Consider the following 57,671-nt stretch of genomic DNA (forward strand, 5'->3'; position numbering starts at 1 on the left):
TTGTACATAAATACAATTTTATCCTATATTTATTTAGATATTCTTTCGAATCTGCAAAACAGATAAGTAGACGTGAGCAACAGACCCAAGCGTATGAAAGCGATTGTCCTCGCGGGTGGGTATGCAACACGATTGTGGCCAATCACCAAGAATCGGCCAAAGATGTTTCTTCCAATAGGGGAGTCAACTGTTATTGACCGGATATTCACTGAACTTGAAGCAGATGATCGCATATCAGAAGTGTTTGTAAGTACGAACGAACGCTTTGCAGAAGATTTCCGTGAGCATCTTGAGCAGAGCAATTTTGACAAACCAACGCTTTCAATTGAGGATACTTCCGACGAAGATGAAAAGTTCGGCGTTGTTGGTGCACTAGCACAACTTGTAGAGCGAGAAGGGATCGGAGATGATACGGTTGTTATTGCTGGCGACAACCTCATCAGCTTTGAAATTAGCGACTTCATCGATTATTTTGAACAGCAAAACGCAGCGACACTTGCTGCTTATGATGTTGGCAGTCGTGAACAAGCGAAATCGTATGGGTTAGTGGAGCTTGAAGGAGAAGAAATTATTGATTTCCAAGAGAAGCCAGATAAGCCAAAGAGTACGCTTGTTTCGATCGCGTGCTATGCGTTTCCTCAAGCTACGATACCGTTGCTTGAAAAATATCTCGAAGAAGATAACAACCCGGATGAACCTGGCTGGTTCATTCAATGGCTCCAGTCACAAGAATCCGTATATGCTTATACGTTCGATGAAGCATGGTACGATATCGGCACACCGGATAGCTACTTAGAAGCGGTTCAGTGGGAACTTGGAACTGAGAACTACGTTGCCGAAAGCGCAACTGTAAAAGATACAGAGCTCGGTGAGAATGTTCACGTAATGGCCGGTGCTGAGATTGTTGACTCAACAGTCTCTAACTCAATAATCTTCCCTGACACTACAATTGAGAAGACAATTGTTCGAGAGTCGATTATTGATACCGACACAACAGTCACGACGATGGATCTTCACAATGCGCTCATCGGTGCGCATACTACCATTAATCCAGAACGGTGAGTCGTTAGCTGCGAAAACCAAGCGAGTAGGGACTTACGGATTGCAGGCGAGAAAGCCTCGCCTTGAGGGCGGGGAGGATGTCAAATTGTCTCCGCCGTTCAAGACACCAATAAGCGTGCGTCGGACGTGTACCCTGTGTGTCGAGAAGGTGGAAGATAGACATTTCAAACCAGTCGAGGAGCCAACGCCTGTAGAGTTTAAACTAATTTTAGATGGGGTTCTGCAAGTTTGGAAACCGAATCATGAAACACCGATCCAAGAGTCATTAGCGGCGACAAACGTCGGAAGAGTTGATCTATTTAGTATTCGTATTTGATCCCCCTTCAGCAATATCGTAGGTGCTTACGATTTCAACAGCTCTTTTTGCACTCTTTCGGGATGGAATCCGTGTCGTGAACGTCGCTTGCTCGTATAATTGTGTTAACTCGTGCAACCCCTCAAGTTGATCTTCAGTGAAATCCCGATTTTGACACAGTCGATAAAACTCCCAGTGCGTCTGTCCATCCTCCAGAATTGACTCATCAGCATTCATGAAGTAATGACGGCCGGCGGCATAGGCTGTTTCAATACTGGTTTGGAATTGTTCCTCAGACAATGCAGTCTTTGCACGGTTGACTAGCATAGAAGCAGTTACCTCCGGAATCACTTCTGACTCGTCACTATTAGATTCACTCATCTCTTCATCAGAAATATAGTCAATCTCATCTGACTGATTAGATGTGGAAAGCAGATCAGATCGCCGGATCGCGAAACCACTCATCGCAATAAAGCCAAGGAGACCGATAATTCCGAACCAAATTAGAGTCGAGCCACTAAATAAGGACTCAGAGTCGAATTGGATATTTGCAGTGGCACTCGACGGTTTCAGGTTCGTTCCTTTGCCTGCGTACGATGCAGACAGACGAAGCTCTGATTTCTCTTTTTTCTCTGCAAGTTTGGCAGGGAGACGAATCTGTGAATCGTAGGTTCCGTTTGCGTCGGTCGTTACCGTTCCGACCTTCATTCCATTACTTCGAAGTACAATAGTTTCATTTGGAATCGCAACTCCAGTCACCGTTGTTAAATTCCCATGAACAGAGATATTGCGTTGATCAAGCGCCTGTGCTGAGAGATTTACGGTCGTATTCGTTGATTGAACTGAGAGGGGTGCTTTCGTCGTTGTTCGTGCTAATGCTCGATCGCGAAGCGGCACTAAGACATGGATTTGCTGTTGGCCATTCAGAACCGATTTAGGGAATGCTTTGGACAGAGAAAATCGGCCATCGGGGCCGGTTTTCACGTCTCCAAGTACTGTGTTGCCGATCGTTATCACGACGGGCACTCCACCGGCACCAACGTTCTCAGCGCTAACGCGACCAGTTACTGCAAACGATTTATTAAATTGGACTTGTTTTGGTTTCTGAGAGATAGTAACCGATGGGCGAACCTGTTGGATTGTGGTATTGACGGTTGTGTTTGACCCGAGATAGATTGATGACGATTTTGGCACGTGTCGGATTGTTACCGATTGCTCACCGAGAGAGAGGATAGTTGGACGGCCAGTAATCGTGAAATCACCGTCTTCGTCAGTCGTTGTCGTCTGTGTTCTATTCTCTCCAAGTTGTATTTGGATTGTTTCGTTCTCGAGTTCAGTGCCATTTTCATCTACAAGTTCGCCACTTACAGTTACGGGATCTAAAAACGAAGATTCATCTGATTCGACTTCGGCTGAAATCTCTGTCTGAGAAAATTCGGCGGCTCGAATCTCGGCTTGTTGGTCAGATATATTTGAGTTGATTTCCTCGACAGTATTCGTTTCCTCAGTGAAGTCTGTATTCGTTGTATTGGAAAGGTTTTGATAATTTTGAGTGAGACTTTGCCCAGTGTTATCGATTTGATCTGATGAGTTCTGCAATTGTCGAGCCAACTGGCGAGCCTTTTCATCATTCCCATTTTCTTTCGCCTGCTGATATTTTTTATACGTTTGACGATATTCAGAAACGTTTTCTGCATACTCTTTTTGATCCTCGCTCGTTCGTTTGAATTGTTTTGCGCGCTTGTCATCTTTCGTGCTTTTAGTCCTGCCAGAAACATCAACATATTTGGATAACATGTCGTTGTATTGATCCCCGACAACCGAACGGGCTGATTGATACTCACCTTGATTAAGCTTTACAGTACTGTCTCCAAGTCGAGAACCCAACTGACCAGCCATCCACTGCTCTAGTTCGGATAATTCCTCTTCAGATTGAACCTTCGAGGGATCTCTATGACGAGGTTGGCTAGAATTATTTGTAGTCTCTGGGGATTGCTGAGCTGACTGAGGAGTCAACATACCGTTCGGTGTATGAATGTCCTCATGCGTCGGAAAACCACCAAGCGCAGGAGTTGAAAAACCAGTAATCGCTAAGAGCAGAATTAGTAAGACTAGTTTCGGTGAGGCAGAAATTTGAGGCATACATTCCTTTAATGCGACCATATGAAAATACCTTTCTCTTCGATAGTTTATGAATTAAGAATATAGTGATGGCGAAATTGTAGACAAATTAACGTGGAATATTAGTATCATACAGATTTTAATATTATATATAATAACATAAGAATTAACTATAGAAAAAGGTAATGGGAGCATAATCAAGAGTAATACAAGCCTTCGATTAATTAGTTCGTGATAAACTAAGTAATAGGTGATTCACATCAAAGTATGTCACAAGCCGACCTCCAGAGTAAGGGTGAACTCTTCGAAGAACTGTTCGACATTACTACTGACTCAATTTTAGTGGTGAACCCAACAAGCCATCAGCTTGAGTCAGTGATAACGGCTGCAGTCGAATATGAAGATGATTTCCCAGAGCTACGTATCCTTGCGAGAGAGAAGTTGGTTAAAGACCTTGCAGATGACTTCATAATAACAAGCATGGCTGTAGATCTCATCAATCAAAATAAGATTTCAATTCGTATTATTAATAATATCAATAGGGGTTCGATCATTGTGTTGGAAGATTCGGTTATTTCACTTCTGCAGCTCAATGATCATATTGATGGGTTACGCACAGAGGATGAAGACTTGGTCGAAACAGCACATGAGACAATGATGCCAGTTTGGGAAAATTCCGAAAAGTTCTCGTTTCGCACGCCTGCTCTTTCAGAAATAGAAGAGAGTTTAGATGATGAAATCGGGCTTGAAACGAAAGACGACTTTATGAAAGTAATCGAATCACGTGATGAAATTCGGGGTTCGGGAAATCTCGACGAGGTATCGATTTGTCTATTGATTGCAGCAAAAAACCGAGTTTTACTGTACGACATCAGCAGATGGGGAGAGGATGTGGGAGTTGCTAGTAAAGCAACATTTTCTCGGGCAAAAACACAATTACAAGATCTGGGTGTGATTGATACGGAGAAGGTTCCAATCGATGTTGGCCGACCACGACTCCGTTTGAAGCTCGCTGACGAATCACAAGACGATATGGATGCTGATGAAATGGTCGAAGAGATAGAACATAATATCTCAGCCTGAATTCCGCCAGCAAATTTGATACTCCTCACTGCGAGGGTCGAAGCCAAACATTTGCCTTCTACGGATTCAAACCGAACAAAGACCGTACGTAGCTCTGACGTTCCTATTTATTTAGCAAATCAATGTAGCGTATCCTGTGAATCGCTTCGGAGTCAAAGTTCGAGGTATACGGCCTGATTCGCCTATAAAAACAGGAGCATATGTCCGCAATGTGGGTGGTAGGCTAGTCGACATGGTGGTCAGAAGCTCACAGTTGCATCAAATAATCATACCGATAGCCTACAACAATTTCACTGTCAATAATACAAATGAGCTAACCGGAATAGGGTAGGACACACCCTATTTGTTATAATATTCATCCTAATACAATAGATTAACGTTCTTGGTTTCCTTATCTTCAGTATAAGTATGAAACCAACGCGCCGCTATTGGACTGGACTTGGGGTCGTTTGTTTCCTCGCTGGCGGTGCGTGGATTCTCAAAAACCCACTTCTGCTCATTGGCGCAGGTGGAATTGGAGCGCTTCTTGTTTCATCCCAATTCATTTTCCTATCATCTATTTTGAATATTAGGGGTAATTTGAATATTTCACAAGTACCCGCACAAAAACAAGTATCGAAGCGGTCTGACCTTACTGTAACAATTCATGGGAGCCTTCCTAAACCAACGACCCATGAGATACAGATCGATGCCCAGCCACCAAAAACGGCCACGAAGACTGGTTCTAGTGAATCCACGATTACCATTGCAATTGATGAGAGTGAAGCTCAAACAACAGCTACATTTCACTGCCCTATTGCAACTCGCTTGCACTTTCGTATGCCAACAATCACGGTTACTGATCGAGCAGGATTCTTTCGCTCAACATTTGAACACGGATCTCCCACAACAGTGACGGTGACACCAAACCGTGTTGAAGCACCCGGAATTGGCGATGACGGTCATCATCAATTAGCTAATCTTGGGGAATATAAACACGGTGAGCGAGGGACTGGACTAGAGCCTGCTGAAGTTCGTCAGTATGTTCCGGGGGATACCGCCCAGCGTATCGACTGGAAGGTAACAGCACGCCTATCAACACCCCATGTTCGCGATTTCGAAGCAGAAGCCGAGTTACAAACTTATTTGTTCGTAGATCAGCGCCAATCCATGTTCGCAGAGTCGACAGAAACAGTGAAATTTGACTTCGCACGAGAAATCGCACTTCAATACATTATGAATGCACGAACAACAAGTGAATCGCTTGGACTCACACTCATAAATGAGGAGCAAATACTTGATTACCCACCTGCTGCAACCCCAGACCATTATATTAGATTACAAAATCACCTATATGATCAAACGACAGCAAGCGCAGACAGTACTCAAACAAGGGCTGAGCTCCCCGTCGAACAACTAGCAACAGCAAATCACAAGGCAAGTCAGCTTCAGGAAAATGTATCATTGTTTGCTCAACAGTTGCTTCCGTTGGTTAAGACAAGGGGGCGCGTGCAGCGTGTAACAGAAGACCCACTCTTGCGAGCGGTCAAATCACGACTGAAAGGACGGTTTGGCATAGTTCAGGCTGTGCTTATTACTGACGATACAAATCGAATTGAGGTTCACGAAGCGGTTAAACTAGCACGACAATGGAGCGATTCTGTTACTCTCTTTCTGATTCCGTCTGTCTTATTCGAAGAGGGGAGTATAGCAGAGGTTGAAGACGCCTATCAACAATATAATGAATATGAGCAACTCAAGCGTTCGCTGGATCGACTTGATGGAGTTACTGTTATTGAAGTTGATTCAAAAGATATCCAAAAAGAAAAATCAGGAAAGAACGAACAGTCATCTGAAGAACAAGTATTACAGTGAGTTGATCTAGAACTATGAATCAAAACACACCATGGATTAGCGCTCTAGGAATCGGAACAACGGTCTGTATGCTCATCCTTGCTCATGGAGTACCGGGGATGATTGCTGGCGGATTACTTGTAGTCTTTTGGTTCGTTGGCCCACCGTTATATGCCGTTGGATATGGGCAGGTCGCAATCGGGGCGCTATTTTCACTTGACGGTTTTCTCACTCAAATTGCGATTGCAGAAATCGGGCTGTTATATGCACTTCTCACCCCAAGTCTGACGTTAGATCATCCTACAAAACGGTTAGTAGCTGCAGTAGCGGGAATGGGTGTGCTAATTGGTGGTATATTAGTCGGGATCTCTTGGCATATTGAGGAGGGAAATATCGGTATTGTTTTACTTGGTGTCCTCGGGATAATTGCATATAGTATGCACCGATACGAACGGGTTGCTGTCGGCGCAATTGGGGGCAGTCATGAGTAAACAAGAACAGGCGCCACCGAATACGGCAAACGACCGTTCAGACACGACCACAACGGAATCAGACGTTGAAAATCTCCGTGCTCAGCTCGATATTTTAGCGGAAGAGAACACTCAGCTTCGAACAGCTTATCGACGCTCCAAACAAGTGGAGTATCGTAACACAGCTTTAGGGCTCACTGGAATTAGTCTAATTTGTACTCTCGCTGCATTTGTGTTTCCAGAGTCACAAACGGTTCTTTTCGCACTTGCTGGTAGCGGAGGCTTTGGTGCCGTTCTCACGTATTATTTAACACCAGAACAGGTCGTTCCAGCATCGATTGGTGAGCGAGCGTATTCTGCATTTGCTAAAACTGGTGATGCAGTGAGTGCTGAACTCGGTCTCCAAGACACGACTATTTACATTCCCGAAGTAGGAACGCCAACACAAACATCTACATCTGTACGCCTATTCCGGCCACAACATGCTCGATACAAACTCCCAAGTACGGATGCACTCACGTCTGTCTTTGTAGTAACAGACACTGAAGCAGAATATGGGATATCGCTGTATCCCTCTGGTGCCATGTTGTTGGATGAATTCAAGAAGATGACAGGGGATATTTCCTCTGAGAGAGACGAGCTTGCAGCCCAACTCGCTGAAACCCTTTCTCAAGGATTTGAATTAGTAGAGGACGCTACTGTTGAAGAGGTAGAAGCTAATCAGCAAATTACGTTCAGTATCACAGGTAGCGCCTATGGATCAATTACTCGGTTTGATCATCCTGTGTCATCATTTCTGGGATCAGGGCTTGCAACCCATTTGCAATTGCCGGTGACGGTCGAAACGGTTGAGGTCAACGTGGAGAAGGGTGAGTACTTAATTACATGTTCTTGGGATGAAAAGATCGATGAGACTCAGTGAACTAACCACCCTGTGCTCCGCGCGATGAGGACGTAGCTATTTGCTTCCGAAAGACGCGTTACAGATACTGGTCGATCGTTGAGGATGGGGGCTTAGCGTTGTATTTCAGGTGATTCAGCAGTTGCTTCTTGTGTTTCAAACTCTGTCTTCGAGTCGCTCCCGGGAGGCGTAACTGAACTCAATATCTCTTCGATAATGGAATCGGGTGTTTGTTCGCTCAATTCTGATTCAGAGTTGAGAACTATGCGATGTCGGAGGACAGGCATTGCTAGTTGCTTTATATCGTCTGGGATGACGTAATCACGCTCATGGAGCGCTGCACGGGCTTTTGACGTTTTCAGCAACGCAATAGTGGCTCGTGGCGACCCTCCATACTCAATAGCACTGTGTGTCCTGGTTGCAGCGATCAAGTCCCGAAGATAGTGTCTTGCTTTTTCAGCAATGTGAACCTGCTCCACGGCTGTTCGTGCGGCAGTCAGTTCTTCTAATGTGATTGCTTGTGATATTTGTGCTGGGTTGAGATTTGGTTGAGAATCAAATCGATCGATCAACGCAAGTTCCGTATCTTCATCAGGCAACTCTACCGTTAGTTTGAGTTGAAAGCGGTCTCGTTGTGCTTCTGGAAGTTGGTATGTTCCCTCCATTTCAATTGGATTTTGTGTTGCAACAACCATGAACGGAGTCGGCAAGGGTAACGTCTCCCCCTCGATAGTAACATTCCGTTCTTCCATTGCTTCTAAGAGTGCACTTTGTGTCTTTGGTGTTGCTCGGTTGATCTCATCAGCAATAACAAGATTCGAGAATATCGGTCCTTTTTGTAATTCGAATTTACCCGTTGGTTCTCGATAAATGTGTGTCCCCGTGATATCAGCAGGGAGTAAATCCGGAGTCATTTGTATACGGGTTGATTCAATACCCGCTGCGCGAGCGAATAGATTTGCAATTGTCGTTTTTGCAACGCCAGGAACACCTTCTAACAAGACATGCCCTTGTGTGAGAAGTGAAATGGAGAGACCCTCAACAATGTCTTCATTGCCCAAAAGAACAGTATCGACTTCATTGATGATTTGATCATGGATCGCAGCGGGCGAAGTCATTGGTATCGTTTTGGAACCAGATATCTTAAATCAATTGAAAGCGAGACAATGATTTGATCTTCCCCTATTCCTAACTAGGGAAGAATTCCGTCATTGGATTTCAGGCCATCCGATACGATCCTCAGAACAGAAACTGCTGCGTTTTGTCCTTGCATAGTACGGGGAGCATACTAGTCGGAGCACAGACAATAAAGAATTAGTGATGGACGATCTAATCACAGTACAATGTCTGAATCACGAGATAATTTGTTACAAAATTTAAATGAGAAGCTAGCAGTCGAAAGTACGCCGCCAGAAAATCGGGAAATAATCGGGACGTTATGTAGCACAATTCAGACCCTTGGAAAAGAAATTGATATGCTAGAAGAACAATTAACTGAAGTTCAGGAGCGATTAGAGGAGGTTGAAGATACAAACCAAGAACAAGAAAAGCGGGCATGGTATTCAGAGCGATAGTCACTCCCATTTACCTGTGATAAGGGACAAGTGCCCCTAAGTGAAAGTTTGATAGGTTTGTCACACCAACCCATACAAAAGCTAAATAGTTTTTAAATAATATTGCTATTTACTTTGTTTATTGGGCAATATATCGCGCCCATTCCGTAGACCAGGAAACCCATCACGAAACCAGTAGTAAATGGCCAATACGACTAGGAAGAGCTGAAAGACAAAGAACCAAGTGAACTCCATATTCGTGAAGTGCGCAGTAAAACTTGGCGCCGTTTTATACGGCGGCGTGGAAAGAAACGGCCACAAAAGAAAATTTGCATAGGCAGTATCCCCTTGAAGTAGTGGGAGTGCTATATCTGCAATCAAGTGCGAAAGGTATCCAATAGCAAAAGCCACCCAAATATCACGACGGGTACCTCTATAAGAGAAATAATAGAGACATCCGAGGATGACAGAGGCGGAAAGAAGGGAATGAGTAAGTGATCTACCTGTTGGAAGAATCCCAACGTTCCAGGCAAGTGGTTTATCAATGAGATCTGGAAATTGGGTCCCAAGAGCAAGCGCAAGAACGGTAATGTCTGTCGGTGGATTTCGCGAACGGGCTGCACAATAACCTGAATATAGTAGATAGCCTGTTGCTAGATGTCCCCACGGCCACATAGTAAGTGTAACGCAATCCGCTTTGTTAGTCTCTTCGCACTTCGTTTGAAAAATCGGTACTTTAGTAAGCCCACTCCTACTATTTCAATTAAATGCCGACGCAACAGAGTCGTCAGTTTATCCATTATCAACTCACGTGGATGCTGGGGGCGCTCGTTATTCTATCACTTCTCAAGGCACTCACGCTCGAGCTTTTTTTCGTTATTTCCCTTATTGGATTGCTCATCATGATAGAATTGACTGCACCAATCTATGTGGCACCACAATGGCGACACCGTCTCAAATGGTTAATTGGCATTGGTTTGTTGGTTTTCACGTATATCGTCATCCAGAGAATACTCGCGATACTCCCTCCGGGGGTCATCTAAAAGATGAAGTCGCCACGAAACTGGGATAAGCCACAATTAGTATTTGCTGTCTTCACGGGTATTGCCCTGATTACACTAATTACAGCTGCAAGTACATCGGCTGCATCGTTTGGTATCTATAACTCTGCCTGGGATGGGAGTTCAAAACTAAGTGCTGAAGCAAAAGCGACCGGTGCGACTGTAACGGTTGCACGAGATGTAGAAGAGTATAATTCAGTCCCATCAAGGGAAACAATCGCGTTTATTCTGTCACCCGACTCGTCATATAGTCCTTCGGAACGCCAAAATCTCCGACGATTCGTTCAAAATGGTGGCACACTTGTTATTGCGGAGGACTTTGGTACTCACTCAAATGCAATTGTGCAGGCAATAGGCGCTGATGCACGTTTCGATGGACATCTCATTCGTGATGATCGATATAACTATCAGTCACCGGCAATGCCTCTCGCCAATAATATTGAAAATGGCACATATACGGAAAATGTTTCAGCACTCACACTGAACCATGGAACGGCAATCAGAACACAGAATGGAAGCGGGATTGTACAATCATCGGGATACGCATATCTCGACACAATCCCAAACTCAAAGCTTGATAGTAGTGAGACCATCAAAAACCATACAGTTGTTGCGACGCAGTCAGTCGGACAAGGGCAAGTTATCTTAGTGGGTGATCCCAGTATATTCATTAATTCAATGATTAAACAATCAGGAAATAGGGTATTTGTTCAAAACTTAGTCAGTAATCATGAGAACGTACTTTTAGATACATCGCATACGTCACAACTCCCACCTCTCATGGGAGCGATTCTATTTGTTCGTGGTTCTGCAGCAGCACAGATTCTTCTCGGGGGAAGTGGTATTTTTGGACTTATCGTTTTGGGATTTCATGCACAGCGGGTGAAATCACTACTACCCAATTGGAACGATCAAAAACACCGGAAATCACATGAAATGGACACCAGAGCGATGGGCTCATATCTGCAACAAAAGTATCCAGAATGGGATCAAGAACGAACTGAGCGTGTAGTCACATCGCTTCAGAATCACTATCAAAACGATTGAACGAGAGCTGGAGTGACCACCTCCCCACTGTTCACGGCGGAATTCGCTGGCCAAAACAGATTACCAACCCGAATACCTTGGGTTTATTTTGTTCCTCTTTTTAGTATCGTCTATGTCAAACCTTTTCGTTCAGAACATTATTGGGATGGATGTTTCAAGTACTAATGGAATAGCAATTGGATCAATATCTAGTATTACGATGAATTTCAAAACTGGTCAGCTATCAAATTTAGTCATTGAACCAAATAGAGATTCAAAAACCATTGAGCAACTGCCAATTGATGAAAGTGGCCACATTCAAATTCCAATTACTAAGGTAAAGGCCGTTAATGATCATTTGATAGTAAATGTAGACACGATCATAAAAAATTGATTGAGGAGGCTGCTATCGGTGGGACAATAACAACATTCTCACAGACAGTACATATTCGTTGGCGGAAGTGTTCACATTCTCATGTTCACAGTGCAATTATCACTACCGTATCTTATTGCCTTACCTACAGCAGTGTAGAAAGGTACTCCCCACATCTGCGTATGTTGGTGGTAGAGAGACAATGGCCACGACTGGAGGATACAATTCAGTGAATTATTTTCCCAAATACGAAGATAATTAGGGAGGAAACTTAGTATGACCCAGCACGAATACACCACAATGGTAGAGAACGTATTAGAGGCAAAATCGATTCGGGTTGTTCGCGGTGAGCAAGAAATCATTTCTGACGCATCACTTTCGATTCCAGCAGATACACAGCTTTTAGTGCAAGGACCGAGTGGTGCTGGCAAGACCACGCTATTTAATATTCTCGGGCTTCTCGACGTTCCAACAAGTGGAACCATACGAATCGCAGGTGAAGATACAGCATCACTCTCGGAGCGAAAACGAGCACTGCTGCGTCGAGAAACGATTGGATTCATCTTTCAAGACTTTCAGCTCATCAGCGATCTAACTGCATGGGAAAATGCAGCACTTCCTCAAGATCATACTGGAGAACGTGATGAAGAGTGGCTTCAAACGTTATTTACAAAACTTGAAATTGACGATCGCGCTAATCAATATCCTGCGACGCTTAGCGGCGGTGAGAAGCAACGTGTGGCTATCGCCCGGGCACTAGCCAATCGGCCAAATATCATACTGGCCGATGAACCGACGGGACAACTCGACCCAACTACAACTACACAAGTACTCGATCTATTATTTCGATTACAAGATGTCACAGGTTCATCATTAGTGGTCATCAGTCATGATATGCAGCTGCAACCGCGGTTTGATACTGTTGCTCGACTGGAGAATGGTAGCATTCACAAACTTGAAACAAAGGCAGAGAACGACAAGGAGACTTCATCTATCGAGGTACGGTGACATCCCTATCCGTCCTAAATATTGCCCCGGTGAAATACAGAAAACACGAAAGAATCAATTTAGCGTTGAATAAGATGTCGTTAACCAGACAATGGTGAGATAGCAGCTAATATGAGAAAAATGGTAATAAGCGAGCGTTTGCCTTCTGGTGGTAGTTCTACAATGCAGTATGCGTCAACAATGTGTATAAAAATGTAAGAATAGAAAAATAGAAATATGAGTCCAAATATACCAAGACAGTCGCTCGACGCCACACCACGTCTCAGAACAAATAGTCGTTGATTTTTGATCCAAGTTGCCCTGATAACCTTCCATCATCAACATATTGAGTTGCAATGAGAACACTTCCAATCCCGAGAACTATCCCTGCAACCACGTCTGTACCCCAGTGAATTCCGAGGTACATTGTTGCGATGACGATGCTTGTTGCTATTGGCATTGCAACCAATGCCCACCCTGGGTATGCCTTGCGTGTTCGATATGCGAGCATGGCAGTACTGACTGACAGTGACGTATGTAAGGAAGGAAAAACATTTGTATTTGCGTTAACCTCCCCAGTAAGAATCTGTGATTGAGGATATGTTGAGTAAAGTAGTGGCTCTACGATATCTGGAATGAGGTTTCGCGGTCCGTATGAAATAAAGATAATATAGCAAACTAGTCCAATACCATAATTCACTGTATATGCAATTGCAATCTCTTTTAGCGGTCTATCCTCTGGGAGAGCAAAATAAGCGATGAATGGGAATACGAGTAAAAACACATAACCATAAATATACATAAATGAAAAATATGCCGTTAGTTCTGGAGTCGCGATTGATTGGAGTTTTCCTACGAAGTCGCCTTCGATTGCATGAATTAACCCTGTAATATTCCAATCGATGAGCCATGAGATTTCAGGGCCATATTCACGAGCCACTTTGTTTATTGCGAGGACGCCAATTAATAGACTGAAATAAGGATATACCGCCTTAAGACGCTCTCGAAACTGGGTTCGAGCCTGTTGAAGGCCTGATACGCCGATAAATAATACCATCGCAAAACCGAGCAGTATTACCTCACCAATGAGCAATCGTCCTGCAATATCGGCTAAACTCATATTGTTACCTACCGTCGTTTTGTGGTTCGGTATTCATCGCTATCTGTTTCATTTTCAGCACTCCCGGTCCAATATTTGAATACTACAATTCAGTTTGAGAGCGGCTTGATCTGACATCGAGTGGTTTTGGAGTGGTTCCATATTTAATTACCGCTGGAGAATTTCGCCATCATTTGAATACTTGAATCCAGCATTGGTGAATAAGGTTCTTGCTTTGTCTCTGTCGAGATTCCCATTCGTTCCAGGGAAGGGAAGTTTCGGATCATCCCCTTCCCAGCGAAGGTCTTCAACAAGTGAGTCGTGTCGAGCTAACGGACTGGCTGCCGGTTTTGCATAGCCACCAAATACATCGTCCACGAGAAATTCCTTATCGAGTAATTGGGCTACTGCTCGACGGAATCGGACATTGCTAAAGGGCCGTTTTCGAGCATTGTAACCCACGTGGTACATCGCTGTTGACTCATCAATTTTCAATTGTACGCTTTCTGCGCGTCCAATGTCACGTACATCACCTACCGAGACGCTTGTTGCCGTTCCGTCTGCCTCATCGTTCAGTACAAGGGATGTTGCTGCTGCTCCTGAAGGGACAACAATGAATCGTAAACGTTTGTAGTCTGGTTTGCCTGCGTATCGTTTGATATGATTTGGTTCCGATCTTGGACCATTGGAATCAAATTGTATGTTTTGGGCAGTGTCTACGTGATGGAGAAAATGCTCTTCGAACTGTTCTAAAGTTAATGACTCTTTCTTTTTCGCATTCGAAAACTGAAATGGGCCACTTCCAACTGGGTGCAAGTTATTCCAGACGAGTGCTTTCGTCGCAGTAGAATCGGTTTGAAATACGATCTCAGCCTGTTTTCGTTTTGGCCACCAAATATGCTTTGGTAAAACTGGAACTGCAAGCGACTTCATAGCGACTTCTCGACTGGCCGTTCCAAACCGAATACGAACTGTCTGGTCGTCTACGGTACTCGTCGACTCAACAAGCGTGGCGGCGTCGCGAAATCGCGGCGATGGGACAGGGCTTTTGAGTTCGCTCAATGCTGTGTCATTGAGGAACCGATATGTAAACGCTACGTCGTTTGAAGTGAGTGAATTTCCATCATGCCACTCAAGATCGTCTCGTAACCGAACATCCCCAATGAGATTCTCGTTTGACGATTTCCATTCCCAGGACTGGGCAAGCCATGGACGAACCTTTCCGTCGATCCACTGCCCTAGTCGATCATATAGTAGATCCACTATTGTCCCATCTCCTCGGAACTCCGCGGAGAGAGGATTCAGATTTTCCGTTGGACGAGAATCTTGTAGCGTCATTCGGAGCGTATTTTTACCATTTTGTGTCTGTACCGAAAGATACCCAAGGGGAGAATGAAGTTGCTCAACTTCTCCCCATTTGGCAAATGTGTCCTTCCGGGCTGCTCGAATCTCGTCGGGGAATGCGACGACTGAAAATGGTTGATTGCGTGCGATTGCGTGTTGAAGTTCTCCAAGTGTTTTCAATCGCTTGCGGTTCTGTTGGCGTCGTTGGGCATTTAGTAACCGGTCGACGTTGAGATTTGCATAGCCGAATGGATTTTGCCATCCTACTTCGGTGTCGAATTGAGAATGTAGTAATGTTCTAAGTGCATCTGGTTCCTCGATACCAGGATGGCAAGCAACGTAGCAATCAAACGATTGCTCCAAGAGAATTTCGCGAAGTAACTCAACACGTTCCATTGGCTCAATTTGCACTGCAATACCAACTTCGTTCAAACGTTTCGCAAGAAACCTAGCGATACGAATCGCCTGTGGGTCTGCATCCGCTGGCAACGTTTTAATTGAAAATGTGATTTGTTTTGATTGGTCACGGCTAACCAAGGACTTAGCTTTATTTACACAACCACTACCCAATGTTATGCCAACGGCAGCAAGTAATTCTCTTCGTCCCGTTTTAGATCCCGTTTCTGATTCGGTGGAGGGCTTGGAATTCTGCTTCGGTAACATACTGATATGCTGGATTCATCACGCCAGCAACGATGATCTCAAGGTGCCTTTGATGCGCAAGTGTGATTTCACGCTAATCGTTTCAGAGTTGTTGCTACCTATCGTGAGACCTGGCTAATGTTTTATTATATGGACGCTAATGCCACTCTCTATTCCTATTGAGAATGGTCTTTGAAAACTGTTACCATGGTAACGTTGCTGCCAAAATATTAAGTATATTGTGGGGTATCTTCTGATATATGTATCGGCAATTATCGTATCGCGACTGTTGTGTCGCGTTAGGACATTATTATATGGTTCATAGATTGTTCAAACAGTGTCTGAATGGCTTAACGACGCGATAATAAAAAGTACGCAGGTATATCCTATAATGAAGATGGCCGTCCGGAAACTAATCCGCCTTGTCTTTGCCTCCCTTATCGTCATTTCAATACTTGCTTTGGCGAACGGAGCTGCAAGTTCATCAGTTGGACACACCGATGAGCAAATTCGCCAAGCAAATATCTCGACTGGTGATCGTGAGCAAGTAGCCCCGTCATCAACTAATATCACAGTGATTGCAACGGACTCTAACACGTGGACGGGTAAGGCAGGCGACGGCCCTCGCGCTCGGGCAGAACTAGTTGCGTTCAATCCAAATGGAACTGTCCTCTATTACAATGATTCACACACGCGTTACTGGGATGTTGACCCAGTAAATGGTACTAAGAGTACTGTTGAGTATCTCTATGCAGACCATCTCAACAAATCGGAGTGTGGTTCTGAAGTGTGTACACGCAATGGAATTGAGCGGGTAAACCTCACGACTGGCAACACAACAGAAATCTACAGTCGTATCACCCCTGGAAAGCACTCTACACGCTGGCATGATGGTGACCGAATTAATGAATCGAGATACGCCATTGCTGACATCGCTCAGGATCGTGTTTTCGTTGTTAACACGACAACTGGACTTTTAGAATGGTCCTGGGATGCCCAGAACAACTTTGACCCAACGAAGCACGGTGGACCGTTTCCTGAAGACTGGACGCATATCAATGATGTTGAAGTCCTCGAAAATGGTCGGTTGATGGTTAGCATCAGGAACCACGACCAAGTCGCATTTCTTGATCGCGAAACGGGTCTGCTTGAGAATTGGACCCTTGGAACAGACGATGCACACGACGTCATCTATGAGCAGCATAATCCGGATTTCATCCCGACTTCGCAAGGAGGTCCTGCGGTTCTCATTGGGGATTCCGAGAATAATCGCGTTATTGAATATCAGCGCGAAAACGGTGAATGGAATCAGACTTGGTCGTGGCAAGACTCCCGAATGCAATGGCCTCGTGATGCGGACCGGTTGCCGAGCGGTAATACGTTAATCACTGATTCGAATGGCAACCGTGTCTTTGAGGTCAATCAACAGGGAGAAGTCGTTTGGTCACTTGACATTGCGTTTCCGTACGAAGCGGAACGTCTCGAGACAGGTGACGAGAGCACAAATGGCAAGAGTGCAAAAGAACTCGGCCTTGATTCGGCAATTAAACAAAAGACTAGTGAAGGCAAGGCTAATACCCAAAATGGCCAGAAAGACCGTATAGCTGGAACAATTTGGGTACAGATTAAAGAACTCGTCCCCGGTCGATATATGAATGCCTTCATGTACGTGCTTCCAGCATGGATGGGACCAACCGAGGTGTTTGCCCTCCTCACTTTCGGCCTGATATCGATTGTATGGGCTGTTACTGAGTGGCGTTGGTCATCACGGTCGCTCTCCATCCCGTGGACGATAAATATCGATCGGAAAGGATGATCATGTTCGAACAAACCTCCATGATAGGTGATATCTGATGTCACACGGTATCAACGAACGACAAAGTTGGACTATCACATCGAAGCTTGCAGAGCTCGCTAGTGACAAACGTGCGTGGCTTGGTGTGGCGATAGGAACAGGAATACTTGTTCATATCGTTTATCTCATAACCCATCCATATCCTGCCTACGGGGCTGGTTTGTACCTTCAAATCGCAGAGGAAATTAGCACACATGGATATGATTTGCCAGAACGGATTCCTCTCTATACGAAGGACGGAATTCCATTCGCCTATCCACCATTGATGTATTACGTTTCGGCGGTAGTGATGGATATAACAGGGGTTGATCCAATCACGCTAAGCCGACTGTTACCCGGTTTCGTGACGGTTCTGTATCTCATTCCTTTCTACTATCTTGCACGTGAAATATTGGACTCGACTCCACGAGCTGGATTTGCGACGTTCGTGCTAGCTGTAACACCCCCTGCTCTTCAATGGCATCTGTCAGCTGGGGGTGTTGTACGTGCTCCGGCGTTCTTGTTTGCCCTGACTGGAATATACACTGGTCTAAAACTGTTCAAAACCGACGATCGAAAATGGATTATTCCTTCGGCGGTCCTGTTCGGAATGACAATTCTCACTCATCCAGTGTACACTGTCTTTTTCGGGACGACGTACCTCGTGATGTTTGTCTATTTCAATCGCACTCCTCGAGGTCTCATTTACGGTGCAATTGTCGCTGGAAGTGGTATCCTTCTGGCATCCCCCTGGTGGCTTCAGATTGTTGCTACCCATGGTGTTGGAATTTTCAGTGCAGCCTCTGGAACACACACCGGGCTTGGTGGTGGTCTCGGTCGACTGCTTAGTCAATTTGTATATCCTTTTGAGCCAAACCTTCCTGTCATCTTTTTCCTTGGATCATTCACCGGGATGGTGTACCTTTTGAAACAGCGTCGTATCTTCCTCCCGTTGTGGCTAGTCACAGCTGCATTCGTACTGGGGAAAGTTCGATTCCAATTCCCAGCCGGGGCAATGATGATTTCAATTCTCGTCTTCGAACTCATCGTGCCACGCATTCGATCTGTAGTGTCGAAATCGCGCTACTCGCGATCAGCACCACTGGTCGTCGTCCTAGTAATTGTGTTGTTGATTTCGAGTGTTGGTATCTCATTTGCTGCTAGCGGACTCAACTCTCATCATGATAGTACCACGCAACCTGCATTTATGGACGACAATGACATGGCTGCAATGGAGTGGATTGATGAAAACACCGCTTCAGATTCTGATTTCGTTGTTCTCGGGGATGCCGCAGAGTGGTTCCCACTCCTGACTGATCGGGCCATTCTCGTCGGTCCGTGGGGCGTTGAATGGGAAGGCCACAAAAACTATCGCCACCATCTCGGCTTGTATAAGCGGATGTCACGGTGTCCTGGGAAAGCTTGTCTCACAAAGAAGTTGATCTCGAACGATGTGAATCCGGATTACATCTACATTCCAAAGGGTCACTACACGGTCCGAGGTATCGATGAATATCAGAAACCTTGGATGCGAGGCCATCTTGTGGACTCTGATCGTTACAAATTGGTTTATGAAAATGAGGGTGCAATGGTGTTCCGGATTGAAGAACCGATGGAGCCGGTTGAAATCCCGGAGAACGGCCCACAACCAGTCTGAAGATCAGACAAGAGCGAACCAATCAATAAACTGGTGATAGTGATCTTCGTTATCAACTTCACCTCCTATCTTCTTGGCCCCCATCAAACCGTGCGTGTGTGGTTTTCACACAAAAGGAACTCTTTTCCCCACTCCGGATGACGTACGACCAATGTTTGGTACAAGCGGAATCCGTGGACCAGTCGGTGAAGTCGTCACGGGCGACCTCGCACTGTCAGTTGGTCGTGCTCTTGCCACAACGGGTGCAGAGCGGGTTGTCATTGGACGCGACCCTCGTGATAGCGGTCGATTCCTTGCAGATGCCCTTTCGGCCGGACTACGAGAGTGTGGATCTGACGTAATAAACATTGGTCTTGCTGCCACACCAACTGTCGCACGAAGTGTTAAATGGAAGAATGCTGACGCTGGTGTTTCTATTACCGCATCACATAACCCCTCGACTGACAACGGTATTAAACTCTGGAACCCGTCTGGACAAGCATTCGATGCAGAGCAGCGTTCGGAAATAACACGCCGAATTGAAGAAGAAGACTTTGATTTGAGTGCCTGGGACGAAACCGGCGAAGAAAAACGCTGGAATGGTGCGAATGATCAACACGTCAAAACACTCGCTGAGACGGTTGATGTCGATAGCCTCTCTGTTGTTGTAGACGTAGGCAATGGTGCAGGGGGTGTCACTGCAGATGCGCTTTATGAACTCGGTTGTGATGTAGAGACATTGAACGCTCAGCCTGACGGCCGGTTTCCTGCACGACCAAGTGAGCCAACAGCAGAAAATTGTCAATCACTGTGCGACCATGTAGACGCAACTGACGCAGATCTTGGAATCGCTCATGATGGTGATGCAGATCGTATGATGGCCGTAAACGAAAACGGAGAATTCGTCTCTGGCGATGTTCTTCTTACTTTGTTTGCTCGTCAGCGTGCAGGTGAGGGTGAGACGATTGCAACACCCGTGGATACAAGTCTGATTGTCGAGGATGTCCTTGCTGAGCAAGGTGGAGATGTGGTTCGAACACAAGTCGGTGATGTATACGTTGCTGAACGCGCTACTGAATCAGGCGTTGTTTTCGGGGGAGAACAATCTGGTGCATGGATTTGGCCAGACCAAACACTTTGTCCTGATGGACCACTTGCAGCGTGCCGGCTAGCAGAACTCATCGCAAAAGAAGGACCACTGTCGGAACTTGCCGCTGGCGTAGGTGAATATCCTATCCGCCGCAAAAACATCGAAGTTGAAGACAAAGAAGAGTTGATGGCTGCACTCTCTACATCAGTGACTGACCGCTACGACGACACCACTACGATTGACGGTGTACGTGTTTCACTTCCCGAAGGATGGTTCCTCATTCGGGCCAGTGGAACTGAACCGTTAATTCGAATTGCGGCTGAGGCTCGAGACCCAGATGCTGCTGACGAAGTATTTACAATGGCAGATACGTTTGTCACCGACCATTTGAACTGAGGTAGTAACAGCTCATTGGCTTATGATTTTTAGTATGAAACAATAGATCATATACTAATACCTGCGAGCGTGTTTAAAGTGTGGAGTAAGGAATGGATGACAGTTGGTCTCCGTCGGCGTCTGCCACGGCGACGACGGGACAGTTGTTCATACGGTGTTCTACTAGTAATAATTTTTGGCTCTATCGAACTGGATTATTCAAATGTCGTTAACGTCATTATAGCTAACCTGCTCTGTTGATCGGCACGAGTGGATGATAATAGAAATTGAGCACGAATTTAGCCCCCCGATAATAATACTTATTCTGCTCGTCTAACCGACGATGACCAGTCTTGATTGGAGTAGCCGATATCTTGGTCTTGCAATCATGAGCACTACCGGAACGCTTGTTGCATGGTTTATCAGTAGCATTCACATCATTTCTATTGCATACCTAACAATAATCGGATTTGCAACACTCGCATTGTTTCATGCACGTCATCTCGAGAAATCACCGCTCCATTAGAAACGAACCCATTAGCCTCCTGGATTTTATACCAGGTGAAATAACGATACTATTCGACTGTTACGCTTTTCGCCAAGTTTCGTGGCTTGTCTATCGGTCGACCAAGATTTTTAGCAGCATAGTAAGATACCAATTGGAGTTGTACATTCGCTAATAATCCTGACCACACCGGATGTGTGTTAGGAATTTCGAGGAAGGAGTCTGCTATATCTTTTGACGGGTGGTTTGGTGCTGCCACGGCAACAATAGGCGCACTGCGAGCTTGTGCTTCCTCTGCATTTTGTAACGTCTTTTTATCGTTCTCGCCGTTGAACAGAGCAAATATCGGTGTATCTGCTGTTACGAGTGCTAATGGCCCATGTTTTAGCTCACCAGAAGCAAACCCTTCAGCATGTTCGTAGGTGATTTCTTTGAACTTCAGTGCACCTTCTTTCGCGACGGAGTTATTCAACCCTCGTCCAATGAAGAAGTATGCCTGACTACCGGTGTACCGACTGGCAATACGCTTTGCTTCCGTGGTGTCAAGAACTTTTTCGACATTATTTGGAAGCTCTTCCAAACTTTGTAGAAGGTCAGCTTTGTCTTCTGGTGGTGTCCCCGTCTCAATATCCTCAGCAAGCCGGATCGCAAGCATAGAGAGTGTTACTGCTTGGGAAGAAAACGTCTTTGTCGCGGCCACTCCGATTTCAGGACCTGCTCGGATGAATAGTGCATCGTCAGCTTCGCGAGCTGCAGTTGATCCCATTACGTTCGTGACTGTAACGACACGGGCACCTTGCGATCTTGCCTGTCTGAGCGCTCCGAGTGTGTCTGCAGTTTCACCACTTTGTGTAACTGCAATTGCGAGTGTGTTCTCCGTTACTGGTCCTGGGTTAGAATCAACATACTCACTGGCACGGAAAGCTTGTGCTCTAATGTTTGCTCGGTTGAGCATCTGCTGACCGTACAATGCGGCATGATATGAGGTACCGCAGGCAATAAAGTGAACATCATCGATTCCGTCGAACGTACCTTCCGGGAAGTCTTCCAAAACGACTTCACCGTCTTGTACACGCCCCTCAATGGTGTTTGAAAGGGCGTTCGGTTGAGTATTGATCTCCTTGAGCATGTAGTGTTCGTATCCACCTTTGCTAGCATCTTCAGGGTCCCAATCGATGCGCTCAATGTCCCTGTTAATCAAATTCCCGTCAATATCCGTCATAGAAACGCCATTGGGCTCCAGAATGGCTATATCTCCATCCTCAAAGTAGACGACTCGATCAGTGTGATCGAGGAAGGCAGGGACATCACTTGCTAGATAATACTCATCGTTATCGAGCCCGAGAATGAGCGGTGATCCTTGCCGCGCAGCGTAAATGGCATGTACTCCATCAACCATTGCAGCGACTGCATAGCTCCCTTCGAGTTCCTGAATAGTCTTTCTGAAGGCGTCTTCGATAGTTGCCTCCGTTTCGAGGTTGTACTCAAAGAGATGTGGAATTACCTCCGTGTCAGTATCGCTTGTAAACTCATGACCTTTTGACTGAAGCCACTCTTTGAGTTCGGCGTAGTTCTCGATGATTCCGTTATGGACTACTGCCACATTGTCTGTTTCACTCGTGTGAGGATGGGCGTTTTCGTCAGTCGGTGGGCCGTGGGTACTCCAACGCGTATGACCGATTCCGACCTCGCCTTTTGGAACACTACCAACAATACTATCTTTCAGCTCCGAAATTTGCCCGGACCGCTTGTAGACTGAGATTCCAGATCCGTTTTGGACCGCAATACCCGCTGAGTCATACCCTCTATATTCCAGGTTTTCAAGACCCGTAACGAGCTTTGTGATTGCATCACCTTCGCCAATTCGAGCGATGATTCCACACATCTATACTCCTCCGCTATGAACTGTAGATTGCTCACACTGCACCTTCACGGCGCTTGGGCTCATAGTATTCTGAGCCGATCCGGAACGAGCACCTATACGTTCGTTATTAGTTGAGTAGTTCATGGGTGTGTCCTATTGGCCATGCCGTCCCCAGTTATTGGAACAACGGCTGGCTCTTACCCAAACATTTCACTCTAGCCCCATTACTATAGACTGATTAAGGGGGTGGCTTAGTAGGGCTATAATCCAAATGTATGGCTTTTCAGAACTGTCTCATCGTGGTCTTATGTATTACCAACGTAGAAAATTTGAGAAAAAACTATGGTCACGAATGGATTTTCACGAAACTCAATTATGACGGGTCTTTACTTGTCTTCATTCTCCGAATGCGCCATATTATTTGGCTCTTGTCCGTATATGATGACGATGTTCTTCCGACCAATATTTATCTTGCTAATCTTTTTCTGGTCTTCCATCTTCGAAAGTAACCGGCTAACTTTGGATTTGGACCATCCGGTTTCTTCAATGAACTGTCCTTGAGGAAGTCGACCACCGTTTTCTCGTAGGAGAGAGAGGACTCGGTCTGCATCTGTCACCACTTCATTCGATTTTTTCGTTCCCGACTGTTGAGTCTGTTTTTGGTTATTATCTCTGAATAAGTCTGAGAACCAATGCACGCCATTACGCTGAATAAGCACCGCACATCCGACAAGGAAACTCAACAATACAAGATATAATCCACCCGCGATGATAGGGCTATTAGGGTTTGTTCCAAAGTGGTATTCTAGCCCGTCGTCAAGTCCATCATCGTCCGTATCCTCGTTGAGTGGGTCTGTCCCAATTTCAATTTCCTTTGCATCGCTAACGCCGTCACCATCTGTATCTACTTTTGTTGGATCTGTGTTGTACTTGTGTTCATCCCCATCGTTGAGCCCATCTCCATCTGTGTCGGGTTCTAATGGGTCTGTTTGTGATTCTAATTCAGCTGCATCAGCTCTGCCATCTCCGTCTGTATCGTTTTTAGTTGGATCAGTCGCTGGCTCGAGATTAATCTCCTTGGCATCAGTTATTCCATCATCGTCGGTATCCGCAGCACTTGCATTTGTTCCGAGTTGCTCTTCTTGTCCATCGATTAATCCATCAGCATCTGTATCTGGTTCCGTTGGATCGGATCCTACCTGTATTTCCTGGGCGTCTCGAAGACTATCGTTATCTGTATCAGGGCTTTTCGGGTTGGTGTTATAATCCACGATCTCTGAGCGATCCTTTAGCCCATCTTTATCGGTGTCCTCGCTTGTGACATTAGTTCCTAATTTAATTTCTCGATTGTTAGGAACCTGGTCGTCATCTTCGTCTCCAGTTTTGACCATGACATAAACAGGAACGCTCTTTCTGGAAACTTTGGAGTCTCTATCTTTGACCGTAACGACTGCAGTCCGCTTTCCACTTATGTTATTTCCGAACTTGCTATAGCTGAAGTTGACCCGTTGAACAGTATTGGGTGTTAGAGATATATCTCGACACGTATTCGGATCCTTCGAGTTGTTACTCTGTTTCACATACTGTGTACAAACTTTGTGATTTCCTGAGCGATTTCCCGTGTAAATTGTCACACTCAGAATGTGCGGTTCTGATTGCCAGAGAAATGTGTTGTTCTCGTTAGTTTCAGCGACAGCTGCTCCCCCGTACGTGATGTTTTGAACGGTGAGTTGATTTCCCGTCGGTGATGATGCCACTGTCGTGGGTGTTACGGTGGCGAGCAGGAGTAAGAATACATATACTACTATTACAATTCTGTTTGTCATTTTTACTTTCGAGGTCCGACTGCTGATTCTCGAGAGCGAATCGTCCTGTATTTGGTATCTCTGTGGGGAGTATTTTTCTTTTGGGGTTCAATTTCTATTGTATATACCTTTTGGATTAATCCAGAACTTGTCAACTCATCCACGATCAATGGACGCTCTTTCCCGGCTAATTTCGGGCCCCAAGTCTGTATCGTGATTCGAGCATCGATCAATGTTAGTCAGAAGCTAAAGCCCTCTTCTCTACTACTTATTACCCCAATATCTACTAAGATGTGTCAAATATTTAGATAATACACCATGGTTTAGTCATCTACAAAACATAAGGTATGGGTTGGAAAGTATATGTGGTGCTTCATTGCAATTATGACTGTATGAAATATCCCTTTACACTGTAGTGGGTTCTAACTCACCGTTTAAGTTGTTCTGACAACCTGATTCCAGTGCATCTTCGTTTTTTAAATCGAAAGAGGTTTTCAAATCAATACTTCCTCACTTGGTCCTACAAATGAACCGGTCATCCCGCGCTTATTTCGAATTTACCTTTTTATGCCACCAAATAATTGGTGCGAATTTGACACCACGGCCGAGTTTGGGCATGTGTTTATCTGGCACGAAAACTCTCACTGAAAATCCGTCTTTTCGACACTGAGGAGCTTAGTCACTGTATAATAAAGCCCACAGGGTATCATGGGTTGGTTGAGGAAAGCGTCTGACCGGAAATTGAAGGCTATACACCTCCGAAATGCCTGCTACCGGTCGATTCAATGCCGTATACTTGGCGTTGAAGAGCGAACGACGGAGGATTATCATCCATGAACTCGACGATAGGAGACACCGAAAGACAGCCGGAGATTGCAGGAAGTGAAGAAAACGAGGTCATAGAGAGTCGAGACGCAACGATTTGTATTGTGGGTCTCGGTTACGTCGGCCTCCCATTGGCTGTCGGATTCGATCAAGAGGGGTACAACGTTGTCGGCTTTGACGTCGATGACAGAAAAGTCGAAACCCTCCAAAGTGGTATCGACACGACGGGCGATCTCGGAGACGAAGCCATTGTTGAGAGTAAGATCGCATATACGACCGACCCTGACGAAATTGCAAATGCGGACTACGTCATGATCGCGGTTCCTACACCCGTCGATCAAAACCAACAACCAAACCTCGACTTTGTCAAGAGCGCTGGGGAGACCGTGGGCAAATATATGTCTCCAGAAACAACGGTCATTCTCGAATCAACTGTTTATCCGGGTGCGACGCGTGAAGCGCTTATACCTGCACTTGAAGCTGCTTCTGGATTGACTTGCGGTGAAGACTTCTATGTTGGTTATTCACCTGAGCGTGCTACACCGGGCGATCCTGAGCACGGTCTACGCGACGTGGTCAAAGTTGTGGGTGGTATGAATGACGAGGTCCGCGACAATGTTGCAAACCTATACGAGACGGTTATCGACGCCGGTGTTCATAAGGCGGCGTCATTGGAGGTTGCAGAAGCGAGCAAAGTCGTTGAAAATATCCAGCGTGACCTGAATATTGCTCTGGTGAACGAGCTAGCGATGGCTTTCGACGGTATGGACATGGATATTGACACGCGTGACGTTCTCGAAGCGTCGGGAACAAAGTGGAACTTCCACGACTATCGTCCCGGCCTGGTCGGTGGTCACTGTATCCCTGTCGATCCTTACTTCTTCATTCACCGATCTAAGCAAGCTGGCTACGCACCCCATCTTATCGAGCAGAGTCGAATTGTGAATGAATCAATGCCAGCTCATGTTTCCGACATGATGATAAAAGAACTAAATCGAGCAGGAAAAACCTTGCGTGACAGTCGAGTCCTCATTCTCGGCCTCACCTACAAACCCGATGTTGCTGACATTCGGACCTCAAAAGTAGAAGGTATTATCCGTCAACTTCAGGAATACGATATTGAGACAGTTGGCTTCGATCCGTATGGCGATACTGGTTTGATGCGCGATCAATTCGGCATTCCTGTTCAAGAGGACGACGTCTGCTTCGATAATTTCGACGGTGTCATTCTTGCTACCCCCCACCGTGTCTTCTACGATCTTGATATCGTGGATATGGCAAGTAAAATGAATGATAATCCGGCATTTGTGGATGTGACCGGTGCGTTTGATCCTGAGAAGGTTTCTGAATCTGGCTTCTCGTATCGGAGGGTGTAAGATGTACGAAGGGCACACGATAGGCGTCGTCGTGCCCGCGTACAACGAAGAAGGGTTTGTCGGCGATGTACTTGATTCGCTTCCCGACTTCGTAGACCGCGTCTATGCCATCGACGACGCCTCGACAGACGATACATGGGAGGAGATACGTGCGCACGCCGCTGTTGAGCGGGCACCACGTGCTGGTGTAAGTGATGATACTGATGGAAAAGTCGTTGCCATACGCCATCAACAGAATCGAGGTGCTGGTGGTGCTATCAAAACCGGCTATCTCGCAGCACGGGATGACGGTATTGATGTAACAGTCACCATTGATGCAGATGGTCAGATGGATCCTGGGATGATGACGCAGTTCTTGGACCCAATTGTCGCTGAGAAAGCTGATTACACGAAGGGTAATCGACTTTCGAATTCAGAGTTTCGCAGCGCGATGCCGCGTTTCCGATTGCTCGGAAACTGGTTATTGACTGGATTGACGAGAATTGCCAGCGGTTATTGGGATATCACTGACCCACAAAATGGGTATACCGCTATCTCATTACAAGCACTCGAGGCAATTGATCTTGAAGAAATGTATGAATATTATGGTTATTGTAACGATATCCTTGTGAAACTAAATGTGGCCGATATGCAAGTCGCTGATGTAGATATGCCTTCGGCATATGGCGACGAAGAAAGTAGTATCGAGTATGATGACTATATTCCGAAAGTGTCGATCATGCTCCTCAGAAACTTTTTCTGGCGACTTGGATCGCGGTATCGTACTCATCCACTCGGAATCGCTTACGCTCTCGGAATCCTGAGTGCATTGGCTGGCTTTGCTCATGGTTTCCGTGCTATTGGTTCCATTTTCTCTGGGTCGGAGACCGACAATGCCCAAAAGTCGCTCACATCACTTGTGTTGGGTGTCATCGCCATTGCCATTGGAATCATTCTTGACCGGAGGGAAAGTCGATGAAGGTATTTGTTACAATTCAACATCCCGCTCACGTACACTTCTTCCGCAATGCGATTGCGGAATTAGAAGACGACGGGCATGACGTGCACGTCTTTGCCCGAGAAAAAGAGATGGCTGTTGAACTCCTCCAGTTATACGATATTGAACACGAAGTCTTAGCTGGAACTGCGTCTGGGCTATCACAGTTGGCCCGAGTTCAGGCAACCTACGAGGCACGTTTGCTACATCGAGCTATCCAATCAAAGCCTGACGTAATAGCTGCAATTGGCGGCGTTGCGGCGGCTCATGTTGCAAAAGTTGTCGGAGCACGGAGTGTCATTTTCTATGACACGGAGCATGCGTCACTTATTCAAAATCTCGCATTCCCGTTTGCGAGCGTGGTCTATACACCTGACTGTTATCGAGGTAGTATTGGCCCAAAGCAGGTACGATACTCCGGATATCACGAACTCGCGTATCTGCACCCTAATCGTTTCGAACCGGATCCTACCATTGTTTCCGACCTAGGACTTGACCCCGACGATACGTTTGTCGTCCTTCGGCTCATTGAGTGGGGAGCATCTCACGATGTAGGTCAGGGTGGATTCGGCGATGTAAAGGACGTAGTTACACAACTCGAAGATGCTGGTGCTGAGGTGCTAATCACTTCCGAACGGTCCCTTCCTCCGGAAATCGAATCTCGACGTGCAACGGTTGAACCGCACCGAATGCATGACCTCCTGGCATTCGCCAATCTTTTTGTTGGCGAGGGAGCAACGATGGCTGCGGAGAGTGCAGTACTCGGTACGCCGGCAATCTATGTTAATACCCTCACGATGGGTTACACAGATGAACTTGACGAGCGCTATGGTCTATTATTCAATTACCAGGATGAAGATCGTCATAAGCTAGCGCTTAAAAAAGCAATCTCAATTCTCGAGGGAGATGAGGATTGGGACGCACGTCGTCAACAGCTGTTGTCAGACAAGATTGACACAACGGATGTAGTTCTCCGCGGTATAAAAGGTCATTCCCGGCAGTCAAACGACCAATCACAAACACCGGATATGGAGGCTTGAGTACTATGACAAAATCACGAATTAATAGACGGAGGAAATAGTATGCCCAGTAGAATGACCGGTTGGCTTCAGCAGCGGCGTTTCGACGTTGATGCTGCAATCATCGGCTTTGTAATTGCGCTTGGGCTGTTTCCACTGCGCTTTTTCGCCTCCCAGATTTATATCCAAACGATCCCTATCGTTCTTGGACTGGGCTGTGGTCTTTATTTGCTTGCTGTACGCAGCAACAATGAATCGTTGGAACTGTTCCCGTCTTTTTCTCAGCCTGTCGCACAAATATTACCTAGCGTTGTCTTCGTGATAACCACACTGATGGTAGGCGCTGCGCTCTTTTCAGGAGAGCGTTCGCTGTTGTTTCATATCCTCTCGGGTATCGCAGGGACGCTCATTATTCTTCAAATCCTGTTCACCGATGACGAGGATTTCCTTCCTGCACTGTTACTCACCCAAATTCTAGTCTTAGCGTTTGTCATCCGGTTTATGGCGATTTACACGACGCCGTCATTCATTGGGATTGATATTTGGACACATATGACCCAGTTGGCTCAGGGTGTACTCAACGAACATTCGCTGTCTGCGATGCAGGGTAACAAACACATTGCAGCACCACTCTATCATCTATTGGTTGCATCCTCGGCAATGTTATATGATGTTTCACTCCGGAACGCACTGTATCTTTCTGTCGGTGTGGCAATGCCGATGGTTGTGCTGTTCGTTTATGGAGCCACGAAATTACTCGTTCCAACGCGATGGGCGGTGTTTGCTGCAATGCTCTACTCGATTGGTGATTATGTCATCGAATGGGGTATCCACGTTATCCCGACCAGCCACGGATTGTTGGTCTTCCTTGCTATTCTCTACGCACTTCTACGAATTATGCGGTTAGAATATAATGCACGGGACTTCGGATTGCTTGTATTCCTCTCTATTGCAATCATATTGACTCACCAGGTCTCGACGTTCATCATGCTAGTCGTCCTTTTATCGGGACTAGTTGCACAGTTCGTCTTGCGATTTGACCTTTTCCGAATGTCGACGCCAAAAAGACCGGGTGTCTACCGCCAAATAGAACCAGTCAATCTTGCTGGTTTACTGGCGTTCGATATGGGACTTATCACCTTCATGTGGTCGTTCACCCCATATAATGGAGACTCATTCCTTGCAACCGTGCTGTCCTACCTTGGGGAGACCCTGCGGTCGAGTGCTGGTGTATTAAATCTGGCCAGCAACAATGCCGAAGGTATTACGCTTCCTCCAGCAACGTTTGTCGAAACTGTGGTATCGTACATCGACACCATGGGATTCCTGTTACTGTTTGGGCTGACCGTTGTTGGTTGTCTGTACGTTCTCCGCAGAAAGAGCATCTCACACTCGGTATTCACACTATTGTTTGCCACTGTTGTGATGACCGGCTTTACGCTTGGATTGCCCCTATTTGGCATCCGTAATTTCATCCCACAACGGTGGTTTGCATTCCTCTACGCACCAATGGCTATCCTAGCTGCGATCGGCGTTGGTTATCTTGTTCACAATCTTAATCGAAATGTGCTAGTGGCCGCTTTACTCGTAATCGCGCTTATTTATCCAAGTGTGATGGTGATGTCTGGTCACGGAACACTGGATAGCCCAGTATTCAAAGAAGAGCAAGAGCGACTCGGATACACCGAACCCGAGATGGCAGCTGTCTCTACTATTGCGTCTATGACTGGATCCACTGATTCTTCAAACGTGTTGCCATCACAGGTGCTTCGGACAGATCATCCATATCAGACTGTATTTGCTAGAACAGGGGCCTATCCGGCGGATGCATTCAATATTTCCGTAGACGGTGGCCCGACGAACCATCCCCTCACCCTCTATAGGAAATACCAGACCGAGGGAGCACCACAATACCGTCTGGTCAACGAATCTGAAAATGCGAGCGTTCCCGTGCGTCGGACTGTCCCAAAACAGCAAGTCTGTCGCCCAAGTCAGAGCGTGCTCTACACGAATGGTGATGTTGTGATGTGTGCAAATCAAACGGTCTGAAGATTGAACTTCTAGCGTGAAACAATATTCTTTTAATTGCATGAAAAATCATACACTATGAGCGTTGTTTGAATGTCTTGTACCTAGCTATGGAACGAACTTTTGGAGACCACCTTGGCGAACCCCGGAGCAAGAAGCAATTTTGGACAACTCTCTCGAAGACCTCGTCAGATCAGGTGAGGATTCAACTCCAATGACATCCTCCCCGGCGTAAACGATGGGGTTTTCTCCAAGAGGAATACTTGACTGATTGGTTCGGTTTTTAGACGCATACGCACCGAGCGTCATCTGTGTCGGTGCGCTCTGCTTGGGTCAGTCTTACGGTGGTGTCACAACCGCTCCCTTCCCGTGGTAAGTCATCCTCACAATTTCCAAGTGCAACTCTCTTCTCACGGGTTCAACCCGTTGCGTAATGCTTGCGGCGTCACTGATATCCGTCTAAAACGTCGAAACGCGACAGTTGTCGTTCGTACAGCGGAACTCCGCTTGCGACCACCCTTTCCGATGTGACGACATTCATGACATGTTTGGCTTGTGTAGGCGGGGTTGATGTATTCGACGGGGATACCTACGTCCGTTACTTTGTCCTCGATACGGCTCTGTAGCCGCGCAAAGGGCCATGCGTGCAACCGGCGGTTCATGTACTTGCCGTAGTTCAATCGTTTTCGGAGGGACATCAAATCCTCCATCACGATTACCGGATTCTCGAATCCAGTAGCGTAGTCTACCACATCACGATTGGCTTCTCCACGATATCCATCAGTGCATTCTGGTAGTAGTTGAATCGCTCGTCAATTCGCCAATCTACATTGCGTTCCTGTAGTCGCCAAAAGCGTGGTGGACATCTCCTTTCGGAGGTGCTTCGCACGCCTGTCACTCCAAAGAACGGGCCTTGTCAGTGTACTATGCTTACGGCCACAGGCCGTAATGAGCACAGTCTCACTGATATCAAGTTCGACTGGTGTAGTGTCACCGTCCGTTGTTGGTTCGTCAGTCGATTGCTTGATGGTGACTTGGAGTACCCGATTTTCCCGACAAAGACTGCTATGTATCGACATTCCCTGTAGATATTAACGCGGTGGCGAACATCGTCACTCGCGTAGACCCGTAAGGTAAGAGCGTTTCATAGAACTCGAGATGCAATAACACATCACTGGATGGGAACGGTCGTGATACCGCCACAGTATACCGGAAATCAAACGCGAAACCTACACGGATGACGCTTTCGGCGTCCTCAGGTTAGATCCACAGTAGCAAGGCAGATCACCTTAAAAAAAGCTCAGGTGTGTAGACTGGGGAGGATATCACGACGTACTATAATCACCTTCGTGAGAAGCAAACAGTCCGTCGTCGGTTGTTGTCGAAGTAGTTGTACTGGTGCGCTGAGTTGTCTGCCTTGTTGTGAACCCGGTTTGTGATGTCGTCGTTGTGAATCTAGGTTGGGTTGTGGTTGTTCCAAAGGTGGACTGGGAAGTGGTTGTCGTAAATGGTGGTTGGGTTGTTGCGCTGCTTGTTTGTGTTTCTGTATCTGGCGAGGATGTGCTTGAGGGTGTGCTAGTTTCAGTAGGTTGGGTTTCCTCATCACCTTCACTTTCATCATCACCGCCGTTTGTGGTTCTAGCTTCTGTCGCGCTACTCTGTTGAGAAAGCCAAAGTCGCAATACTTTGTATGGGCTGCCAGATGGTTCGCCTTTGTATAGTAACAGGCGGACCCGAACATTATCGCCCGAAAGGGACCGATCAGTAGTGAAAGTCACCTGCTTTTTCTGCTCAGACTCGATTGTCACCTGCTGTTCGCCAATCTGTGTTTGTTGGCTCACACTCCCATCTTGAACTCGCTCTAATACTGCCACAACAGTGTACCTTGTCCGCTCACCTTCGTGGTTAGTAACGTTAACCGTTAATCCACTATCGAGATCAACTTGATAGAATGTCTCTGTGTTACTGTTGATATCTTGCCCTTCAATATTGAATTCAGTAAACTGCTCCCCCTGTGGTGGGTTAAGAACTGCAAACCCAACGCTACTCGCGACCAATAGAAAACTAATAACAATTCCAATATTTATCATTGAGGTCGTTTTTCCACTCACTCGTCTGTCTGTTGAATTAAAGAGGAGTCCGGGCAATCCGGGCGAATATCGTTGATAGGAAGGCACTCTCCAGCGGCGAATAAAAGCAATAAGAGTTGATAAAATTGTAAAACAAACAACTCCAACTAAAATCGGCATCAATCGGACACCCCATGGTGTGAAATTCGCTAACGCCGCAACCATTGGCACAATAGCGATACTTGCTACGACAGCGAGACCAACTCTTTCAGGGCCGCCAACTGCATACTCTACATCGGTTGTGTCGTCTCCAAATACTCGAATCTCACCTTCTCCACCTTCTGGGAAGAGCGCAGATATAAAAACGTATCCCGGCAAAAATACGACGAGCGGTAGCACGAGTGCAACACGCAATCGCCCACCGACCCCTGCAATCACTGCAAATCCGCTTATACCGGTCAGTATGAGGGTTAGCACGAGATCTATAAACCACCAGCGGCTATTCGTACTCATTGTAATCTAGGTCGCGAGAAACGGGTTTTATTATACGGCTCCTAATCAGTGCTCGGATCGAATTTCGTCTACTTCATTATCGTCAGTTGGTAAATGAAGAACGTCAATTGGACTGACTACCGTTTCAGAGCATTGACCAACCCAACCGACCATATCATTAATCCGAAGCTTGTGTCGAGGCGGTAACTCGTGAATCGACTCGTACTCCGGAAACAGTCGCTGATCCAAATTATACCGGTCGTATACCAACTTACGGTCCGGCCATGCCGGTTCGAAATTCTTCACGAATGGAAGTTTTCGTCGTGCAAATCGCTCCATTTCCGAAAGGAGTGTCGACATATATGGCCGGTCTGGCGGTCGGTGGCGGAAGATATCTGTATCTAATTGCCGAATCGCACGGATGAATGTCGCTGTGCTACGGTATTCCGGTGGTGTCTGCAGATGCCACTCCAATAGTTCTGTGTCTGCTGCAATGAATGATTCAAGGTAGTTGTCCGCGAGATGTGTGCGGAACGGAATCGTGGGTTGATTGCTAATACTGAACAGCGACAATGCATTTTGTATTGAGTCAGTGCGTTCCCAACATCGGTCGAATTCATTGGCAATCGCATCGCTCACGAATTCATTAGCTGCGTCCAAGTCATCCGTATACTGCTCGGCGATGAATCGGCTCTTATCGGGAAGGTAGCCGAAATTGTCGAACGAAGCTTCAACTGGATCTGGGTCCATTTCCATCTGCTTCAGTGGAATACGCTTCCCAAGTAATTCAAACTCCTTTCGCTTTTGTCCAAACCCACGGAGAAGCGTATCAAATAGGAGACCATGATACATTGTATCTACTTCGATGTCACTGTTGTATCCCGCGTGGTGGATGTGGATTGATTCTTTGATGCCGTTAGTGTCTCTGACCTTTTCCTCACCGGGAACGATGTAGCGGTCATTCGTTACTAGTGTAGTATGATTGACGCCATACTGCTTGGCCAGTCGTCGAGCGACTTTAACCTCCTGTGCATCTGGCACGCCGACCGTATAACAGTGCTCAATTTCTGGAAACTGAGACAATAGTGTCCGCGAGTCATATCCTGCAGACAGGAGCAACCCCTTCCTCCCAGGTTGACGCGACCGGCGGCGGATCGCTCGCTGCATTCGATCTGCTAGCTCGCTCGCGTAGTCCATCTTCTGTTCATTATAGACGAACCGGTCAAGTTCACCAACTTCGTCTCGTGTTAGATAACCATCAAATGAAGTACGATGAAGCTCATGAAACAGCGTTTTGTTACCAAGAACGACACCCATGTGCAGAAATTCGCCAACCGATTGTCTGCGCATCGTTGGGTTATCAATGGTTTTGGCGACTTCTGCTGCGTCCGAACCAAACACTCGAACCCCAGGACCATCGGTATAAAAGCATTCCCACGACCGAATTGGATCAGTGAGAACGACGGCGTCTCCCTCATGTTCGATAAATGCAAGATAGGACCCGTTGAGAGCTTCAATCGCTTCTTTTCCCTTTTTTTCATACTGTTCAAGCAACCAGCGAGCAGGCTCTGACCATCCACGTTTATTTGGATATGCCTCTCCCCAGATAATGCACGATCCGCGCTCTCCAGAATAAGAAGCGCTTCGTCCAGGAATCCCAAGTCCAGTATCCCGAATTCCAACTGTTGCAATGTCGCTTGTTACAACATCATCAAACTCTCGGTCAGAACGGAATCGCTCAAACTCATCCCGGTCGCCGAATACACCGAATATTTCCTTATTCATCATTCTCACACCTCTTTTCACTATTGGAATGTCGTCCCGTGTCACGACGATTCCTGGTGGTCGACAGAATTCGTCTTGCATCAGTTAATCTCGTTCGTGTCACGGTTGGCTCTATTCATAGCTATCGTGTTTATCGTGGTTAACTATACACAGTATAATATCATGGCTATTGTGTTTAGGAACAACTAAAACCTGTTTTCTTGCTTGGTCCATCTCTCGGTCAGATCAGTGTTTTTGACCAAATTTGTTTTTACTGACTCATTTTCAGTTACTATCAGAGGGTTCTCACATGTCCTTGGAGAATCACCCTCATCTGATTTGGTTTCGTTTTAATCTTCATCATTATCTAGTCATCTGTTATTGTATGAGTATTCCAGTAGTCAAGTTACACTATCACAGTTAAATCAAAGTTCGACTTCTAGCTTAAGCCGGGGTACCAAGCTGTACGTAGGTAATTTCAGAAAGCTCTGGTTCATATTAATACTCAACAAGTTTTATTCATCGATCTAAAATAATTCAATATGTACCAAAATCGGAATGCAGATCGTATTATGAACCTATTAAGCCTCTTTTGTGACTTTCTGCGGCGATTTATCCGTTATATATATTTATGATTCCCCCTCCAGATTGTCCCATATGCTTAGTTTGGAGAAACGGGCCGCAAAAAGCCACCTCTGGAATTTATGCAAACGTGTGGGCGTTGCGCCTCTTCTCGCGACTATCTATTGGCAAACCAAGCTTGCGATCCATCTCTGGTCCGTATCAATGACAATCAAAGGTCAAACGGCCGAATTCGCAGCTGATACGCGGACTGAGTATCAACGTGCTACATCCCTTGTTGGTGAGCTTGCAGTAGTAGAATCACTACTCGATGATGTCCAAGAGTCCGACGTCGTATACGATATTGGTGCGAATATTGGAACGCATACTTGCTTTATTGGAAAGCGTCTCAAGAGTGGTATGGTTGTCGCATTTGAACCCATGCCGAAAAACGCGACTCGCCTCAGGTATAATCTTTCAACAAATCTACCAGCCGATCGATGGCAAATCGCTGAATTCGCACTTTCAAACAAAGACGGTTCTGGAACACTCGCGGTCAAGAGCCAGAATTACGGCGAAGGAAAGCACTCTTTGTCCGCAGATGGCGAACTCAAAATCGATGTGATGCGGGGTGAAACACTAATCGCCAAAGAACGATTTCCGACACCAGATATTCTAAAAATTGATGTTGAAGGTGCGGAATTGCAGGTTCTAGAAGGGTTTGGTGAGCAGCTCTCCGACATTCGTATCGTGTATGCAGAACTCCACCACGACTTGAGTGAGAAGTACGGAACCTCCACGGATGAGATCGAAGCGTACCTTCGCAACAATGGATTTGAGATCGAAAGACTTAGCGAGCGGTCGGATGCCTACCATATCAGAGCCGTTCAGAAGCAGCAGTAATAGTCCGAGGAACAGATTATAGCCGGTCTGTGATAATTAGAACTCGTTACCCCAGCCGTCGTAGCCGTCAGAGGACCGGTCGTCGATACCGTTCTCAAGATGAGATTTCTTGACGTAGATATCTTTTGCCTCATCTTTGAGTAGCAGACCCACATCACCACGTCGTGAACGAGCAGAGACTCCTTCAAACCATGTTCCCTCGCCACCGTCCTCGATTGGGTGGTCTTCGGAGACGTAATCTCCTTCGTAAACAAGTACGTCGTTTCCGAAGTTTGTCAGTGCGCGTCGGCCTTTTCCACCTCCATGATTGACATTCACACTACGGAACTCACACCCATCACGGTCGTTGTGGATCGCACTCCGGCTACCATTTGTTGGTGCTTCACCCGTAACAGTCACATCTTGCAAGTACACCGGCTGATCACCTTCTTTGATTTTAATGGCCGGCCCGCCACCGCTCTCGTGTTTTACCTGGGTGTGTTTGATACGGGTTTGCCCCCCAGACGAACGGATGGAAATCGCAGCTGTTGGTTCATCTGTGCGCACAGTAACCGTTGAATCTACAATATAACAGTATTCTGCACCGTTCGTAACCCAGATCGAGGGACTTTCTCTTACGTTGGTTTGGAAATCAACATTGCGTGCGACGAGCACATTTCCTTGCTCCATGCGAAGGCCGCGCTGTCCGATTCCATGTGGATCTTGTTGATCGACGATGATTGTCGCGTCTTTGATGTAGCTTCTATTCCCACCGAGACGGACGTTCGCACCCATGCTGTTCTGAAAGCGTCCTCCTTCGATTTGAATTGAACCGGAACCGTTTGCAGCATAAAGGCCATTATCCGGGAAACTTCCGAGAATGCAATCACGGAACGTCATCGTCCCCTTGTTATAATCGTTACAGAGGATACCAGTTGGACCACGCCACAGTGAGTCTCCAGGCGTTTCTCCGGTCCAGTCTGCACCATCGGGTGCCTCGAACCGTTCTACGATCCCCTCACCGTCAGAATCGGTAATGACGAAGCGTGCTGGGCCAAATGTACCACTGTCATGTCGTCCAATGATCTCGATATCCCGAACGATGAGCCCATCAGTTATTTCTGCTTCAATAACACGGATGCCTGTTTCGTCAGCCGTTTGGTCGATGGTGAAGCCCTCTATGCGTAGATCGGTGCCCGGGTCATAGTCTACGCCCATGCGGAACAACCGATGGTTTCCGTCACCCTCATCGTCGAATGTATGGTAGTTTGCAGGGACAATTTCCGCGTCGTCACCGACCATGCCGAAATTCTTGAAGCCAGTGAAACGGAACTGTTTGTCCATATAGTAACGTCCCGATGGGAAATAGAGCAGCGTATCATCATCTGCATACTCTTCAAGTACGGGCGTAATAGACTCATCTCCACTGTCATCTGCTCCCACTTCCGTCACATCAATAACAGTACCATACTGATCGTCATATTCTGACTTATTAGCAGATGCAGAACCAACAATTGCGGATGATGCTGCAATTGCTCCAGCTAGTTTAAGATAAGTTCTACGAGACGTTGCATTTCGATTTCGCTTGTCTGACGCCATCAAAATCGAAAAAACAAGCCCGGGTATTAGTTATCAGGGTCTTAGTTCACTTTCTCCCTGTGTTCCCTCTGTTGGAAACGTTGTAAACGGTCTCTAACCGGCCGCATTTCCCCCTGGTTAACAGTTTACATCGTAGTCTTAAGCGCCATATAAGAAAATACCTATGTCTGTTTTGGTAGGGTAGCGATGAAACGACAGACTCGACGTACGTTCCTGACGACGGTCGGTGCCGCCGGTACTCTTAGTCTTGCTGGTTGCTCCGCCCTTAGCGACTCTGATGGTCAGGAGACAACCTCAAAAACTACCAGTCAAACGGGATCGCCCTCCACAACGTCTGATAACGGTAAGGAAACTACCACGCAGCCAAGTCAAGGCCCACAAACCTTCGAAAGCTTCGAAAAGCTTGGCTCTTGGAGTGCCGTCGATAGACAGGGGAAGCTCAAGAAAAGTACAAAACAAAAGTACGAAGGATCACAGTCGGCTCACATTGTTGGAAGTCAGCAAACAAAAGAGGGCCACATTTACCGTGCAGATTTTGCACAGGATGGTAGTCCGGAAGACTTCAGCAACAAAAATCTCTCTCTGGCATTCAAGTGTACATCGCATGATTTCGTGAAGATCGCGGTTCAGCTGTATGCTCCTGATCGCGGCCACATCGTCGAAATGAAGCGGACTCTCTATGGGCCAAAGGGGAAGTGGGTTCGTGTTAATCTCGGTGTCACGAGTGCTCAGCGACAGCAAAGCGTTGATCTCTCGAAGGTGTATGAGATGAGAATCATCGGTCGTCCAAGAGACCCCAATACAAGTAAGCCCATTGAATTCTATGTTGATGATATGAAAACCGTTCCTGCACCAAAGAAGGGAATGGTGATGCTTACTTTCGACGATGGCCTCGAATCTCATTTCACGAAGGCCCATAAAATGATGAATAAGTATAATTTCGGCGGCGTTGACGCCATTATTACGGATGCCGTTTACGACGACGGCTTCCTAACACAGGGTCAAATGCGTAAAATGGTCGAGAGCGGTTGGGATATGATTGCCCACCCGAACACCCAGGCACAATCGATGAACCAACGACCGGCCAAAGAGCAAGAGCAGCTCATGATGGAATCCAAAAATTGGCTGAAAAAGTATGGATATAACGGTCACAAATATATGGCCGTTCCGAAAAATGTCCTCGGACCGAATACGTTTGACCTTGCTCAGAAGCATTTTGATGCAACGCTTTCATTCGGTGCGGCTCCAAACGCAGCTCCTGTTATTAAAAAGGACACCATTGTCTCGCGAATGTACGGGGATAGCAGCGTTCAACAAACCAAGAAGATGATTGACTACGCAGCCAAGTACAAGCAACTGTCCCCCTTCCTGTTCCACAAAATCGGCGGGCAAGATGGATTCCCAGAGAAGAAGTTTGAGCAGATTCTGAAGTATATCAAACAGAGTAATGTTGAAGTTGTCACGCTCACAGATCTGGCTGAGCGCAACATGCTCATCTAAGCATTTCTCAACGCGGCTTTGTCTACTTTTGTGGTTGTAAGAAACAGCTGTGCGTCAAAATTGTCTTCCCGTCCTGTCGTCGTCATATCGTCACTGCTTAGATCCTCATTTTGCTTTCAACCGTACTCAATAGGGGAAGTAGTCTCACAATCGAATAGAGAGAATCTCAAGACATCTATTTTTCCGCTCGAATAAAGTACTCCTCGCCCCGTTGGTGTATTGTTTCGACTGTAAACCCATAATCCGTTAGCGCCCTTCTAACGTCGTCCTCATTCGCATTATACTCCCCAATAAAGGTTGGATGTACTTCGCAATATACTAACCGGCACTCGGGCCGTGAGAGCGTCTCTGAAAGACCATGAATGGTGTCCACTTCTGCACCTTCCACGTCAATTTTGACAACGGTTGGTGGTGGTACCTCGCCTGCCTCCACTAATTCATCACCACGTTTCAATATGACTTGCTCTGTTCCACTCTTGGAAAGTTGTGCAACCCCATCCGTCGAAAATCTCGCCTTTCCTGATTTGTTTGAAAGTGCTTCTTGTCGTATCTCTGCATGTAAGCTGTTACGTGTGAGATTTGCGTTAATCTGAACGGCTTTTTGCTCACGTGGTTCAAAAGTAACGACCTGCCCCTCCGAAATCGCCTTTGCGGCAAAACAGGTGTAGCTCCCGATGTATGCGCCAATATCATAAAAGACATCTTCTGGCTTTAAGCGAGAGAGCAAGTCATCTAAAACGGGACGTTCGTCGACAAGTGTCCTATAGTGTCGGTAGTCATCCGCATTTGTTGCATAAAAGTTCAACTTGACGTCCCTAACTTGCTGTGTGTATCTTCCACCACTGAAGCGAAAGAGAAGCTGCCAGTATACTTCTGAAAGCGTCGATTGGAGGCCAAGGTGGTTTATGATTGATTGTATCGGTGGTGTGGCAAGCACACGTCGTCCAGCTCGTAACACCTTAACTGGGAAGTTGGTAGAAGACATCGTTTCATATTGGATTCTCAGCCGATTTTAAAAAACTTCTGGGTTAAATAGTGAGTGGTACCGGTAGAATTCTCTTTGGATTATCAAACCCTCCCGAGAGGTAATTAATCACTTTTAGGATCTGATTCATGCTGCCTGATTACCGATATGGCGAGAATCGGTAAACAACCGAAAAAGGATATTGCTATTGTTCGGAATAACCATCTTATTCTCGTATTCGATATCGTAGTTGTTGCACTCCGCTATGTAATAGTCGGGATCATTAACGTTATCCCATTGCCAACTAAGCCGTTGACGTACGTAGCGTGTTTGTTGCCGTAGTCTATCTTTAAACGGCGAGCGTGAATCGCGTTCGCTTAGTGACGTAACTACCGTCAGTTGCATGGCCAAAACTCAAACGCTTAGTACACACCGTGACGTGCCTAATATAATGAGTTACGTTGGCTTCCGGCACTTGCACGGAAGTACGAGACGCGCTGAAATCAGCGTCCTGAATATTTCGGGGCGTCGGTTCCCACAATCGGATGGAACACGGTTCATCGGATGCGGGGTTCGCGTCGTTCGCAAGCACGGTAAACCGCCCCCCTGGGCGGCTAAGTGTGACCGAACCGCCTTCGACCGCGAGGTTGACGCCTTGGGTGAGAGCCGCCCGGTGAAATCGGGCGGCGGTGACACGCTTGGTGATGGGAGCACCCGTGGCAGTGCCACAGGACGCTTTTGGAAGAGTGGTGGCGTGAAACCCGCGCTTTGACGCCGAAAGAGACAGTCCTAAAACCTGCTCGGTAGCGGGCCGGGTTTCCTCCTGTGTGGGGAAGTCCCGTTGTTTAGGATGGGGGGGATGTCACTGAGCAGACGTCGTCGTCAATGTGGTTGTTGCTATTGTCGGAAACGATGAAGTTGTCGTACTTAATGAAGTTGTAGTAGTGCTCAATGGGGTTGTAGTCCTGCTAGACTGTGTCGTCGATCCAGTGCCTGGTGCTTCGGTCGTTGAATTACTACTAGATGTCATTGTAGTCGTAGGACTAGTTGTAGATGGCTGGGTAGTTGTTTCCGATGTGGTTGTGGATGGTTGAGTTGTACTAGTTGTGGGCGGTTGGGTCGTAGTTGTGGATGGTTGTGTCGTACTGGTTGTAGATGGTTGAGTAGTAACTTCTGATGTTGTTGTGGGCGGTTGGGTCGTACTGGTTGTGGATGGCTGAGTAGTTTCTTCCGGTGTCGTCGATGGTTGGGTCGTACTTGATGTCTCTGTCGGCTCCGCAGTTTCTTCAGGTGGTGTCGTGGATGGTGGTCTTGTTGTACTCTCTGGTGGCTTTGTCTCCTCAGCAGTCGTGGCTGGAGGGGTCGTACTGGTGATTGTATCAGTGGCTGTCGTGTTCGTTGGTGGTTGTGTAGTCGGTGCTGGATCGGAACTGCCGCCGAGCCCTCCTAATCCGGGGTTAAGGAATGCGTATCCAATACCCGAAATAAAGAGTAGGATTCCGGCGACAATCATCATTTTCTGTATTGAATCGGATGACATTGTATCGTTGTTGGCGTTTGCTTGAAGTGTTTCGGCACGAGAGCCGACTGGTTCAGGGAACGAAGACAGCGTATTGAGGACTTCACAGACTCCCAGCGCACCCATTGCAAAGGCGAAGAATAGAAACACAATGAAGCCAAGTGGTGGGACGAGTACAAGTGAAAGCGGTACTTCGATTCCAAAGAGTTCTGGTCGGACGTCAAGAAATTGTGCTAAGACAAAGATAGGTGGTGCGGAGAGAACTGTTGTTGCAATAACCCGGCCGAGTCGGGCATCTGACAAGGGGTCAAACCCAATTCTTCGTGCACTCCATAAATGGAAGACAAACATCGAACCATATCCCATGCTGGTAGCAATTGCCGCTCCGTGCATTCCAAAGCGAGGAATAAGAATGAGATTGAGAATTAGATTTATACCTGCCGCAACTCCCGTGGCGATGATTGGATATTTCAGATTACCCTTTCCTTGTGCTATCGCAAGGATAGGTCGCGCAACTGCAAAACCAAGCGTCCCTGGCAAGAGAAGCAATAACGGTGTGATCGCTGGTGTAAAATCGGAGCTGAAATACACTGGGACAGCAACATTCGCGAGTGCTGCAAGACCTATTGACATGATACCAGTAAGAAGGAATGTGTATCGCGTCGTTCGTGCCGCCAATTTCGATATTTTCTCCGTTTTGTCGTTCGACCACAATTCAGAAGTTGAGTGGACAAATACCGTCTGAAGTGCCAGTGGAATGAACCAAAGAAACTCAGCAAGCTTTAGTGCAGCTCGGTAATACCCGACTTGTTTGCTCCCTGATATCAATTGGAGCATAAGGATATCGACGTGGTATAGCGACATAAGCAAGAATATTAACACAACAGATAGCGAATTGAACGTAAGCATTGTGCGCCGCGGGAACTTTTCTGGAGTTGTTCGGAAGACTCCTCGCAAGGAGGTCCGTCGTGCGATTATTGTCAGCCCTGCGACCGTGACCACACCCCCAGCCGCGATTTTTCCGGCAAGTGCGCCGTTTACACCAAATCCAAAATGAACGAGTGGAATCGCTACTGCGACGAATGCCAGTTGCTGCAGTACTTTTAGTGGCTCGGAATATCGTTCTAATCCAAACCCCATTAGCGTTCGCCGAGAGTAAGCACGGAATTGATCAGTTATCACAAGAATTGTGAGGACGTAAAAGTACAGCTCGAATCCTGGCCCGAACACTTTTTCGACTAATCCAACCCACGTTGCAAGCGCGAGAACAATCGCTCCAGCTACTGAGAGCGAGAATGCTAGCCGGAAATAAAACCCGACAACATTTTCTTCCCAACAATCCATATCTCGATCTTCGGCAAGGAATTTTCGAACTCCATCAGCGACGCCGGAGCTTACGAGAATCATAAAGAGTGAGAACACCGAGAGAACGGTAGTGTACACACCAACGCCTTCTGGTTGGAGAAGACGGTAAAGTATCGGTGTCGTCAGTAATCCAACGATGAGTGTAAGTACTTTAGTTCCTGCTACCGATAGAACTCCACTTAGAATACTTCTCTGCATATCATCACCACCCTAAGTACCTCTTTTCGTGATCTACTTCTAGTGACACTCATTTCGTAGTTTTTGCTATAGGGGCTTTATTATACACTGACTAGACCGTGCGTTGGATCGAACACCATCGCTACTATCCAGCAAGAGTGTTAGGAACGAATTCTTGGGCTTTGTCCCTTCTCGTACGGTATATTGTGTTTTTAACATCGCTTTGGTGTGACTCATTGTGTTGCGGAGGGTTTGGGGAGCTTGATTTTAGAGCAATAGATACGTTCTTGCTTTCGAAAACTTCTCTGTTTTGTCAACCATATTTTTCAACAACGACCCTTACTATAAGCTTAGTAATTCGGCGTAGAGATGGACAATATCGACACAAACACGCTCCCACGTGAATTGCTTGGCGTGTGCTTCGATTCTATCTCGATTCCAATCTTTACGAAGTGCACGAATTATTGCGTCTGTTAATGCGTCGTGGTCGTCTGGAGTATCAATGAGGAATCCATGATCTTCAGAAGTGACGACTTCCTCGCTTCCACCGTTGATTGTCGAAACAACAGGTGATCCACAGGCCATCGCTTCTAACTGCACGAGACCAAAACTCTCACTATAACTTGGAAGGACGAATGCGTCACAGGCGCTCATCCAGTATTTCAACTTCTCATTAGATACATATCCGAGTAGTTGAACATGGTTTTCTAAATCAAACTCCTCGATTTTTTCTTCAAGTTCGGACTGCATGCCGCCGTGGCCACCAATTGCACATATCACGTCTCCTTCCTGCTCTACGATTTCGGGCATGACATCAACCAGGTGCTGAAATCCTTTTCTCTTTTTCAGATGCCCAAGTGCGAAAAGCAGCTTTGTCTCGCTTTCGATACCAAGTTCCATTTTTGCCTCAGCTTGTGGTACCCTATGTAATCTCTCCTGACTGAAGCCGTTTGGAATATAATACACTGCATCATTGAATTGCTGGAGTGTGTCCTGATCCTGCCGGTTCACACGGACGATGGCATCAGCGTTTTTCCATGTTTGATTTATTTTATCATTTGAGGATTCGAGTTGGTCAACAAATAGATCGTGGTTTTCATGAACTGTGAGAATAGACGGGATTCCTAGCTCGCGTGCGAGAATAGTCCCGACATAGCCTGCAGTCCAGGTCAAATGGCTATGTACCACGTCGAATTCAACAGGAATCTTAGAGACGACCTTTTTTACTCTTCGTGCGTGTTGGTCGCCAAGATATCGCCGGTGCAGGTCAATTGGCAAATAGAGTAATGGTGTGCTAATGACGGTGAGATTTTCTGGTTTATCTTCTTGATTAATCTTCGCATTTTTGCTAAAAGGTTTGGCGTAATCTATTGGGAGGTATTTTGAGATATCTGCAAACCGGTTGTATCGAACGAGGACGTATACTTCGTTGAAATAATCGGCAAGAACATCTACTTGCCCCTTAACAAAGTGATTATAGCTGTGTGAAACAATAAGTAAGTTCTTGTCCCCTAGAGCCTCCAGATTGTGGCTTTGCGGTACATCCCCCATATCCGGTGGTTCGGTAATCTGCGTGTCCGCATCACTCGACATAACTAGAGCAACTTCGTGGTCGATGTTTATTATCGGGTGGCTAAGTATGTCCTCCATTCACATGAATAACAACCATTTGTGACGGAGCAGAACAGAGGCTGGTGAAATTGCTGATATCGCCTTTTGATATTTGCTGGTAGTGGATCCCCTGATTAAGAGGCCGATAATAAAGCATAGAGAAAACGCACATTATGGCAACCAATGCCCCCGACTGTGAGCGTGATCGTGCCAACATACAATCGGGCACACTCGCTGCCTCGAACCATTGAAAGCGTTCTTTCCCAGACACTTGAAGATATAGAACTCATCATCGTTGATGATGCATCTGACGATAATACAACAGAGGTCGTTGCGTCGTATGACGATGACCGAATCCGCTTTTATAAACACGAAGAAAATCAGGGCGCAAGTGCCGCACGTAACACAGGGATTGAGCACGCAGAGGGACAGTACATGGCGTTTCTCGATTCAGATGACGTATGGCTCCCGACAAAACTCGAAAAGCAAGTTCTTACTCTTGAATTGCGATCTGATGACTGGGTTGCTGCCTACTGCAAGGCAGAAACGGTCCACCCAAACGGTCAAAATGCGATTGTAAAGTGGGCTACGCAGCTTATTTCACGACGAAATAAAACTGAAGGTGCAGAGGGTGGAAAAGAACTCATCGGTTCGGTCCTTGATGATACTCTTCACACAAGTGCCGGATCTTCTCTAATTGTAAAAAGTGATATTGTAAGGGAAATTGATGGTTTTGACGAGTCATTTAACCGCTTTCAGGATCCTGAATTTCTCATTCGTGTGCTTAAACAGGGTAAACTCGCATGCGTCAATGAAACTCTTCTCCTTAGATACGAAACTGGTTCCCCTCCAGCAGATTCGGTTGCAAAAGCAGATGATCACTACCTTCGGACCTTTGCTGAGGACGTTAAACGCCTCGAAAAGCAGGGAATAGATGTGACTGGTGCACATAATTATATTCTCTCCAGACAATATTTCAATGAAGGTAAATTTCGGACTGGATTCCGATATCTCAAGCGTTCGAAAAGGCCCGAATTACGGCAGATTCCAGGCTTAATAATGAATCTGTATGCAGGAGCAAGAGCAAATATTGAATGACTATGCAAAAAATCCACTATGCACACTTTTATCTTGCATTGTCAATCTTTTCAACACTTATGTTTAGCTGTACGGTACTCAACCTGGGTCCACTCAAACAGCTCACGACGATTCAATCAACCGGTGTCATCATTGCGCTATTTAGTTTGTTAACACTAGTACAATCGCTAAGAAGTGGTTAGTTACTCTCTATCACTTGAGATTGTTTGTGAAATTGTGAATTTGTTACTTATACAATCCATAATTTAGACTCGTTCAAATCGTACAATCGCCAGACGTAAACGGAATGCAACTAGCCGAAAAAGATTGAGAGGGTCGCTTTATTTATATGGTAGCCCTGTCTGGGTTTTGTCGAAGACAACATGAGCGCTACGACGCAGACTCTCTCTGATAAATCGTCATTGGAAAACGGCGACGAATCATACGAGCTGTCGAAGGACAAAATATTTCATCTCCTGCAAACTCAACGCAGGCGATACGCACTTCGTTATCTCAAAGAACAAGATGGGCCAGTTGAAATGCGCGACCTCGCAGAACAAGTTGCAGCTTGGGAAAACGATACAACGGTACAAGCACTTGCTTCGAATGAGCGCCAGCGAGTATACATCGCACTGTATCAATCCCATTTGCCAAAACTTGACAATGAAGATATTATAGATTATAACCAAAGTCGTGGGATTGTCAAACGCGGCCCACTTGCTGACCAATTTGATCCGTATCTTGAATTGAACGACACAACATCTGATGAATTGTCTGATACGGAGGACAAAATAGATAGCGACCGCTGGTTCAGGTATTATCGTTGGGTGACTGCAATGAGTGCTGGGACGTTTGCCGCCGTCTGGTTGAATGTCCCGATTATCTCATCTGCGCCTATCCAAACTCTCGGTGCAATGACTGTTGGCCTTTACGCATTTATCTCCAGTGCTCAGTTTGCACTACGGTGAATTCCGTATAATAGTTGAACGTACGTTTCACACCTAATTCACCTACAAGTCTGTATCTGTTATAGCGAGTTACATTTAATATCAATATTGGAATAGAAATTTACTACACAATGGTACAAAACAGTTAGATCAATCTCTTATTACTACTCTGTTGTAGTTCGTTTTACGCAGTTAACCGGACGATAATAATGGTAGGGGCCTCAGATATGACTAACACCATGTCGACGGACCTGAGCGAAACTCGAAGCGTCGATGACAGTAAAACGGCAGACACCCGGTGTCGTAATTGTGGATCGTTTGTGACACCACAATTCACCCGTGTTTTCGGAAATAACCAAAACCAGATCTTTGGCTGTTTTGAGTGTATGACTGCGACTGACGTGAAACAAGGGAACGCAAACAATCCTAAGGAAGCCGATCGCGCTCGTGAGAAAATGCGATAATGGCAAAACTGGACCATCTTTCATTTCCTACGTGAAAATACGGGGTGCGGTCGCGTTGTACTACTTGTCTCGTTTTACAACTTCGCCTGGAAGCGTCTTCGCTTCCGTCGAGAGCTTCAGTCCTGGAGTGAGACTTGTATTGATGCCTGTTTTTGCGTTGTCACCGGCAATAACACCGAATTTTCGCCGTTCGGTGGAGACACGGTCACCTTTAACTGTAAACTTGATGTCTGCGTCGTCGTGGCGGAGGTTCGCTACGTTGGTACCTGCACCGAAGTTCACATCTCGCCCGAGGACGCTATCACCAATATACGAAAGATGGCCAACGGTCGCACCTGGAGATAGAATGCTGTTTTTAACTTCGACACTGTGTCCAACTTTCGCTCCTTCGCTGACGAGTGTCGCCCCACGAATGTAGGCATTTGGTCCAATATTGGCACCTTTACGAATCAATGCAGGACCCTCAATAACGACACCCGCCTTCACTGTTGCACCCTCTTCGACAACAACATTCCCTTCGAGAACGGCCTGTTCGCTCACGTCTCCCTGCACGTCACGTTTCAGTTCTGCCAGTTTCCATTCGTTGGCTTCCAGTAGTTCCCACGGTCGTCCGACGTCAAGCCAGCGTTCAACTTCGACTGCAGTAACATCATATTCCGAAATGACGCGCTCGACTACATCTGTAATTTCGAATTCACCACGTTCACTTTCCCCAACATCGAGCCAATCACGTGCCCTTTCTGGGAATACGTATGATCCGGTATTCGCGAGGTCAGTTGGTGGGTCATCTGGCTTTTCTACAATATCGGTTACATAGTTTCCATCCGTTGAGATCACACCATAATTCGAGGGATCTTCAACTCGGTACGTTCCTACGCTTGGTCCATTACTTAAGAGGCGTTTTACAGCAGCCGTATCATAGAGATTGTCACCGTTGAGTACAGCAAATGGTCCATTGATATGATGTTGTGCTGCACGAACAGCATCAGCCGTACCACGTTGTTCCTCTTGGACGGCGTATTTGACGGGAACTCCAGCGTACTCTGTGCCGAAATATTCGCGAACTGTGTCTGCTTCATAGCCAACGACGAGAACGATCTCTTCAGCCCCAGCTTCGATAGCAGCTCGTGTCGTATGAGCGACGAGTGGTTCATTTGCAACCGGCAACATTGGTTTCGGAACCGACCCGGAGAGTGGTCTCATTCGCGTCCCTTCACCCGCCGCAAGAACAATTGCCTGCATATCAGTACATTTCGATAGAAGAGGTATAATTATTCACGGGCTAACCAACCAACTATTGCCATTATAATTCAAGAAATTGCCAATCTATTCATTATCAAAATGATGTCTATTGATACTGCCATTAGAATGAAATAAACAGCCGCTTTCATCGAGGCCAATTTTATTCTGACGACGAGAAACCTTGTCATTATTTATAGAGGATCACCCGCAAATAGTTTGTCTCTATTCACTTTGCAGACAGTCTTCTCTAACAACCAGTGAACGATATAAACCGAGCAAACTATTCGGCTAATTCGCAATTTTAGTGGTTCATTAGTGGATACAACGGTATGAAACCGTAATCCCTCTTTTTGACTGTAGAAGACATAGGGTTAGACAGAATGAGTACGACTGAAAGCCGCCATAAGGTTTCTACTTTGGTTGATGCGTTTGTTGGTCTTAAGGTCGATGATCCCCTCCAAATCACAGTAAGTGATATATCTATTGACTGCCATGTTCACGATATTGATCGAACGGACGATCGATATACTCTTCTATTGAAGACGTTCTCTGGTGATTTCCTTCGCATCGAAACTCAATGGGCACGGGGGTGGCTTGATCCGCAAGTAGATCGACTCAAACCCGTTGCAGAAGAGCGCCAACCACTTGGTGAATTACAGAGTATTGAAGTGAACTAAATCAAAAATCGGGTTTTAAATCTATTAGTTGTATATGTTTATAATTAGCGAAGCACAACCTAAACGGTAGAAAAGATACCGTCATTGTATGGATACACGTCCTAGTTGTTCCGTTAATAGTTTATTTACTGACTGAGGATTGGAAATATTTGAAAAAACGAGATCCATCGTTCCAGATCCGGCAGTATATACGGTGACGTCTCCGTAATCAAATATTCGCTCAATTAGGGATTGAGTGCAAGCCGTATTCTGTATTCGATCAAGTCGTATTTGTGTGACGTCTGTAGAAATAATGCCACGCTTGTGGTATATCTCTTCGGTTGTGAGAACATACCATTCGAAACGCCATCGGAGAATCGACGGTAAGGCAATGACACATCCGACCAATATGAAAATCACCCCAAGCCACCGTGCTTGTCCAAGAATGTTGCTCCCAGTTAGCCCTATACCAAGGAGAATTACGATGAATCCAGCTGTTATAACCGGTAAAATGCGATAAATGCTTTGATGGCCCATCCAAAGTACTTCTTCTTCAGGTGTGAGATGAAGCCATGACGCATCGGAGTTTTTCTCCATCGTATTTCGAAAAGAGGAACGCGAGTGACTTACACTTTGTTTCAATAGAATGCCAATTTGTCGTCGGTAGTCGATGAAGACCTATGAATCTGCGGCTTTTTCAGATTTTGTTATCTGATTTTGCATAGAGTTCAAGAGAAAGATAATGAGAGCAAGAAATTCCACTATTATAACAATAATAATCGTAGCTCAGTTTGCCCTTAGACCTAAATTTATCAACATAACTGTGGTTTGAAAATTTGCGCTTTTGAGAATGGACATCACAATTCATACCAGCAGACACGGCTTTGCTAATCCGGAGCTAACTCCTCACAAGAGAGCTATGACCGTACTACGGATTGCAATTGCCCAACAGAACTACACTGTGGGAGATGTGGCGGGAAATACCAAAAAGATAGTGTCGGCTGTCCAGCGTGCACGTGAACAAAATGCTGGCCTTATTGTGTTTTCAGAACTTGCCCTTGTTGGTTATCCACCACAAGATCTGATCAAACGTGAATCATTTGTTAATGACCAGCGTAATGCTCTCGACCAAATTGCGGAGGAAGCAACTGATATCACCGCACTTGTAGGGTTCGTGGCAGGCAACCCACACGAATACGGCAAACCAGTTCGGAACTCGGTTGCAGTATGTCGAGATGGCAATATCGTTAGTCAAATCGGAAAACGACTGCTTCCAACCTACGACGTGTTCGATGAAGACCGATATTTCGACTCGGTAGATCGTCAACCAGTTATCTCATTCCCTGGGCCCGGTGCTACTCTTAATTTGGGCGTGAGTATTTGTGAGGATGCATGGAATGAACCCGACATATGGGAGCGACCAGCATATGACGTAGACCCAATTGATGATCTAGTAAGGGGCGGGGCCGACTTGCTGATCAACTGTTCTGCGAGCCCCTTCTATGGTGGCAAGGGACAGTTTCGAGACAAACTATTCAGTGCACACGCTACCGACCACAAAAAGTGGCTCATTTTCGTGAACCAAGTTGGAGCAAACGACGAACTGATATTTGATGGGCGGTCGTTCATCATCTCTCCAGACGGAACCATTGTCTGTCGACTTGCAGCGTTCAAGGAGGATTTCACTGTGTATGACCTGCCACTTACCAAAAATTCATCCAACGAGAGCACCATCTCTGACGACCCCAAAAAGGGTCCCAACGAAATTCGGAAGGCACTCGAACTTGGTATTCGCGATTATCTCCACAAATCCGGATTCAAACAGGTACTTGTGGGCCTTTCGGGTGGTATCGACTCATCAGTAACTGCGTCGCTTGCCGTTGAAGCTCTTGGGGCGGATAACGTCCTTGGGGTCGCGATGGCTACTAGATACACTAGCAACGAAAGCAAGGTTGACGCCCGTACTCTCGCTTCAAATCTTGATATCGACTTTATCGATGCACCTATTGAGAATATCTTCGAATCGTTTGAATCTGCACTCAACCCTATCTTCGATGCTACCTCGGAAGTCGCGGAGGAGAACATACAGGCGAGAGTTCGCGGGACGACACTTATGGCAATCGCCAACGAACAAAATAGGCTTCTCCTCGCAACTAGCAACCGGAGCGAACTCGCAGTCGGTTACTGTACCCTCTATGGTGACATGTGCGGCGCACTCGCGCCACTCGCTGATTGCCCGAAAACACTCGTATACGAACTCGCGGAAATAATAAATGAACGTGGGACAGTCATTCCACAGCGTGTTATCGACAAACCACCTTCTGCTGAACTTCGTGCCGACCAAACCGACGAGGACGACCTGCCACCCTACAAAATCCTCGATTCGATTTTGGCGGGGTACATCGATGCTGGCAAAACTGCCGACGAATTAGTCGAATCAGGGCATAACCGTGAAACAGTTCGGCGAGTGCTTTCGATGCTCCATCGATCAGAGTACAAGCGATTTCAGGCCCCCCCTGTTTTGAAGGTGTCCCCGAAAGCGTTCGGTATCGGGTGGCGGTATCCATTGGCGGCCGAGAATGAGAACCTTCTCCCGAAGTAACAACGGAGCGAACCATCATCGGTGATTTTTGGTGTGGTACAGTTTCGCCTACCGATGATACTCTACTGTAGGAGATAGCCTGTTAGTATGAATGATGCGTAAGGTGCAGTACAGCAGTTTTCTATCTGGGCCAAAACTATCAAGAAAATTGCTATCAAATATCGAAAACAGTGACGAAAACTCCGCCAAACGATTCGAGAGATACTCGAAGCAATGGATCCCTAGCGTTGGTTCGGCGAATTACTGAAACTGTGAGACGGTAGCATCGAAGTGTAACTGAGGATTTTTGCAACACTGTTAGCTGAAATAACCCGTCTACTGAAATGACCCATGTAACTCACCCTTTATCGCTTCCACACGCGCTCGATTAACCTTGATATGTATTGTGCTAACGTTAGCCCAAACATCAGTCCAATGAGGCCGAGACCACACGACAATATCAACGTAGAAGAAAGGTCCCCAGTCATCGTGGAAAAACGGTCGGAATTAGAAATACCGTAGTTTCGATCCCTATTGGAGGCTTTTCCGTCGTTCGAACTTCTGACGTCACCGGATTCTGAATACCCGCCGAGACCGCTCGTAATATCTTGCAGTTTTGGTGTTGCGGACGTGGTAACATGCTCATTGAGCCACGAGTTCATCGACTGTTCTGCGACATTCGCGACGATAGCTCGGAAGTCGGCGTATGAAATTGGTCCCTTGTGAGCATTCATACGTTCGAAGACGTCGAACAGACTTCGGTCTCCGTCAGTCGCTTTTCGAATCTTCGCGTCCAACGCCCACAGCGCGTAGGCACCTCGGTAGTACGGCACTTCGTTGCTCGCCCATGTGTTCGACTTGGATAGCACCGATTCGTCGAACCCGTTCCTAGTAAGCATCTGTGCAACGTCTGATTTCGACGTTCGCCCCTGTTCCATCGTCAAATTGGATGCGAAGTAGGCGGCACTGGCTTCGCGGAACCACGCCATTCTATCTCCGAGTTTGAACGACTGTCGCGTATGGACGTATTCATGAAGCCAGAGATTTTGCGGGTCGGAGAGGTGTGCATCCTCATGTACCCAGATTTCGTCGTGAGACGGCGAGGCGTACCCACCGCGCCAACTGGGATCCGGCAGGACGAACGCGAGCACTTTGTCTGGTGACTCACCCGGCAGACGCTTGCTCGCTGAGGTGAGCGATTTGAATACTTTGCCGGGCGAATCGGAAGGTGATGCCCCGTCGACGACGATCATCCGAAATCGCTGGCCATCCGCGTGGTGAGTGTGCTCTTTGTACGCACCAATGTAGGTGAACGCTGAGCCAAGCACACCGCGATCAGCGAACTTAATCGTTGCATCGGGATAATCGTTCTCAAGCGGATGTCGGTACTTCCACTCATCATCTCCCGACGGCATCCAGGCAACCGTCAGTCGTGGAGTCGGTGCGAGTATCCACCTGTCGGTGGACGTGAACTCTCGACCGTTCCCTTCGTCTATATCGGTAGTAACTGTAACTGACGGTGATTCGGTTTCGCCATTCCAGCGAAGCGCGTGCTCACTGTTCTTCGTTTCGCCGGTAACAAAGCCTTCCGAGGACACTATGTTTCCAGTGTAGTTAATCAGCCAGAATGATTTGGTATTCTGAAAATTTTCAAAAATAAGCCGATATTGAACCGTAGTCGAGTCACCAGCAGTCCGTTCGATCGAAATGGAGACGTTCGGAGGCTCCCCCTTGGATTGCGCCATCGCTGGCGGCGCGAGTGTGCTTGAGACGAGTAAACACACTACTACAACCGATACTGTCTTCATGGAGCCTCGAATCTCAAGCGTCATCAAAACAGATGGTGATTCGGATCCGCTTTATTATATGTCACCTGAATAATGGAGCGGGAATTACAGGACGGCCAGACTGTTTCTCAACGAAACCGTACTATCAACCTGCGACGGGTCCATCGTAGTATCACCACATCGAATTGTGTAAATCGTCGTATCCGGACCACTCGCTCGATATTCTTCGTCGGGCTTGACACCCAACCTCGGTTATTAAAGTGAAATGTATCGTCCTCATGATCCAAAAGGCTCAGATCGGTCAGGTGGTCAGTAACGTCGCCATTTCCATTATCATGTATATCGAGACTGTGGTCTCGAATCAGTGTGATCGGCGAACAGGCACCTATCTGTAACAGCACGCGGACCGGTAGTACCGCGCGAATTCCCATCGTAGGCTTCGGCAATTGACACAAGTTTGTGAACTTCGATGGTTTGAGGATTTGAACGCTATTGCGGAGCCGGAAGATAGCCAAATGTAAATCAGTTGCCTCCGAAATGCCGCATATGGATACCTTCGAGAGTCTAAAAGGATTTTATGACCGCTACCCAGCAGAGTGGTCGGCGTGGCGCGAACTCGTGGACACCGTTGAGGAGACGGGTAGGGAGTTTGGGTTTCGCGAAATCGATGCACCGAGCGTGGAACCTACCGACCTATTTAGGGTAAAGTCTGGAGAAGACATCGTCGAGGAGACCTACAGTTTCGAAGACAAGGGTGGGCGTGAAGTGACACTCATCCCAGAACAGACACCGACTCGGGCTCGACTGGTCCAACAACGTAAGGACTTGGGAGCCCCCATTAAATGGTTTGACACATCCAAACGCTGGCGTTACGAGGCGGTACAGAGAGGTCGTGACCGTGAGTTCTTCCAGACCGACTTCGACATTTTTGGCGTCGAATCCGTGGAGGCGGACGGGGAAATCATCGCCTGTGCTAGTACCATCTTCAAAAAGCTCGGTGTTGCTGATTCAGTTGAGTTTAAACTTAATGACCGTCAGCTGCTCGATGCATTGCTCCGAGGAATCGGCGTCGGCGAGAGCAAGGACGTAATGCGCGTCATTGACAAGAAGGAGAAAATTAGCCGCGATGAGTTCCTCGCCAAACTTGAAGCCGAGGGGGTTGACCGGGCAACTGCCGAGGAAATCGACGAACTAACCGCCATCAGTGGCGAGATGGAGAGCGCGCTGGTCGAACTCTCGGACAAAGCCCCCGAAAACGAGGCTGCGAACGAGGCAATCGACCGAATGCACGGCCTCTACGACGTACTGTCAGCTTATGGCGTCGAATCGATGTGTTCGTTCGACCTCTCTATCGTTCGAGGGATGGATTACTACACCGGTCTCGTATTTGAGGCGTTTGCCACCGAAAGTGACCTCCGTGCCTTGTTTGGCGGTGGTCGCTACGACGAACTCATCGGGCAGTTCGGTGGCCAAGACGTTCCAGCAATCGGATTTGCGTTCGGCTACTCGCCGACGATGCAATTGCTGAAGGAACTCGACGAATGGCCGGAGGAAGCGATTTCGACCGACGCCTATGTTCTGACGATTTCTGACTCCGTACGCGAAATCGGACTGGAGTATGCGATGGAACTCCGTCGTGGTGGACTGAAAGTCGAAACTGACCTCACCGACCGAAGTGTTGGGGAGCAGTTCGGCTACGCCGACCGCATCAACGCGGAATACACTATCGTCGTCGGCGAGCGAGACTTGAACGAGGGTGTCGTGACGGTACAGAACATGGAATCAGGCGAGGAAGAAAAGGTTCCAAAAGATGAGGTCGTAGAGCACGTCCTTAAAATCCTGCCGCGTTAATAATTAAATTCCTTCTATTGGCTGAAAACTACGGCCCAAAGGTGAACTCCAGCAAACAACCGGTTCATACAACTAAAATATAGCATACGGAGTCTATTTCTAGTCATGATGTTCAGTGATCAACTATTAGCTGACCGCGAAACACTCTGAGAACCGCAAAAGACACCATCCGTTCGGAATTTCACACGCGATTCTCGTGGACGTGTTAGAATTACATTGGAAGTTCGCCGAAGAATACGGCATTTCGTGACTGGAGCTCCAAGGAGTGACGAAAGCTCCGACCTGTGTCGCGTACACGTATTTCCTCCTCCGGGCGGCCTACAAGGGATCGATCGCCGAACTTGCTGCGGTGATATATCCCTTTGGCTTGGGCGATCTCTACATTGTGGACCATATGAAGACAATGCCAAGTCCGTTGACCATCAGTACACACTCTTCATTCAAGAGTTACACCAGCGACGGGATTCGTGAATCGACTGCGTGGATGCGCACGCTCGTAAATCAATGCGCCGAATCATTCTCCGGTGAACGCGACGCTATGCGAAAATGTTTTTTAACAGTACGCGCCTCGAAACGGCGTTTTAGGGAATATTCTACGATAGGGGAAGACATGGAAATGAACTCGATAACGACCCACGCAAACTAATAAAGGCAAAAAACCACTCAAACTAGTAATACTATCAGAATGAGATATAAAGCCAAAACAGTCCAGGCTATTTAAACTGTCTGGTGCGAATCGTCACTCGTTTGTTTTATTCACTTTCACCTAACGGTAACTATGCCTATCGTAGGAATACCGGCCTCTGCAAAGGTCATACGTTGAAGCTGATTCTTTTCACTTTCACTCTGGATAAGACTAGATGTTTTGAGGAAAATAATCGTAAGCTATCGCATGAGTGTACATGAAATCGATACGCCGATGGCGAAATGGCGGTACACCTGTCCTAACGGACATACCAGTTGGGAACCAACCAACAGCCACTTCTGGTGTCATCAGTGTAGTCGACTTCCCGACATTGATGCAGAATTCTGGAAACTCCGCGATAGAAAAACTGGCGAGGAAGTCCGTCGCGAGAAGGTGGTTCTCGATGGGTAAAGCAGACCGGCTCGACAACGATAGCGACCAGATCTATCGAAAGCAAATGGTCTGGAAGCCGAAGTCGAATTCGAGTCGATACGTGAACTGTCGAAATCCAGCGTGTAAAAACAAACACGTTACACCGAAGTTCGTTCGGACGTTCGGAGCTGATGGGGTTGTCCATGCATGCCCTGAATGTGCACCCTGGGCAGCACTGAAAAGTGGCGCCGCCGCGGACCCGACGTTCGCGCGTCAAACGAATCGAAGACAGTAACGTCACAGCTGAAGACTGTTATGCAGTC

At 46.8% G+C, this 57,671-nt stretch carries 46 protein-coding genes; 29 read left to right on the forward strand and 17 right to left on the reverse strand.

Going from position 1 to position 57,671, the window contains the following annotated elements:
* Nucleotides 1-93: 93 nt before the first annotated feature.
* Entirely contained in the window at nt 94-1,062 is a 969-nt protein-coding gene (locus OOF89_RS18315; RefSeq protein WP_266081688.1) for an NDP-sugar synthase, read from the forward strand.
* 295 nt (nt 1,063-1,357) lie between these two features.
* On the opposite strand, the gene OOF89_RS18320 is transcribed toward OOF89_RS18315, so the two are convergent.
* Complete coding sequence (locus tag OOF89_RS18320) at nt 1,358-3,499, reverse strand: carboxypeptidase-like regulatory domain-containing protein (RefSeq protein ID WP_266081690.1); 2,142 nt, start codon at nt 3,497-3,499, stop codon at nt 1,358-1,360.
* Between the two features lie 246 nt (nt 3,500-3,745).
* Here OOF89_RS18320 and tbsP point away from each other — a divergent pair, with 246 nt between their 5' ends.
* The 4 genes from tbsP (at nt 3,746) to OOF89_RS18340 (ending at nt 7,786) form a co-directional block, all read left to right on the forward strand.
* Entirely contained in the window at nt 3,746-4,561 is an 816-nt protein-coding gene (gene tbsP / locus OOF89_RS18325) for a transcriptional regulator TbsP (protein WP_266081692.1), read from the forward strand.
* Nucleotides 4,562-4,969: 408 nt separating this feature from the next.
* Nucleotides 4,970-6,415 (forward strand): DUF58 domain-containing protein, encoded by a 1,446-nt coding sequence (locus OOF89_RS18330; protein WP_266081694.1) that lies wholly within the window; start codon nt 4,970-4,972, stop codon nt 6,413-6,415.
* 98 nt (nt 6,416-6,513) lie between these two features.
* The gene (locus tag OOF89_RS18335; protein ID WP_266081697.1) at nt 6,514-6,885 is read left to right on the forward strand and encodes a hypothetical protein; all 372 of its coding nucleotides are present in this window, start codon (nt 6,514-6,516) and stop codon (nt 6,883-6,885) included.
* Entirely contained in the window at nt 6,878-7,786 is a 909-nt protein-coding gene (locus tag OOF89_RS18340) for a hypothetical protein (protein ID WP_266081698.1), read from the forward strand. Before OOF89_RS18335 ends, OOF89_RS18340 begins: the two co-directional genes overlap by 8 nt.
* A gap of 92 nt (nt 7,787-7,878) precedes the next feature.
* On the opposite strand, the gene OOF89_RS18345 is transcribed toward OOF89_RS18340, so the two are convergent.
* Entirely contained in the window at nt 7,879-8,883 is a 1,005-nt protein-coding gene (locus OOF89_RS18345) for an AAA family ATPase (protein WP_266081700.1), read from the reverse strand.
* A gap of 225 nt (nt 8,884-9,108) precedes the next feature.
* On the opposite strand from OOF89_RS18345, the gene OOF89_RS18350 reads away from it, so the two are divergent.
* Entirely contained in the window at nt 9,109-9,339 is a 231-nt protein-coding gene (locus tag OOF89_RS18350; protein ID WP_266081702.1) for a hypothetical protein, read from the forward strand.
* Nucleotides 9,340-9,444: 105 nt separating this feature from the next.
* Here the strand turns inward: OOF89_RS18350 and OOF89_RS18355 are convergent, their stop codons facing one another.
* Nucleotides 9,445-9,993: a metal-dependent hydrolase gene (locus OOF89_RS18355; protein ID WP_266081703.1), complete on the reverse strand. Its 549-nt coding sequence runs from the start codon at nt 9,991-9,993 to the stop codon at nt 9,445-9,447.
* A 92-nt stretch (nt 9,994-10,085) separates the two neighbouring features.
* Between OOF89_RS18355 and OOF89_RS18360 the strand changes: the two genes are divergently transcribed.
* From OOF89_RS18360 to OOF89_RS18375, 4 genes are all read left to right on the forward strand, one after another.
* Complete coding sequence (locus tag OOF89_RS18360; RefSeq protein WP_266081705.1) at nt 10,086-10,361, forward strand: hypothetical protein; 276 nt, start codon at nt 10,086-10,088, stop codon at nt 10,359-10,361.
* Nucleotides 10,362-10,364: 3 nt separating this feature from the next.
* Nucleotides 10,365-11,426: a DUF4350 domain-containing protein gene (locus tag OOF89_RS18365; RefSeq protein ID WP_266081707.1), complete on the forward strand. Its 1,062-nt coding sequence runs from the start codon at nt 10,365-10,367 to the stop codon at nt 11,424-11,426.
* Between the two features lie 112 nt (nt 11,427-11,538).
* On the forward strand, nt 11,539-11,799 hold the full coding sequence (locus OOF89_RS18370) for a PRC-barrel domain-containing protein (protein ID WP_266081709.1): 261 nt from the start codon (nt 11,539-11,541) through the stop codon (nt 11,797-11,799).
* A 279-nt stretch (nt 11,800-12,078) separates the two neighbouring features.
* Nucleotides 12,079-12,786 (forward strand): ABC transporter ATP-binding protein, encoded by a 708-nt coding sequence (locus OOF89_RS18375; protein WP_266081806.1) that lies wholly within the window; start codon nt 12,079-12,081, stop codon nt 12,784-12,786.
* Between the two features lie 262 nt (nt 12,787-13,048).
* Here the strand turns inward: OOF89_RS18375 and OOF89_RS18380 are convergent, their stop codons facing one another.
* Together OOF89_RS18380 and OOF89_RS18385 are read right to left on the reverse strand one after the other, a co-directional pair.
* Entirely contained in the window at nt 13,049-13,885 is an 837-nt protein-coding gene (locus OOF89_RS18380) for a phosphatase PAP2 family protein (protein ID WP_266081712.1), read from the reverse strand.
* Nucleotides 13,886-14,032: 147 nt separating this feature from the next.
* Entirely contained in the window at nt 14,033-15,871 is a 1,839-nt protein-coding gene (locus OOF89_RS18385; RefSeq protein ID WP_266081714.1) for an ABC transporter substrate-binding protein, read from the reverse strand.
* Nucleotides 15,872-16,241: 370 nt separating this feature from the next.
* Here OOF89_RS18385 and OOF89_RS18390 point away from each other — a divergent pair, with 370 nt between their 5' ends.
* The 3 genes from OOF89_RS18390 to glmM all read left to right on the forward strand — a co-directional run bounded on the left by OOF89_RS18390 (nt 16,242) and on the right by glmM (nt 20,806).
* Nucleotides 16,242-17,666, forward strand: coding sequence for an aryl-sulfate sulfotransferase (locus tag OOF89_RS18390; RefSeq protein WP_328517199.1), 1,425 nt, complete (start codon nt 16,242-16,244; stop codon nt 17,664-17,666).
* A gap of 37 nt (nt 17,667-17,703) precedes the next feature.
* Entirely contained in the window at nt 17,704-19,341 is a 1,638-nt protein-coding gene (locus OOF89_RS18395) for an ArnT family glycosyltransferase (RefSeq protein ID WP_266081716.1), read from the forward strand.
* A 151-nt stretch (nt 19,342-19,492) separates the two neighbouring features.
* Nucleotides 19,493-20,806 carry a phosphoglucosamine mutase gene (gene glmM, locus OOF89_RS18400; protein ID WP_266081718.1) on the forward strand — a complete coding sequence of 438 codons (1,314 nt, stop codon included), beginning with the start codon at nt 19,493-19,495 and terminating at the stop codon, nt 20,804-20,806.
* A gap of 554 nt (nt 20,807-21,360) precedes the next feature.
* Here the strand turns inward: glmM and glmS are convergent.
* Nucleotides 21,361-23,175 carry a glutamine--fructose-6-phosphate transaminase (isomerizing) gene (glmS, locus tag OOF89_RS18405; protein WP_266081720.1) on the reverse strand — a complete coding sequence of 605 codons (1,815 nt, stop codon included), beginning with the start codon at nt 23,173-23,175 and terminating at the stop codon, nt 21,361-21,363.
* A gap of 365 nt (nt 23,176-23,540) precedes the next feature.
* Entirely contained in the window at nt 23,541-24,545 is a 1,005-nt protein-coding gene (locus tag OOF89_RS18410; protein WP_266081722.1) for a helix-turn-helix transcriptional regulator, read from the reverse strand.
* Between the two features lie 1,247 nt (nt 24,546-25,792).
* Here OOF89_RS18410 and OOF89_RS18415 point away from each other — a divergent pair.
* The 4 genes from OOF89_RS18415 to OOF89_RS18430 are packed head-to-tail and all read left to right on the forward strand — an operon-like array spanning nt 25,793 to nt 31,204.
* Complete coding sequence (locus OOF89_RS18415; protein ID WP_266081724.1) at nt 25,793-27,160, forward strand: nucleotide sugar dehydrogenase; 1,368 nt, start codon at nt 25,793-25,795, stop codon at nt 27,158-27,160.
* Between the two features lies 1 nt (nt 27,161).
* On the forward strand, nt 27,162-28,118 hold the full coding sequence (locus OOF89_RS18420) for a glycosyltransferase family 2 protein (RefSeq protein WP_266081726.1): 957 nt from the start codon (nt 27,162-27,164) through the stop codon (nt 28,116-28,118).
* The gene (locus OOF89_RS18425; protein WP_266081728.1) at nt 28,115-29,176 is read left to right on the forward strand and encodes a DUF354 domain-containing protein; all 1,062 of its coding nucleotides are present in this window, start codon (nt 28,115-28,117) and stop codon (nt 29,174-29,176) included. The genes OOF89_RS18420 and OOF89_RS18425 overlap by 4 nt, the downstream gene beginning before the upstream one ends.
* A 42-nt stretch (nt 29,177-29,218) precedes the next feature.
* On the forward strand, nt 29,219-31,204 hold the full coding sequence (locus tag OOF89_RS18430) for a hypothetical protein (RefSeq protein WP_266081730.1): 1,986 nt from the start codon (nt 29,219-29,221) through the stop codon (nt 31,202-31,204).
* 389 nt (nt 31,205-31,593) lie between these two features.
* Here the strand turns inward: OOF89_RS18430 and OOF89_RS18435 are convergent, their stop codons facing one another.
* The 3 genes from OOF89_RS18435 to OOF89_RS18445 form a co-directional block, all read right to left on the reverse strand.
* The gene (locus OOF89_RS18435) at nt 31,594-31,893 is read right to left on the reverse strand and encodes an IS200/IS605 family accessory protein TnpB-related protein (protein WP_328517203.1); all 300 of its coding nucleotides are present in this window, start codon (nt 31,891-31,893) and stop codon (nt 31,594-31,596) included.
* A 615-nt stretch (nt 31,894-32,508) separates the two neighbouring features.
* Entirely contained in the window at nt 32,509-33,765 is a 1,257-nt protein-coding gene (locus OOF89_RS18440) for a DUF1616 domain-containing protein (protein WP_266081732.1), read from the reverse strand.
* A 45-nt stretch (nt 33,766-33,810) separates the two neighbouring features.
* Entirely contained in the window at nt 33,811-35,610 is a 1,800-nt protein-coding gene (locus OOF89_RS18445) for an asparagine synthase-related protein (protein WP_266081733.1), read from the reverse strand.
* 555 nt (nt 35,611-36,165) lie between these two features.
* Here OOF89_RS18445 and OOF89_RS18450 point away from each other — a divergent pair.
* Entirely contained in the window at nt 36,166-36,972 is an 807-nt protein-coding gene (locus OOF89_RS18450) for an FkbM family methyltransferase (protein WP_266081735.1), read from the forward strand.
* Between the two features lie 36 nt (nt 36,973-37,008).
* Here OOF89_RS18450 and OOF89_RS18455 read toward each other — a convergent pair whose 3' ends face one another.
* Nucleotides 37,009-38,550, reverse strand: coding sequence for a hypothetical protein (locus OOF89_RS18455; RefSeq protein ID WP_266081737.1), 1,542 nt, complete (start codon nt 38,548-38,550; stop codon nt 37,009-37,011).
* Nucleotides 38,551-38,736: 186 nt separating this feature from the next.
* Here OOF89_RS18455 and OOF89_RS18460 point away from each other — a divergent pair, with 186 nt between their 5' ends.
* Nucleotides 38,737-40,050, forward strand: a complete 1,314-nt coding sequence (locus tag OOF89_RS18460; RefSeq protein WP_266081739.1) for a polysaccharide deacetylase family protein — start codon at nt 38,737-38,739, stop codon at nt 40,048-40,050.
* 175 nt (nt 40,051-40,225) lie between these two features.
* On the opposite strand, the gene OOF89_RS18465 is transcribed toward OOF89_RS18460, so the two are convergent.
* Complete coding sequence (locus OOF89_RS18465) at nt 40,226-41,035, reverse strand: FkbM family methyltransferase (protein WP_266081740.1); 810 nt, start codon at nt 41,033-41,035, stop codon at nt 40,226-40,228.
* 430 nt (nt 41,036-41,465) lie between these two features.
* Here OOF89_RS18465 and OOF89_RS18470 point away from each other — a divergent pair, with 430 nt between their 5' ends.
* The gene (locus OOF89_RS18470; RefSeq protein ID WP_266081742.1) at nt 41,466-41,786 is read left to right on the forward strand and encodes a hypothetical protein; all 321 of its coding nucleotides are present in this window, start codon (nt 41,466-41,468) and stop codon (nt 41,784-41,786) included.
* Between the two features lie 90 nt (nt 41,787-41,876).
* Here the strand turns inward: OOF89_RS18470 and OOF89_RS18475 are convergent, their stop codons facing one another.
* Together OOF89_RS18475 and OOF89_RS18480 are read right to left on the reverse strand one after the other, a co-directional pair.
* Nucleotides 41,877-44,096: an oligosaccharide flippase family protein gene (locus tag OOF89_RS18475; RefSeq protein WP_328517200.1), complete on the reverse strand. Its 2,220-nt coding sequence runs from the start codon at nt 44,094-44,096 to the stop codon at nt 41,877-41,879.
* A 321-nt stretch (nt 44,097-44,417) separates the two neighbouring features.
* Entirely contained in the window at nt 44,418-45,668 is a 1,251-nt protein-coding gene (locus OOF89_RS18480) for a glycosyltransferase (protein WP_266081744.1), read from the reverse strand.
* Between the two features lie 213 nt (nt 45,669-45,881).
* Between OOF89_RS18480 and OOF89_RS18485 the strand changes: the two genes are divergently transcribed.
* The 3 genes from OOF89_RS18485 (at nt 45,882) to OOF89_RS24800 (ending at nt 48,174) form a co-directional block, all read left to right on the forward strand.
* On the forward strand, nt 45,882-46,784 hold the full coding sequence (locus OOF89_RS18485) for a glycosyltransferase family 2 protein (protein WP_328517201.1): 903 nt from the start codon (nt 45,882-45,884) through the stop codon (nt 46,782-46,784).
* Between the two features lie 362 nt (nt 46,785-47,146).
* Nucleotides 47,147-47,731: a DUF7344 domain-containing protein gene (locus OOF89_RS18490; protein WP_266081748.1), complete on the forward strand. Its 585-nt coding sequence runs from the start codon at nt 47,147-47,149 to the stop codon at nt 47,729-47,731.
* 218 nt (nt 47,732-47,949) lie between these two features.
* Nucleotides 47,950-48,174, forward strand: a complete 225-nt coding sequence (locus tag OOF89_RS24800; RefSeq protein ID WP_456071295.1) for a DUF7563 family protein — start codon at nt 47,950-47,952, stop codon at nt 48,172-48,174.
* A 60-nt stretch (nt 48,175-48,234) separates the two neighbouring features.
* Here the strand turns inward: OOF89_RS24800 and glmU are convergent, their stop codons facing one another.
* On the reverse strand, nt 48,235-49,416 hold the full coding sequence (glmU, locus tag OOF89_RS18495) for a bifunctional sugar-1-phosphate nucleotidylyltransferase/acetyltransferase (protein ID WP_266081750.1): 1,182 nt from the start codon (nt 49,414-49,416) through the stop codon (nt 48,235-48,237).
* A gap of 380 nt (nt 49,417-49,796) precedes the next feature.
* Here glmU and OOF89_RS18500 point away from each other — a divergent pair, with 380 nt between their 5' ends.
* Nucleotides 49,797-50,093: a hypothetical protein gene (locus OOF89_RS18500; RefSeq protein ID WP_266081752.1), complete on the forward strand. Its 297-nt coding sequence runs from the start codon at nt 49,797-49,799 to the stop codon at nt 50,091-50,093.
* 81 nt (nt 50,094-50,174) lie between these two features.
* Here the strand turns inward: OOF89_RS18500 and OOF89_RS18505 are convergent, their stop codons facing one another.
* On the reverse strand, nt 50,175-50,669 hold the full coding sequence (locus tag OOF89_RS18505) for a PH domain-containing protein (RefSeq protein WP_328517202.1): 495 nt from the start codon (nt 50,667-50,669) through the stop codon (nt 50,175-50,177).
* A 322-nt stretch (nt 50,670-50,991) separates the two neighbouring features.
* On the opposite strand from OOF89_RS18505, the gene OOF89_RS18510 reads away from it, so the two are divergent.
* A complete protein-coding gene (locus tag OOF89_RS18510) occupies nt 50,992-52,674 on the forward strand; it encodes an NAD+ synthase (protein ID WP_266081754.1) in 1,683 nt (560 codons plus the stop codon).
* Nucleotides 52,675-53,018: 344 nt separating this feature from the next.
* Here OOF89_RS18510 and OOF89_RS18515 read toward each other — a convergent pair whose 3' ends face one another.
* On the reverse strand, nt 53,019-54,251 hold the full coding sequence (locus tag OOF89_RS18515) for a glycyl aminopeptidase (RefSeq protein ID WP_266081756.1): 1,233 nt from the start codon (nt 54,249-54,251) through the stop codon (nt 53,019-53,021).
* Between the two features lie 735 nt (nt 54,252-54,986).
* On the opposite strand from OOF89_RS18515, the gene hisS reads away from it, so the two are divergent.
* From hisS to OOF89_RS24805, 4 genes are all read left to right on the forward strand, one after another.
* Nucleotides 54,987-56,291 carry a histidine--tRNA ligase gene (gene hisS, locus OOF89_RS18520; RefSeq protein WP_266081758.1) on the forward strand — a complete coding sequence of 435 codons (1,305 nt, stop codon included), beginning with the start codon at nt 54,987-54,989 and terminating at the stop codon, nt 56,289-56,291.
* 265 nt (nt 56,292-56,556) lie between these two features.
* Nucleotides 56,557-56,937 carry a thiaminase II/PqqC family protein gene (locus OOF89_RS24645; RefSeq protein WP_407661658.1) on the forward strand — a complete coding sequence of 127 codons (381 nt, stop codon included), beginning with the start codon at nt 56,557-56,559 and terminating at the stop codon, nt 56,935-56,937.
* A gap of 246 nt (nt 56,938-57,183) precedes the next feature.
* Nucleotides 57,184-57,387 (forward strand): hypothetical protein, encoded by a 204-nt coding sequence (locus OOF89_RS18525; protein WP_266081760.1) that lies wholly within the window; start codon nt 57,184-57,186, stop codon nt 57,385-57,387.
* Nucleotides 57,388-57,433: 46 nt separating this feature from the next.
* On the forward strand, nt 57,434-57,643 hold the full coding sequence (locus tag OOF89_RS24805; protein WP_456071296.1) for a DUF7563 family protein: 210 nt from the start codon (nt 57,434-57,436) through the stop codon (nt 57,641-57,643).
* Nucleotides 57,644-57,671: the final 28 nt, after the last annotated feature.

This window comes from Haladaptatus caseinilyticus, assembly GCF_026248685.1.
In the GTDB taxonomy this organism is placed as follows: domain Archaea; phylum Halobacteriota; class Halobacteria; order Halobacteriales; family Haladaptataceae; genus Haladaptatus; species Haladaptatus caseinilyticus.

Coding starts and splice junctions, on each gene's coding strand:
- OOF89_RS18315 (WP_266081688.1), top strand. CDS start 94: ATGAAAGCGATTGTCCTCGCGGGTGGGTATGCAACACGATTGTGGCCA.
- OOF89_RS18320 (WP_266081690.1), bottom strand. CDS start 3,499: ATGCCTCAAATTTCTGCCTCACCGAAACTAGTCTTACTAATTCTGCTC.
- tbsP (WP_266081692.1), top strand. CDS start 3,746: ATGTCACAAGCCGACCTCCAGAGTAAGGGTGAACTCTTCGAAGAACTG.
- OOF89_RS18330 (WP_266081694.1), top strand. CDS start 4,970: ATGAAACCAACGCGCCGCTATTGGACTGGACTTGGGGTCGTTTGTTTC.
- OOF89_RS18335 (WP_266081697.1), top strand. CDS start 6,514: ATGATTGCTGGCGGATTACTTGTAGTCTTTTGGTTCGTTGGCCCACCG.
- OOF89_RS18340 (WP_266081698.1), top strand. CDS start 6,878: ATGAGTAAACAAGAACAGGCGCCACCGAATACGGCAAACGACCGTTCA.
- OOF89_RS18345 (WP_266081700.1), bottom strand. CDS start 8,883: ATGACTTCGCCCGCTGCGATCCATGATCAAATCATCAATGAAGTCGAT.
- OOF89_RS18350 (WP_266081702.1), top strand. CDS start 9,109: ATGTCTGAATCACGAGATAATTTGTTACAAAATTTAAATGAGAAGCTA.
- OOF89_RS18355 (WP_266081703.1), bottom strand. CDS start 9,993: ATGTGGCCGTGGGGACATCTAGCAACAGGCTATCTACTATATTCAGGT.
- OOF89_RS18360 (WP_266081705.1), top strand. CDS start 10,086: ATGCCGACGCAACAGAGTCGTCAGTTTATCCATTATCAACTCACGTGG.
- OOF89_RS18365 (WP_266081707.1), top strand. CDS start 10,365: ATGAAGTCGCCACGAAACTGGGATAAGCCACAATTAGTATTTGCTGTC.
- OOF89_RS18370 (WP_266081709.1), top strand. CDS start 11,539: ATGTCAAACCTTTTCGTTCAGAACATTATTGGGATGGATGTTTCAAGT.
- OOF89_RS18375 (WP_266081806.1), top strand. CDS start 12,079: ATGGTAGAGAACGTATTAGAGGCAAAATCGATTCGGGTTGTTCGCGGT.
- OOF89_RS18380 (WP_266081712.1), bottom strand. CDS start 13,885: ATGAGTTTAGCCGATATTGCAGGACGATTGCTCATTGGTGAGGTAATA.
- OOF89_RS18385 (WP_266081714.1), bottom strand. CDS start 15,871: ATGTTACCGAAGCAGAATTCCAAGCCCTCCACCGAATCAGAAACGGGA.
- OOF89_RS18390 (WP_328517199.1), top strand. CDS start 16,242: ATGAAGATGGCCGTCCGGAAACTAATCCGCCTTGTCTTTGCCTCCCTT.
- OOF89_RS18395 (WP_266081716.1), top strand. CDS start 17,704: ATGTCACACGGTATCAACGAACGACAAAGTTGGACTATCACATCGAAG.
- glmM (WP_266081718.1), top strand. CDS start 19,493: ATGTTTGGTACAAGCGGAATCCGTGGACCAGTCGGTGAAGTCGTCACG.
- glmS (WP_266081720.1), bottom strand. CDS start 23,175: ATGTGTGGAATCATCGCTCGAATTGGCGAAGGTGATGCAATCACAAAG.
- OOF89_RS18410 (WP_266081722.1), bottom strand. CDS start 24,545: ATGGTCAAAACTGGAGACGAAGATGACGACCAGGTTCCTAACAATCGA.
- OOF89_RS18415 (WP_266081724.1), top strand. CDS start 25,793: ATGAACTCGACGATAGGAGACACCGAAAGACAGCCGGAGATTGCAGGA.
- OOF89_RS18420 (WP_266081726.1), top strand. CDS start 27,162: ATGTACGAAGGGCACACGATAGGCGTCGTCGTGCCCGCGTACAACGAA.
- OOF89_RS18425 (WP_266081728.1), top strand. CDS start 28,115: ATGAAGGTATTTGTTACAATTCAACATCCCGCTCACGTACACTTCTTC.
- OOF89_RS18430 (WP_266081730.1), top strand. CDS start 29,219: ATGCCCAGTAGAATGACCGGTTGGCTTCAGCAGCGGCGTTTCGACGTT.
- OOF89_RS18435 (WP_328517203.1), bottom strand. CDS start 31,893: ATGGAGGATTTGATGTCCCTCCGAAAACGATTGAACTACGGCAAGTAC.
- OOF89_RS18440 (WP_266081732.1), bottom strand. CDS start 33,765: ATGAGTACGAATAGCCGCTGGTGGTTTATAGATCTCGTGCTAACCCTC.
- OOF89_RS18445 (WP_266081733.1), bottom strand. CDS start 35,610: ATGCAAGACGAATTCTGTCGACCACCAGGAATCGTCGTGACACGGGAC.
- OOF89_RS18450 (WP_266081735.1), top strand. CDS start 36,166: ATGCTTAGTTTGGAGAAACGGGCCGCAAAAAGCCACCTCTGGAATTTA.
- OOF89_RS18455 (WP_266081737.1), bottom strand. CDS start 38,550: ATGGCGTCAGACAAGCGAAATCGAAATGCAACGTCTCGTAGAACTTAT.
- OOF89_RS18460 (WP_266081739.1), top strand. CDS start 38,737: ATGAAACGACAGACTCGACGTACGTTCCTGACGACGGTCGGTGCCGCC.
- OOF89_RS18465 (WP_266081740.1), bottom strand. CDS start 41,035: ATGTCTTCTACCAACTTCCCAGTTAAGGTGTTACGAGCTGGACGACGT.
- OOF89_RS18470 (WP_266081742.1), top strand. CDS start 41,466: ATGAGTTACGTTGGCTTCCGGCACTTGCACGGAAGTACGAGACGCGCT.
- OOF89_RS18475 (WP_328517200.1), bottom strand. CDS start 44,096: ATGCAGAGAAGTATTCTAAGTGGAGTTCTATCGGTAGCAGGAACTAAA.
- OOF89_RS18480 (WP_266081744.1), bottom strand. CDS start 45,668: ATGTCGAGTGATGCGGACACGCAGATTACCGAACCACCGGATATGGGG.
- OOF89_RS18490 (WP_266081748.1), top strand. CDS start 47,147: ATGAGCGCTACGACGCAGACTCTCTCTGATAAATCGTCATTGGAAAAC.
- OOF89_RS24800 (WP_456071295.1), top strand. CDS start 47,950: ATGTCGACGGACCTGAGCGAAACTCGAAGCGTCGATGACAGTAAAACG.
- glmU (WP_266081750.1), bottom strand. CDS start 49,416: ATGCAGGCAATTGTTCTTGCGGCGGGTGAAGGGACGCGAATGAGACCA.
- OOF89_RS18500 (WP_266081752.1), top strand. CDS start 49,797: ATGAGTACGACTGAAAGCCGCCATAAGGTTTCTACTTTGGTTGATGCG.
- OOF89_RS18505 (WP_328517202.1), bottom strand. CDS start 50,669: ATGGAGAAAAACTCCGATGCGTCATGGCTTCATCTCACACCTGAAGAA.
- OOF89_RS18510 (WP_266081754.1), top strand. CDS start 50,992: ATGACCGTACTACGGATTGCAATTGCCCAACAGAACTACACTGTGGGA.
- hisS (WP_266081758.1), top strand. CDS start 54,987: ATGGATACCTTCGAGAGTCTAAAAGGATTTTATGACCGCTACCCAGCA.
- OOF89_RS18525 (WP_266081760.1), top strand. CDS start 57,184: ATGAGTGTACATGAAATCGATACGCCGATGGCGAAATGGCGGTACACC.
- OOF89_RS24805 (WP_456071296.1), top strand. CDS start 57,434: ATGGTCTGGAAGCCGAAGTCGAATTCGAGTCGATACGTGAACTGTCGA.